General features: G+C 38.2%; 49 protein-coding genes and 9 tRNA genes (1 of these 58 running past the window's edge). 32 read left to right on the top strand and 26 right to left on the bottom strand.

What is annotated here, in order from left to right:
* The 6 genes from QNI15_RS21365 to QNI15_RS21340 all read left to right on the top strand — a co-directional run.
* Window positions 1-1,160, top strand: partial view of a phytoene desaturase family protein gene (locus QNI15_RS21365; RefSeq protein WP_314033411.1) — the 3' portion only. 421 nt of this gene lie to the left of the window's left edge; 1,160 of the gene's 1,581 nt are visible here — the last part of the coding sequence; its start codon lies off the left edge, out of view; its stop codon occupies window positions 1,158-1,160.
* 20 nt (window positions 1,161-1,180) lie between these two features.
* The gene (locus QNI15_RS21360) at window positions 1,181-1,834 is read left to right on the top strand and encodes a bifunctional 4-hydroxy-2-oxoglutarate aldolase/2-dehydro-3-deoxy-phosphogluconate aldolase (RefSeq protein WP_314033410.1); all 654 of its coding nucleotides are present in this window, start codon (window positions 1,181-1,183) and stop codon (window positions 1,832-1,834) included.
* Between the two features lie 88 nt (window positions 1,835-1,922).
* Complete coding sequence (locus QNI15_RS21355) at window positions 1,923-2,696, top strand: helix-turn-helix domain-containing protein (RefSeq protein WP_314033409.1); 774 nt, start codon at window positions 1,923-1,925, stop codon at window positions 2,694-2,696.
* A 37-nt stretch (window positions 2,697-2,733) separates the two neighbouring features.
* Entirely contained in the window at window positions 2,734-3,303 is a 570-nt protein-coding gene (locus tag QNI15_RS21350; protein ID WP_314033408.1) for a Crp/Fnr family transcriptional regulator, read from the top strand.
* A gap of 69 nt (window positions 3,304-3,372) precedes the next feature.
* Entirely contained in the window at window positions 3,373-4,104 is a 732-nt protein-coding gene (locus QNI15_RS21345; RefSeq protein ID WP_314033407.1) for an SDR family oxidoreductase, read from the top strand.
* Between the two features lie 47 nt (window positions 4,105-4,151).
* Entirely contained in the window at window positions 4,152-4,784 is a 633-nt protein-coding gene (locus QNI15_RS21340) for a hypothetical protein (RefSeq protein ID WP_314033406.1), read from the top strand.
* 101 nt (window positions 4,785-4,885) lie between these two features.
* Here QNI15_RS21340 and QNI15_RS21335 read toward each other — a convergent pair whose 3' ends face one another.
* Window positions 4,886-5,503, bottom strand: coding sequence for a hypothetical protein (locus QNI15_RS21335; RefSeq protein WP_314033405.1), 618 nt, complete (start codon window positions 5,501-5,503; stop codon window positions 4,886-4,888).
* A gap of 244 nt (window positions 5,504-5,747) precedes the next feature.
* On the opposite strand from QNI15_RS21335, the gene QNI15_RS21330 reads away from it, so the two are divergent.
* The gene (locus QNI15_RS21330; RefSeq protein ID WP_314033404.1) at window positions 5,748-6,476 is read left to right on the top strand and encodes a hypothetical protein; all 729 of its coding nucleotides are present in this window, start codon (window positions 5,748-5,750) and stop codon (window positions 6,474-6,476) included.
* Here QNI15_RS21330 and QNI15_RS21325 read toward each other — a convergent pair.
* Window positions 6,431-7,168: a hypothetical protein gene (locus QNI15_RS21325; protein WP_314033403.1), complete on the bottom strand. Its 738-nt coding sequence runs from the start codon at window positions 7,166-7,168 to the stop codon at window positions 6,431-6,433. The two genes, QNI15_RS21330 and QNI15_RS21325, sit on opposite strands and share 46 nt — an antisense overlap.
* Before the next feature lie 915 nt (window positions 7,169-8,083).
* On the opposite strand from QNI15_RS21325, the gene QNI15_RS21320 reads away from it, so the two are divergent.
* Window positions 8,084-8,752 (top strand): hypothetical protein, encoded by a 669-nt coding sequence (locus QNI15_RS21320; protein ID WP_314033402.1) that lies wholly within the window; start codon window positions 8,084-8,086, stop codon window positions 8,750-8,752.
* A 98-nt stretch (window positions 8,753-8,850) separates the two neighbouring features.
* Here QNI15_RS21320 and QNI15_RS21315 read toward each other — a convergent pair whose 3' ends face one another.
* The 4 genes from QNI15_RS21315 to QNI15_RS21300 form a co-directional block, all read right to left on the bottom strand.
* Window positions 8,851-9,498, bottom strand: coding sequence for a response regulator transcription factor (locus QNI15_RS21315; RefSeq protein WP_314033401.1), 648 nt, complete (start codon window positions 9,496-9,498; stop codon window positions 8,851-8,853).
* Window positions 9,495-10,289, bottom strand: coding sequence for a sensor histidine kinase (locus QNI15_RS21310; protein ID WP_314033504.1), 795 nt, complete (start codon window positions 10,287-10,289; stop codon window positions 9,495-9,497). The genes QNI15_RS21315 and QNI15_RS21310 overlap by 4 nt, the downstream gene beginning before the upstream one ends.
* A 114-nt stretch (window positions 10,290-10,403) precedes the next feature.
* Window positions 10,404-11,075 (bottom strand): hypothetical protein, encoded by a 672-nt coding sequence (locus QNI15_RS21305; protein WP_314033400.1) that lies wholly within the window; start codon window positions 11,073-11,075, stop codon window positions 10,404-10,406.
* A 9-nt stretch (window positions 11,076-11,084) separates the two neighbouring features.
* Window positions 11,085-11,873 carry a hypothetical protein gene (locus QNI15_RS21300; protein ID WP_314033399.1) on the bottom strand — a complete coding sequence of 263 codons (789 nt, stop codon included), beginning with the start codon at window positions 11,871-11,873 and terminating at the stop codon, window positions 11,085-11,087.
* A 361-nt stretch (window positions 11,874-12,234) separates the two neighbouring features.
* On the opposite strand from QNI15_RS21300, the gene QNI15_RS21295 reads away from it, so the two are divergent.
* Window positions 12,235-12,690 (top strand): hypothetical protein, encoded by a 456-nt coding sequence (locus QNI15_RS21295; RefSeq protein ID WP_314033398.1) that lies wholly within the window; start codon window positions 12,235-12,237, stop codon window positions 12,688-12,690.
* Between the two features lie 62 nt (window positions 12,691-12,752).
* Here QNI15_RS21295 and QNI15_RS21290 read toward each other — a convergent pair whose 3' ends face one another.
* A complete protein-coding gene (locus QNI15_RS21290) occupies window positions 12,753-14,633 on the bottom strand; it encodes an ABC-F family ATP-binding cassette domain-containing protein (protein WP_314033397.1) in 1,881 nt (626 codons plus the stop codon).
* Window positions 14,634-14,821: 188 nt separating this feature from the next.
* Here QNI15_RS21290 and QNI15_RS21285 point away from each other — a divergent pair, with 188 nt between their 5' ends.
* The 7 genes from QNI15_RS21285 to QNI15_RS21255 all read left to right on the top strand — a co-directional run bounded on the left by QNI15_RS21285 (window position 14,822) and on the right by QNI15_RS21255 (window position 19,682).
* Window positions 14,822-15,421 carry a DUF6915 family protein gene (locus QNI15_RS21285; RefSeq protein WP_314033396.1) on the top strand — a complete coding sequence of 200 codons (600 nt, stop codon included), beginning with the start codon at window positions 14,822-14,824 and terminating at the stop codon, window positions 15,419-15,421.
* 7 nt (window positions 15,422-15,428) lie between these two features.
* A complete protein-coding gene (locus QNI15_RS21280; protein ID WP_314033395.1) occupies window positions 15,429-16,247 on the top strand; it encodes a hypothetical protein in 819 nt (272 codons plus the stop codon).
* A 40-nt stretch (window positions 16,248-16,287) separates the two neighbouring features.
* Window positions 16,288-17,100, top strand: coding sequence for a hypothetical protein (locus QNI15_RS21275; RefSeq protein WP_314033394.1), 813 nt, complete (start codon window positions 16,288-16,290; stop codon window positions 17,098-17,100).
* Window positions 17,101-17,145: 45 nt separating this feature from the next.
* Window positions 17,146-18,039, top strand: a complete 894-nt coding sequence (locus QNI15_RS21270; RefSeq protein WP_314033393.1) for a hypothetical protein — start codon at window positions 17,146-17,148, stop codon at window positions 18,037-18,039.
* Between the two features lie 4 nt (window positions 18,040-18,043).
* Window positions 18,044-18,625: a hypothetical protein gene (locus QNI15_RS21265; RefSeq protein ID WP_314033392.1), complete on the top strand. Its 582-nt coding sequence runs from the start codon at window positions 18,044-18,046 to the stop codon at window positions 18,623-18,625.
* Window positions 18,626-18,628: 3 nt separating this feature from the next.
* Entirely contained in the window at window positions 18,629-18,967 is a 339-nt protein-coding gene (locus tag QNI15_RS21260) for a hypothetical protein (protein ID WP_314004491.1), read from the top strand.
* 85 nt (window positions 18,968-19,052) lie between these two features.
* The gene (locus tag QNI15_RS21255; protein ID WP_314033391.1) at window positions 19,053-19,682 is read left to right on the top strand and encodes a hypothetical protein; all 630 of its coding nucleotides are present in this window, start codon (window positions 19,053-19,055) and stop codon (window positions 19,680-19,682) included.
* On the opposite strand, the gene QNI15_RS21250 is transcribed toward QNI15_RS21255, so the two are convergent.
* The 15 genes from QNI15_RS21250 to QNI15_RS21180 form a co-directional block, all read right to left on the bottom strand.
* Window positions 19,679-21,100 (bottom strand): leucine-rich repeat domain-containing protein, encoded by a 1,422-nt coding sequence (locus QNI15_RS21250; protein WP_314004495.1) that lies wholly within the window; start codon window positions 21,098-21,100, stop codon window positions 19,679-19,681. The two genes, QNI15_RS21255 and QNI15_RS21250, sit on opposite strands and share 4 nt — an antisense overlap.
* A 107-nt stretch (window positions 21,101-21,207) precedes the next feature.
* A complete protein-coding gene (locus QNI15_RS21245; protein WP_314033390.1) occupies window positions 21,208-22,539 on the bottom strand; it encodes a leucine-rich repeat domain-containing protein in 1,332 nt (443 codons plus the stop codon).
* A 57-nt stretch (window positions 22,540-22,596) separates the two neighbouring features.
* Window positions 22,597-23,754, bottom strand: coding sequence for a hypothetical protein (locus tag QNI15_RS21240; RefSeq protein ID WP_314033389.1), 1,158 nt, complete (start codon window positions 23,752-23,754; stop codon window positions 22,597-22,599).
* Between the two features lie 37 nt (window positions 23,755-23,791).
* Window positions 23,792-25,189, bottom strand: coding sequence for an SDR family NAD(P)-dependent oxidoreductase (locus QNI15_RS21235; RefSeq protein WP_314033388.1), 1,398 nt, complete (start codon window positions 25,187-25,189; stop codon window positions 23,792-23,794).
* 14 nt (window positions 25,190-25,203) lie between these two features.
* Window positions 25,204-25,277, bottom strand: a tRNA-Met gene (locus QNI15_RS21230).
* Window positions 25,278-25,294: 17 nt separating this feature from the next.
* Window positions 25,295-25,366 (bottom strand) — tRNA-OTHER (locus tag QNI15_RS21225).
* 4 nt (window positions 25,367-25,370) lie between these two features.
* Window positions 25,371-25,444 (bottom strand) — tRNA-Gly (locus QNI15_RS21220).
* A gap of 36 nt (window positions 25,445-25,480) precedes the next feature.
* Window positions 25,481-25,552, bottom strand: a tRNA-Arg gene (locus tag QNI15_RS21215).
* Window positions 25,553-25,561: 9 nt separating this feature from the next.
* Window positions 25,562-25,637: transfer RNA gene (locus QNI15_RS21210), tRNA-Ala, on the bottom strand.
* Window positions 25,638-25,671: 34 nt separating this feature from the next.
* Window positions 25,672-25,746: transfer RNA gene (locus tag QNI15_RS21205), tRNA-Asp, on the bottom strand.
* A 240-nt stretch (window positions 25,747-25,986) separates the two neighbouring features.
* On the bottom strand, window positions 25,987-26,874 hold the full coding sequence (locus QNI15_RS21200; RefSeq protein ID WP_314033387.1) for a leucine-rich repeat domain-containing protein: 888 nt from the start codon (window positions 26,872-26,874) through the stop codon (window positions 25,987-25,989).
* Between the two features lie 5 nt (window positions 26,875-26,879).
* The gene (locus QNI15_RS21195) at window positions 26,880-28,007 is read right to left on the bottom strand and encodes a leucine-rich repeat domain-containing protein (RefSeq protein ID WP_314033386.1); all 1,128 of its coding nucleotides are present in this window, start codon (window positions 28,005-28,007) and stop codon (window positions 26,880-26,882) included.
* 219 nt (window positions 28,008-28,226) lie between these two features.
* Window positions 28,227-28,300, bottom strand: a tRNA-Ser gene (locus tag QNI15_RS21190).
* A 12-nt stretch (window positions 28,301-28,312) separates the two neighbouring features.
* Window positions 28,313-28,387, bottom strand: a tRNA-Ala gene (locus QNI15_RS21185).
* A gap of 19 nt (window positions 28,388-28,406) precedes the next feature.
* Window positions 28,407-28,479: transfer RNA gene (locus QNI15_RS21180), tRNA-Arg, on the bottom strand.
* A 281-nt stretch (window positions 28,480-28,760) separates the two neighbouring features.
* Here QNI15_RS21180 and QNI15_RS21175 point away from each other — a divergent pair.
* Window positions 28,761-29,843, top strand: coding sequence for an efflux RND transporter periplasmic adaptor subunit (locus QNI15_RS21175; RefSeq protein WP_314033385.1), 1,083 nt, complete (start codon window positions 28,761-28,763; stop codon window positions 29,841-29,843).
* A gap of 94 nt (window positions 29,844-29,937) precedes the next feature.
* The gene (locus tag QNI15_RS21170) at window positions 29,938-33,051 is read left to right on the top strand and encodes an efflux RND transporter permease subunit (RefSeq protein WP_314004507.1); all 3,114 of its coding nucleotides are present in this window, start codon (window positions 29,938-29,940) and stop codon (window positions 33,049-33,051) included.
* A 65-nt stretch (window positions 33,052-33,116) separates the two neighbouring features.
* On the opposite strand, the gene QNI15_RS21165 is transcribed toward QNI15_RS21170, so the two are convergent.
* Together QNI15_RS21165 and QNI15_RS21160 are read right to left on the bottom strand one after the other, a co-directional pair.
* Window positions 33,117-34,388: an RNA polymerase sigma factor gene (locus tag QNI15_RS21165; protein ID WP_314004509.1), complete on the bottom strand. Its 1,272-nt coding sequence runs from the start codon at window positions 34,386-34,388 to the stop codon at window positions 33,117-33,119.
* 106 nt (window positions 34,389-34,494) lie between these two features.
* On the bottom strand, window positions 34,495-34,851 hold the full coding sequence (locus tag QNI15_RS21160; protein ID WP_314004510.1) for a YciI family protein: 357 nt from the start codon (window positions 34,849-34,851) through the stop codon (window positions 34,495-34,497).
* Window positions 34,852-34,926: 75 nt separating this feature from the next.
* Here QNI15_RS21160 and QNI15_RS21155 point away from each other — a divergent pair, with 75 nt between their 5' ends.
* From QNI15_RS21155 to QNI15_RS21115, 9 genes are all read left to right on the top strand, one after another.
* Window positions 34,927-36,210, top strand: a complete 1,284-nt coding sequence (locus tag QNI15_RS21155) for an McrC family protein (RefSeq protein ID WP_314033384.1) — start codon at window positions 34,927-34,929, stop codon at window positions 36,208-36,210.
* A 120-nt stretch (window positions 36,211-36,330) separates the two neighbouring features.
* Window positions 36,331-36,774 (top strand): hypothetical protein, encoded by a 444-nt coding sequence (locus tag QNI15_RS21150; RefSeq protein WP_313988559.1) that lies wholly within the window; start codon window positions 36,331-36,333, stop codon window positions 36,772-36,774.
* A gap of 163 nt (window positions 36,775-36,937) precedes the next feature.
* On the top strand, window positions 36,938-37,726 hold the full coding sequence (locus QNI15_RS21145; protein ID WP_314033383.1) for a hypothetical protein: 789 nt from the start codon (window positions 36,938-36,940) through the stop codon (window positions 37,724-37,726).
* A gap of 776 nt (window positions 37,727-38,502) precedes the next feature.
* The gene (locus tag QNI15_RS21140) at window positions 38,503-40,824 is read left to right on the top strand and encodes an OmpA family protein (protein ID WP_314033382.1); all 2,322 of its coding nucleotides are present in this window, start codon (window positions 38,503-38,505) and stop codon (window positions 40,822-40,824) included.
* A 699-nt stretch (window positions 40,825-41,523) separates the two neighbouring features.
* Window positions 41,524-42,063: an RNA polymerase sigma factor gene (locus tag QNI15_RS21135; protein ID WP_313988554.1), complete on the top strand. Its 540-nt coding sequence runs from the start codon at window positions 41,524-41,526 to the stop codon at window positions 42,061-42,063.
* A gap of 57 nt (window positions 42,064-42,120) precedes the next feature.
* Window positions 42,121-43,044: an anti-sigma factor family protein gene (locus tag QNI15_RS21130; RefSeq protein ID WP_314033381.1), complete on the top strand. Its 924-nt coding sequence runs from the start codon at window positions 42,121-42,123 to the stop codon at window positions 43,042-43,044.
* A 174-nt stretch (window positions 43,045-43,218) separates the two neighbouring features.
* Window positions 43,219-44,106 (top strand): cell division protein FtsX, encoded by an 888-nt coding sequence (locus tag QNI15_RS21125; RefSeq protein WP_314033380.1) that lies wholly within the window; start codon window positions 43,219-43,221, stop codon window positions 44,104-44,106.
* A 55-nt stretch (window positions 44,107-44,161) separates the two neighbouring features.
* Window positions 44,162-44,368 carry a DUF3098 domain-containing protein gene (locus QNI15_RS21120; protein ID WP_314004518.1) on the top strand — a complete coding sequence of 69 codons (207 nt, stop codon included), beginning with the start codon at window positions 44,162-44,164 and terminating at the stop codon, window positions 44,366-44,368.
* 182 nt (window positions 44,369-44,550) lie between these two features.
* Window positions 44,551-45,351, top strand: coding sequence for an undecaprenyl-diphosphate phosphatase (locus QNI15_RS21115; protein ID WP_314033379.1), 801 nt, complete (start codon window positions 44,551-44,553; stop codon window positions 45,349-45,351).
* Window positions 45,352-45,372: 21 nt separating this feature from the next.
* Here QNI15_RS21115 and QNI15_RS21110 read toward each other — a convergent pair whose 3' ends face one another.
* Complete coding sequence (locus QNI15_RS21110; protein WP_314033378.1) at window positions 45,373-47,718, bottom strand: patatin-like phospholipase family protein; 2,346 nt, start codon at window positions 47,716-47,718, stop codon at window positions 45,373-45,375.
* 349 nt (window positions 47,719-48,067) lie between these two features.
* On the opposite strand from QNI15_RS21110, the gene lepA reads away from it, so the two are divergent.
* Both lepA and QNI15_RS21100 read left to right on the top strand, forming a co-directional pair.
* On the top strand, window positions 48,068-49,858 hold the full coding sequence (lepA, locus tag QNI15_RS21105) for a translation elongation factor 4 (protein WP_314033377.1): 1,791 nt from the start codon (window positions 48,068-48,070) through the stop codon (window positions 49,856-49,858).
* Window positions 49,859-50,037: 179 nt separating this feature from the next.
* Entirely contained in the window at window positions 50,038-51,507 is a 1,470-nt protein-coding gene (locus QNI15_RS21100) for a protein kinase domain-containing protein (RefSeq protein ID WP_314004524.1), read from the top strand.
* A gap of 52 nt (window positions 51,508-51,559) precedes the next feature.
* On the opposite strand, the gene QNI15_RS21095 is transcribed toward QNI15_RS21100, so the two are convergent.
* Entirely contained in the window at window positions 51,560-53,803 is a 2,244-nt protein-coding gene (locus QNI15_RS21095; protein ID WP_314033376.1) for a GH92 family glycosyl hydrolase, read from the bottom strand.
* A 206-nt stretch (window positions 53,804-54,009) separates the two neighbouring features.
* On the opposite strand from QNI15_RS21095, the gene QNI15_RS21090 reads away from it, so the two are divergent.
* From QNI15_RS21090 to QNI15_RS21080, 3 genes are all read left to right on the top strand, one after another.
* Window positions 54,010-54,639, top strand: a complete 630-nt coding sequence (locus QNI15_RS21090) for a chloramphenicol acetyltransferase (RefSeq protein ID WP_314004528.1) — start codon at window positions 54,010-54,012, stop codon at window positions 54,637-54,639.
* A 110-nt stretch (window positions 54,640-54,749) separates the two neighbouring features.
* Window positions 54,750-55,448, top strand: a complete 699-nt coding sequence (locus tag QNI15_RS21085) for an HAD family hydrolase (RefSeq protein ID WP_314004530.1) — start codon at window positions 54,750-54,752, stop codon at window positions 55,446-55,448.
* 1,046 nt (window positions 55,449-56,494) lie between these two features.
* The coding region (locus tag QNI15_RS21080) for a hypothetical protein (protein ID WP_314033375.1) at window positions 56,495-57,671 on the top strand (1,177 nt) is incomplete at its 3' end.

Here is a 57,671-nt window from a genome sequence, read left to right as displayed (position 1 = left end):
AAATCTGGGATTCATTTTTACAACCCTTGCAAAGCCGACAGGAGTGGGAAAGAAGATTTACCACAGCAGATGAACAATCTGCATGGAAATGGCTGATAGAAAAGCCAATAGGGGAGTTGATTGAATCACATGTGCAGCACGATATTTTAAGGGGAGTATTGCTGACGGATGCGAAAATTGGCGCTTTTACACAGGCACATGATGAATCATTGCTTCAAAATCGTACCTATCTGTACCACGTAATAGGAAATAAAACCGGCGAGTGGCGTGTACCTTTGGGTGGAATGGGTAATGTAGTACAGGCATTGATATCCTGCGCAAACCAATATGGTGTAAATATGCTGGCAAGTGCCAATGTAACTAATATCAGAAAAGGCAGTGCATACCACACTGTTGCATTTACTCAGAATAATGTGGCCCAGGAAATAAAAGCAACCTATGTATTGATCAATGCTGCCCCCCAACAACTAGCTGACTGGATGGGAGATTCCTATACGCCTCAACCGGAAGATGAAGGTACAGCGTTTAAGATCAATCTTTTGCTGAAAAGATTGCCTGACTTAAAGCAGTCAAACATCTCTGCTGAAGATGCATTTGCTGGAACGTTTCATATCAATCAGTCATACAGTCAGATGGCTCAGTCTTATCGGGAGGCAATAGCTGGAAAGCTACCACAGGTATTGCCTGGTGAAGTATACTGTCATACATTGACAGATAGTACTGTTATGTCGCCTGAAATGACCCGGATAGGTTTCCATACCCTGACCTTGTTTGGACTTGATTTACCCTATAGGTTGTTTACAGACCGAAACATTGCTACCAAAAAACAGGTGATAGCAAGCTATATGGCTGGAATTAATGAATACCTGGAAGAACCATTGGAAGCTTGTATTGCAGAAGATATGTATGGAAAGCCTTGTATAGAGGCTAAAAGCGCACTGGATCTGGAACGGGAACTGGGAATGCCACAAGGCAATATTTTTCACAATGCCTTGAGTTGGTTTTTTGCAGAAAATGCAGACGAAAATCAGACCTGGGGGGTGGAAACAAATCACGAACGTATTTATCTGTGTGGCTCAGGTGCTCGCAGAGGTGGTGCTGTTAGTGGTATACCCGGACATAATGCCGCCATGAAGATACTTTCTGAGAAACGTAAGTAAATGATTATAGATCTTATAGTATGAACAATACATTTTCCTGGGATTTATTTTATCAGATGCCTATTGTAGGCATTTTGCGTAATTTTCCCACTGAAACCATGGATGGCCTGGCTTTTCACTATGCAGAGTCTGGCCTTACCAATCTGGAGATAACCATGAACTCAGAAGGGGCAGAGTCTACAATTGCTTTTCTAAGTCAGAAATATGGAACCCGGTTGAATATTGGAGCGGGTACAGTATGCACTCTGGATGATCTGGACAAGGCATTACATGCAGGAGCACAGTTTATTGTGACACCTATTCTGGATGAAGACGTAATTAAAAGCTGCGTTGCCAAAGGTGTACCTATCTTTCCGGGAGCCTATACGCCTACTGAAATTTATCAGGCATGGAAGTGGGGGGCTAGTATGGTAAAAGTGTTTCCAGCTTCCCGGTTAGGGCCAGAATTCATTAAAGAAGTCCTGGCGCCTCTGAATCAGATCAAACTAATGCCTACAGGAGGCGTTAATCTTGAGAACTGTATTACATTTCTGAAAGCTGGAGCAAAAGGTCTGGGTATGGGAGGACAACTTTTTCCAAAAGAATTGATTCAGCAACGGGAATGGGAACAAGTAAGTGGTATATTCAAGCAATTTGTAGAGAAAGTTCAGGCTTTTCAAGCTATTCAGACATAGAACGGATCTGCGGAGTTTTCTGTTGGATAGATGTAGACCTCTGAATTGTTTGCTATACCAACTCCAATCTTACTTTTTGATCTGAGTTATGCATATTCAACGATACTTCCCAAGAGAAGCCTTAAAGCCTTTCATTAAGCAGTTTGTACTTATTGAGAGTGAGCATATGCAGGAGAATAGGATACTACCTGATACTTCTATTGTACTGGCATTCCGTTGTAGAGGTTTGGTAAAGAGCAAAGGCGATAAAGAAAACATTGTCTTACCTTCCTCTGTTATTACAGGTATTCGGACGGTTTCGCGTACAATGCACTATACGTCACAGACGACTAATCTGCTGGTGGTCTTTACTGAGCAAGGAGCATCTGCTTTTTTCAAAGAGCCTTTGTTTGAACTAGCAGGCATCAGTACATCACTAGATAACCTGATACCTGCCTGGAAGGTGAGAGATATTGAAGCACAACTGGCAGAAGTACAGAATACTATACAACGTATACGAGTTGTAGAACAATTTCTGATGGGTGAATTAAAGGTTCGTGAGCCAGATCTGCTTATCCTTAATTCATTGCAAAAGATCCGGCTGGCTCAAGGAAATATACGCATCAAAGAACTTGTACAGGATGTGCCCTTAAGCCGTGATCCTTTTGAGAAACGGTTTCGACGTGTGGTAGGTACCTCTCCTAAGCAATTTGCCTCTATTGTTCGGCTACGTAATTTTATTACGACCTATTCACCGGCTCAAAGCCTTACCGAAGCCGCTTATGACGCAGGTTATTTTGATCAGTCACACTTTATTAAAAGCTTTCGTTTGTTTACAGGTCAGGCTCCTCACGACTTTTTCAGATCGGCATCGTTCTGGTAACCACAACTTGTCTGTTCTCTCTTAATCCCATTTTATTGTGTTAGGCTCTTTACAAACGTGTGTTAATCAGATTGTTCGGCTGGATGATGCTGCCTGGAATGCTTTCAGCCAACTGTTTACTGAAAGTATGCTGAAGCGGGGAGAGTATTTTGCCGAAGCAGGGCGACAAGAACATGAAATCGGATTTCTGACAAAAGGTGTAGTTCGGGCGTTTTATCGTAATGGAGAAGGGCAAGAGTACAACAAGACCTTTTTTACCGATAATGAATTTATAGGTGCCTATGCCTCTCTGGTTATGCAAGTCTCTAATCAGATTAATCTGCAGGCATTGACAGACTGCAGTATACTGGTGGCAAACTATAATGAGATAACAACTCTGTTTGAACATCACAGAACAATAGAGACATTTGCCCGTAAGATGGCAGAGTATTTTTATGTATACAAAGAAAAACGGGAGATAGACCTGGTATTATTACAGGCAGACGAACGGTATAAACGCTTTCAACAGGAATATCCGGATCTTGAAAATCAGATACCACAATACCATATTGCTTCCTATCTGGGAATTACCCCTACTCAGCTAAGCCGTATTCGGTCAAAGAAATAATTCCTTTACATATGTAAATGCACAAGCCTGATACATATAGGAGCTTTGTATAAACAGGCAAATAACTATATGCAGCTTACAGGCAATAAAATTCTTATTACAGGAGCTACCAGTGGTATTGGAAAGGCTCTGACTCTGAAGTTTCTGGAACTGGATAATCAAATTATTGCAGTTGGTCGAAATCGTGACCGGCTGAATGAACTTGTTTCTATGAGCAATCAGATTATCCCTTTTGAATGCGATGTATCTCAAACTACTGATCTGAATAGACTGGTAACATTTGTAGAACAGAAGCATACTGATACAAATATTCTGATCAACAATGCAGGAATTCAGTACAATTATGATTTTGAACAAGAGCTACATCTGATCAATAAGATTGAACATGAAGTACAGGTTAACCTGCTTGCTCCCTTGAAACTAACTGCTTTGTTATGGCCAATTTTACAACTTCAGCCAAATGCAGCTGTGGTAAATGTATCTTCAGGTTTGGGTCTTGTACCAAAAATGCAGGCTCCGGTATATTGCGCTACAAAGGCAGGAATACATATTTTCTCAAAAGCTTTACGTGATCAATCTGATAAAATCCGGATCTTTGAAATCATTCCACCTCTGGTGGATACCGAAATGACCAAAGGGCGGGGCAAAGGCAAGATTTCGCCTGAAAAGTTAGTAAATGAATTTATTCGGTCATTCGGCAAAGATCACTTTGAAATAAGTATCGGAAAGGTTAAACTGCTCAAACTGATAAACAGATTGAGTCCGGCTCTGGCAGAAAAGATCATGAACAAAGGCGTATAGTCTGTAGAGTGCTTTGCATTTTAATATTATTTAAAGATAAAAATCCCTTGAATCTAGATAAATACAGTATTGCTGGGTACTTAATGGTTCGGAAGCCCACACATGATTATGATCCCAATTATGTGACAAGTCTTCCTTTAAATCCCGTAAGAGGAATTCATTATCATGGTATGCAAAGAATGGAATGGTATGATGTTGATACCTATTTTCTGGAAAAAAGACTTCCGGAAAAGTTTATGGCGAAGTATGAAGAAATAATACAATCTGAGTACTTTAATCTGTTTGTTGACTTAGCCACGACAAAGGAAGATGTATTTCTATTCATGAACCTGGATGAGGAAATCCCAATCAAAAATGAAGTGATTGTACTTTCTTCACCAACTCTGAATGCCATTTATAGTGAAGTTTTGGTTTCTGAGGATTTAGTTGAATGGTTGGGATATGATATATGGACTTTGGGTGGATGGTCATTAATCCGACATGCTATATTTGAAAACAGGCAACTTTGTCTGTTGGAAAACAATCCAATTAATGAATTCGGGCTTTTTGATACATCTGAATCAATGGTGCAATTCGTACAGGAATACAATGCTTTGGGTAGTTCTGATAAGGTTGACCCACTAATTGATGGTATGCCTGTTGAGGCAATTCGAGTAGGACGTTTAACTATACAGTCTTGAGACTAAAGAACGAGGATCAGCTATGTTTATTTCTTCAAATCTATTTGATTGCCCAACTTTATGCTAATCATATAGGTTTGACTGGTTACTGTTAATTGTGACTACTTGTTATTTAATACATCCGATATCTTCAAGTTTGCACAATTACCTTTGTAATAGCTTGGAAGAAGATAGTTTTTTTCTTTACCATCCCTTCCTGACAGAGTAATATAGACGGGATGTAATGTATAATTTTCACCAATGGAGGAGGGATGATCCCAATCGTAGGTGTATATTGGGTAAAACGAAATGACAAAGGTATTCCCTCTTTTCGACAAATTATCTAATTCAAAACTATCTGACCAGATGCGGGAGATTGTTAAATTACTGTCATTTATGATCTGAACAAATGCTTTTTGTTCTAATGCCTGATATAAATTATCATATATCTCTATAGTGAAAAAGGTGATAATTATAATCGCTACAGGTTGTAGTGTCTTTGTCCATCTGGACTTGTATTTGAAAATGAATATGACGCAGAGAATCAGTGTTGCCAGACCAAATAGGAAATAGGCCAGCATTGTAAAAAACGCAATGATCTCTATATCAGCCGATTCTGCGAAATAGGTTCGTTTATAAAACCAATAGAGGAAAATACTACTACCTGTAATAAATGGAGATAGTGCTAAGATGTAACTTATCCGCAAAAGTGTAGATCCTTTGATGTTATTCTCGGGCATAAGGTATTGTGTCTATTATGTATTTTGCTAATACACTTAATTGTACTTCCATATCAGTAGTAACCTCCATTCTGTTACTTTGACTTTCTGAGCAGTAATTGTCATCCTAGCTCAATCTTAATCGGATGTTCGCAGATAATTGATTTACTTAAATTCTATCAGTAAAATAAAATGACTAGATCAGGCATACATTCTGACTATAATTCTGTCGTTCCTATAATAAAATCTGAATTCTTACTGTACAATGATGCTTATCCTTTATCAATTATTCTTTTTGTTGTGTATTAATGAGTCTATACTTGTTCCGGAGAAGTTTTTTTCGGTAAAAGATTTAAAAGACGAGTCTTTGTATTCACTGTCTGTTCAGCATGATCCAACAAATGATAATGTTATTATTTCCCTAAAAGGAAATAAGCAATCTGCTATAACTATAACAGGAGTGGCTGAGATATGTACCAGTTCTATTGTGAATAATCATTTTCTGAAGCTGGAATACCGAATAAGTGCAGGAAGTGGTATCCATTGCAGAAAGACAGGTATCTATCAGATTTGTAATGGTATGTTATACAATAGCTTGTATATACATTCTCAATATATTGAATATATCAATACTACTTCTGAATCCAATGTTGTATCAAAGACAGGTTATCACATCAGCTTAAAGATTGTAGAACAGGAGAAAATATTTTCTTTGATCCTAACTGAACATCTTATTGGAGAATCAAAAAGAAATAGGAAAACGTATAGCCCTGTCAAGCTGCAACTCAACCTGGAGAAGGAGGTTTTTTATACTGACACTATTAATCTTACTGGTAAGTACACTTTTAGAAATAAAGCCAATCACATAGATACCTCAACTTATAAAAATCAGAAGGTATATGTGATTAAGTTAAACGGCACCTGTTATATGCTATTCAGACAAATATACTATGTTAGTGATAACAGATTACTTAACAGCTTTACTGAGTTATAACTTTTAATAGAAGTTCTTGAGTAACTATCGTTCTGAAAAAGCATCTTTTTATACGAATGCGTTGTGGTTTGGTTTTGAGATGAGGAAAGACATGAATTTGCTCGTGGTAATGGATTTACATTTGTACTAGGGGTTGCTAATACAGGAACTTGTGATTGTGTTGGTTCTATTGAAACTATTTTCTTCTCAGCCTGTATTTGCTTCACAAAGTGTAATGCCTTGAATAGTTCAAAATCCATACACTCATATTGCTCTTCCTGCTCGAGTCTTTTCCAGATATCGTAGGCTGTTTTAATTCGAATGCGAACCTGATCCCGCTTCATCTCTTTCAATACATACTTAGTAGCATTATCCTTGTCTTTTTTCTTTTCTAAGACAGCCAGGTGATACTCATTGCGTTTGTATTTCGCATTGACTTCTTTATACTCTTTTTCCGCTTTTTTGAGTTGCTTGTCTCTTTCTTTAGAAGCTGGTTTTGCTTCCAGTTTCGCTTTTTGCTCAGTGGCATATGCCAGTAAAGTCATTAGAAGGGTTTGATTGGCAAGTGATTGTTCTTCATCTTCTTGAATAGCTTTGATGCGGTGTGCCATCCGAAATAATTCCAGGTTCAGACGGGCTTCTTCTGCCATCAGGCGGTAATATTCAGATTTGTATTTGCGAATAGCAGTTGTATTAGTATGATATCTTGCCATATATCCGAACAAAGTTTAGAGTGGTTTTTTGTTACTTTAGTGGTTTATTATGAACAGATAAATTTTTAAATAAGTTTATAGTATTGACTAATATTTAATAAAATATTTTTCGTGCGATTTTATAGCTGTGTAGCAGTTTATTAGGAGTTGTTTGTCGAGTAGATCCTGTAGCTGATATATTGTATTGTTGTTCCATTTACCTTTGTTCAATGCTACAAACAGAACCTGAGCAAGTTATGGGTTACTACTAAGTTGGAGAAATACATCCATGATAGAGCAGGTACACCTTCCTTTAGACAAAGGAAGAGCATTGGTGTGTACAACCCTGCAATCCGTTGAGCTACAAAGTAAAGGTGTTGTACAGTACAAGGTTGTTTACAAATAATATAAAGTAGCCCGAAATAAATTCTTATATATGGACTATATATTTCTGTCAAAGATATATCGCATAAGTTTGCTAGTATTAGCCTTTTTGCTTCTTGTTTTACCTGGAGTTGGTTCACATAGAATAAGTTTGATTAATCCGGAAACCCGCTTTTTATTCGGAAGTGCTGCTATATGCTTTTTGGCAGCATGTATTTATTCTGTGGGTGAGTGGAGAAGCAAATTACGTAGATCTCTGAAAACATTTGTTGTGGTTTTACAGATAGGAGTAATAGTACTACTCCTATCTTTGATATATTTTCTTCTTTCTTTTTCTGGTGATCCTGTTTTTCGCTATTTATCAAGTTGCATTTTGGGAGTGCTCATTGTTGCTGCGATACTTTTGATAAGGAAGGTTCTTGTAGAATGGTAAAGTAGTATAAGTAGCAGTACTATATTTCGAATGTTTACTTCAATAAAAAATATACATAAAAATTGGGTCGTCAAATTTTTGAAGAGATATTTGTGAATTATCTCATTTAAACCCATTTTATGAAACGTTATTACAATGCATTAGTAGTATGTACAAGCATTTTTATTCTTCTGTCTGGTTGTGCAATTGACGAACGAACAACATTTAACAATGATTTTTCCGGAGAGAGTGTCAGCACTGTTGACCTAAGCTCTTTTATAAAAATACTGAGTGAAAAAGATTCTACAGGAAAAGCCAAAGCTGGTTTTACAAAAGGATTCAGAGATAAAATAGCTGCTGAAATGGGAGGTAGCACTAATCCCTATGCTTCTCATATCAGTATCAATTATGATTCTGTAAATAATCATTTGAGTATGAAATGTACTTTTGATAATCTGGATATGATGAACAAAATTAATGCAACTATGAGAGAGAGCAACACACAGATGTCCAGGAAGAAAGTTACTTATGTAGACTATAACTGGAAGAAAAAAGATAAAGTGTTAGTGATGCCTGGAGTAGAAGGACTTGAATCTCTTGCAGAGTTAACCAAAAGTCGGAAAGGAGAAGAAAACCTGGATAGTAAGATCACCTATTCTATTGTTCGCAGATTTCCCAAAGAGATTGAAAAAGTCAATGATTCGAGGTTACAGCTATCTGAAGATAAAAAGGAACTATCACTCAAAACTACTCTGGCAGAGTTGGACAAAAAACCATTAAAAGAGATTGTAGTGACTTTCAAGAACTAGTTTGGCTGGTAATCTGCAATTTTATTAAAGATATTCCACCCAATAAATGCTGGGTCTTTCAGCATTTATTGGGTTTCTTTTTGATATGATAAAGGTCATTACATAAGAGAAATATCTACCAGATTCAGGATTACTGCTTTTCTTACGAGTCCAGCTGTATTTTTTACATCCAGTTTTACGCATATATTTTTTCTGTGTCCCTCTACTGTTCGTTCACTGATGAATAACTTTTCTCCGATTTCCTGCATGGTATATTCCTGGCAAATCAGTTCCAGAATTTCTTTTTCCCGTGGACTTAATTCCATTGATGGCAGAGATTTTTTACTTCTGTTTTTTAGTCCGGCAAGTAGCGACTTGGATACCATTTCATTTAAATACATTCCTTTCTCATACACAGTTCGTATCGCTAGTTCCAGTTCATCCCGTTTTACGTCTTTGGGAAGATAGCCATTGGCATCTTGTTCCATCATGTAGCTAATCATACGGGGTTCTGTATGCATAGAGAGCACAATGATCTTTGGTTTGGAATGCTGTATGGATAAGGTTTTAAGTGTTTCAATTCCACTTATATCTTTCATTTCTATATCCAACAAAATAACATCAACAGTTATTTCTTTTAATTGATCAAGAAGATCCTTTCCACTTTCGGCTTCCAGTGTTAACTGTATACCTTCCATGCTATCTATAATCATGCGAATGCCTTCACGAAATAGGCTGTGGTCATCAGCAATACCTACATTAATCATGGTTCATAGGAGATAAGTTTATGAGTATCCATTTCCATCAGCAGGTGAATACCTTTTTCTGGTATGATAATCTTCATTTTTCCATCCAGCAAATTCAGACGGCTTTCAATACTTTTCATTCCCAATCCGTTTTTTGTTTTACCTGGTTCAAATCCAATTCCATCATCTTTGTACGTAAGATAAAACCGTTCTTGCTGAGCTTCCATCTGTAGAAAGATATAGGATGCTTTTGCATGCTTTAGTGTATTACCAATCAGTTCCTGAATGATACGATATAGAATAAGTTCAGCATCTTTATTTACTTCAATAGTGAGCTGATGCACAAACTGAAATTGTATTCCAGCTTCATTTAATTTTTCTGAAAGGCTCTCAACTGCTTCGATCAAACCCAGGTTTTCCAGGATAACCGGACGCAAATCGTGTGAAATACGTCTGATATTAAACATCATTTCATCAAATAGCCCATTCATCTTGTTGCTTACTTGCTGTAGATGCTCCTCAGCCTTTCCATAACTGAGCTGGTTAAAATACAATCTTGATGTAGTAAGAAGTACCCCAATTTCATCATGGAGATCATGGGCAATACGATTTCGTTCTTTTTCCTGGCTTTCAATAATAGCCTTTAGTAATTGTTTCTGATAATGATGCTCCAGTTGTTTTTGTTGTAAATCCTTGGCAACCATTCTGCGTTGGTGAATCACAAATATTAAGACAATACCCATGGCAAGAGCAAAAAGCCCTATCATGCTTGCTAACAGGATTTCTGATAAACCAATACCATTTTGCTCCATCACAATTGTAAAAAAATAAATGCAGACATACGAGGACTACAGATAGAAATTATATCAGTTGGAATGCTTCCTATGCACCCTAATACAATACTTTGTAATTGACGCAATATTTGTTTAGCTTTTTAACGCGCTTGTTTTCTCCTGATTCCTGATCAAAAGTGCTATTGCATAAAGGACATAATGAACAATATTGAATAAAGCATGTGTACCCCAGATTACCCCTTTTGTTTTCATTGACTCTGATATCAAATCATTAGCCACATAAAATAAAACCAAAGAGCCTGAAAAATAGGTGATCACAGATGCATTGATCCAGAACATGGGCACACGCTCCAGGTGGCGATTTTCAAGATCACGCAGCTCTTTATAAAAATAGATAATAGCCAGTACAATTAATAAAATGCATTCAACAAATATGGTGTGTGAATTAAACTGTTTCAGGCTTTGAAAAAAAACAGTGTTGATTACAGCAAATAAGACAAATGCTATCATTACCGCAAGCACATAAACAGATTTTATCAGTGTATTTATATGCTTGCGGTAAATAGTTGCCAATAACAGGAATTCTGCAACAGTATAGAAATGGAAAATGAAATTATTGTTTATATGAATTTTCCATAACCATACCGAAACCAATTCGACAGGTAAGGTTATAATAAGAAGATAGAATACTATTTTTTGCTCAAATTGTAAGGTTCGGAATCTGAGAATAGCAATAAGTATACAGGCTAAGATAAGAAGATGGACTATCCATCTTGTTATCTCAAGAAACACAAAGTTCTCCATTTGGATTTTCTACGTTGGGCAGCTTGATGGACAAGGGGATGTATATTCATAAAAAATGCTGGTCGACCCATCTTCCTGTTTAATACTTCTTAATCCAAGTTTATGAATAGTAAGAATTAGTTTTGTCTCATCCAGGCGATCTGTATTGAGAACTAATTCAAAGATAGGAGAGAATGTAAACATGTCAGAATGCCTTTCCTTATTCATGTCCGCTCCTAAGTGGAAGATTATTTTTTGGATGTGGCCTCTGTTGTCGTTTATCACCTGCCAGAATACTGGATTTATATTTTTTGTGAAATGGTATCCCAACAGTCGTTTTCTGACCAGTCGCTTCAAAGAGCCTATCTTTGCCATCGAATTATCTTCCAGTTTTGCCCCAAATACATCAGTAATCGTCTCAGATTCCATTTCTCTCCAGTTTTTGGATAACCAGTCGAAAAGTTCATAAGAAATTTTGGCGATAGTTAGAGTTACAGATGGAGGCTCTATGTATTGAAACTCAAATGGCTTATCAGGTTCACAGCTAGATTGAAGAATTGGCTTAAATGTGAAATATTCAGGATTAGATTCTATGGAATCAAGTCCCATCATTATGTTAAAGTCTATGAAATCACTCGCTTGGACCTTGGCAGGAAAAGCTTGATCAAGATCGCGAGCAGTAAGCTCAAGCGAACACAGTCTTTCAAACTGTAATCCATTGTTTTTAGTAAAGTGGTTAACTAATCCAGAAGAATAACATTGCTGCCAGTTTCTAATTTTTTGTTCTGCCTGAGGACGAGTAATTGAGCAATCTTCCATGAGATAAAATGATTAAATAAATGGGTTTGTTATTGGCTCAAGTTATCTGCAACGGCTACAATATCCAAACACATTTATGCTAACCTATTGAAAAACACGGGAAAACCCCTATGTGAATCCGTCATTTCCCCCGTTTGATAAAACAGGAGTTTTTGCGTTTAACGAATCCGTCATTTCTAATGACCTTTGTTATATCAAATGCATTTGAGAAAGGTGGAGCGAAACCACTTTAAAAATGAGTCTGACCTACGCAGAATATAAAGTAGGAGGCGGAAACCGAAAAGCCTGAAAAGAGTAAGTAAATATTGCCAGAAACATACTATACATATAGAGATGTGATGGCCCTAAAATAACCACGCATATGAACCAAGTAATCACAAACCCTGTAGAAGAAAAAAAAGACACTACTTTTTCTGCCGAAAGTAATGGTAAAACAATCGCTGAACCTGTAAAGACAAGCACTACAGGTGCTTTCAAAATGGGCCTGTTTAGCAATGGTGTGCAGCTAGGTTGGATGGGACAGACTGATGCTGGTTGGGCGATTCTTGTAACAGATGAAACCAAGGCTATCCAGTTGGAGCAATATCCATACAATGGCACAGATTATTTTCGTATCAAAGACACTAGCCGTTATATGTCTGTCAGTAACAACTCTTATATCGGATTTTATAGTTGGACTTCAGCTACTGGCTTTACACTGAAAGGTTCTCATCTGGTTGCTGGATACAATGGGCAACAATTGTCTCTCTATTCAAAAGACAATGCCTACCTGTATGCCTGGGATGCCTATACTGTTCTTGACGTTAAATTCATTTAATGTGCTTGCAGATGAACATACACACAAAAGGCTCTGAATAGTCAGAGCCTTTTGGCTATAAATCAAATATATTCTGCCAGTTCCAACCATCGGTCAGTTTTTGTGGACAGTGTACGTTCAATTGTTTCGATTTCTTTAGCCCAGCCTGTTATTTCTTCATGGTTAGGGCTACCGGCATTTAGCTTGGCAACTAGTTTAGACTTTTTCTCTTCCAGTTCTTCAATCTCTTTTTCCAGTGTTTCGTATTCCTTCTGCTCCTTAAAAGAAAGCTTTCGTTTGGCTGTTTCCTGAGTAGGAGTAGCAGTCTGTACCACTGGTTCTGGTTTGGAAGCTTTCTGTGCCTGAACTTTTTCCTGCTCGTCCTTGTCTTCCAGCCACTCGCGGTAATCGGTATAGTTGCCAGGGAAATCGCGAATTTTACCTTCTCCTTCAAATACAAACAAGTGATCTACCAGACGGTCCATAAAGTAACGGTCGTGAGATACCAGTAGCAGACAGCCGCCAAAGTTTTCCAGAAAATCTTCCAGCACATTTAACGTAGTAAGATCCAGGTCGTTGGTAGGCTCATCAAGAATCAGGAAGTTGGGGTTTTTGATCAGTACACGAAGTAACTGCAAACGACGTTTTTCACCCCCGCTAAGCTTTGCTACCAGATCCCATTGCTTGGCAGGAGGGAAGAGAAACAGATTCAGAAACTGAGAGGCTGTTAGTGTTTGACCATTGGCAAGTGTTACTACCTCTGCTATTTCCTGTACCAGTTCAATAACCCGCTGGTTGTCTTTGTAAACCAGTTCCTGCTGAGTGTAATAACCGATTTGAGTAGTATCTCCTTTATCTACAGTTCCTTTGTCAGGTTGCAGATTGCCTGTCAACAGATTTAGAAAAGTAGTTTTTCCAATGCCATTTTTACCAACAATCCCTATCCGATCCTGTTTTTTGAATACGTAGGTAAAGTCGTCCACCATCTTCTGAGCTCCAAACGATTTGTATACATGGTCCAGTTCAATGATCTTATTACCAAGCCGGGTTGTTTTTACACTTAGTTCCAGTTGGGCATTGGCTTTGGTTCCAGCTGCTTTTTCTTTTAGCTCATAAAATGCATCAATCCTATATTTGGCTTTTGTTCCACGGGCTTTCGGCATACGACGCATCCATTCCAGTTCCTTACGAAGCAGATTGCGGGCTTTTTCCGTTTCTGCTGTTTGTTGTGCTTCCCGTTCCGCTTTCTTTTCCAAAAAATACCCATAGTTGCCCTGATAACGGTATAATTGTCCCCGATCTATTTCAACAATGGTATTAGTTACCGCATCCAGGAAATACCGGTCGTGTGTAATCAGGATCAATGTTATGTTTTGTGAAGACAAATGATGTTCCAGCCATTCAATTGCACCTAGATCCAGGTGGTTGGTAGGTTCGTCCATAATCAGCAGATCGGGATGCTCAATCAATACTCTTGCTAGTGCTACCCGTTTACGTTGTCCTCCGGATAGCTGGCTAATCTTTTTCTCCAGATCATGAATATCCAGTTTACCCAAAATCTGTTTTACTTCTGATTCATACTCCCACGCTTTGGTTGCATCCATTTGTGTAATGGCTTTGTCCATCAGGTCTGAATTTTCCGGATGCTCCATGGCCTGTTCATACAACTTGATAGCAGAAAGTGCAGGATGACCCGTAGAAAACAAGGTATCCATAATACTTAGATCCTGCTCAAAATCAGGATTCTGAGACAAGAAGCCAATGGATATTTCTTTGCGGGTACTTACTTTGCCTTCATCAGCTGGAAGCGATCCTGCGAGAATATTCAAAAGTGTACTTTTTCCAATACCATTCGGCCCAACGATGGCTACCTTTTCGCCTCTGCTGACACCAAAAGAAATGTTACGGAACAACCAGCGGTCACTAAACGACTTGCCTATATTTTCGGCGGATATATAATTCATAGGATAGAAAAAACAAATAAACCAAATGCTTGCCAGATAGATAAATCATTGTTTGATGTCATCTGTCAAACAAGTATTCTAATAAATACTGAATAAGTTTGCAAAGGTAGGGCTTTTTATATTCAGAAAGATATTATTTTGAAAAGGACTCTATTGTTACTATTTCTGAGTTATTGCTATTTATATACATGAATATCTGGGATCATTGTTTATTGTCACAACGAAAGTTTGGGGGACAACCGGGAGATTATGAGAAGATTCACAGCTTTATGGATTCTTCCAAATACTTTTTTTATCATAATAAGCATCGGCTGTTGATACACAATTTGTTTGGTGTAGAACTGGCTACAGAGTTATTGGGAAACTTTATTGAAAACTCAGATCACAAAAAGGTATTGGTACGGGATGTAGCTATCGAACATTGTAGGGAAGACCTGGATGGTAAAATCCCTACGCTGTATGACTGGCTCAAAGATAATACGGAACTGGAAAATATGATAGGAGAGGTGCCTGATCTGGGAAATGATACCTGGAACCGATTTTTATGGCGCCCCTTTCTTCGCAGTGAGTTGAAAGCCTCACTGATTATCACCTGTAGCGACTTTGGAGTATTTCTGATGGAGCATTTTCATGGACTGGAAGCCGCCAAACAGCTTGCCCGTAATCTAGATCCGGAGTGTAAAGTAAAACCGTTTCTGGAGAAATTCAGATTCACACAACGCTGGCAATATACTCCTCAACAGGAAGAACTGGAATGGTTGCGTAAAAATGCAGTTTCTCAAAAATAACAAGTATATGTGGTCTTATCTACAGAAGGTGTTTAAAACAGATAAAGAGAGTACTGATAGACAAAATACCAAAAATCGTATCCAGTTATGGATAAATCAGCTTACAATACCTCCTATGACGTTGAAGGGAGCAGTACGAAGAGCAAATAGACTAAATCAAAAGATTGATGTAGAGTGGTTTACAGGTGGAGATCACAGACAGTGTTTGGTGAAAGTTGAGAATGTGTATGACAAGGATAATTGGCGGGCATGGAAGTTAGAAGAATTGATTGAGGATAAACTACAGTTAGTTGGCATAGGAGAATATTATCGGAAAGGTTGTGGTCGTATTGCTATAAGTGAAGATAACCATGTGGTATTATGCTATTCTGCTCATTCATATTATTATGAGTATGGTACAGAACAAGATATACCGATCCGGAGTACAATTATTGAATGGATAGAAATAATGGATTTCTTTCAATTAGAACAATATCTGCACCGGGTATCTATTTCTTACACTTTATGTATGTATAGAAATGATAATGGAGTGATCGAATATTATAAAGATAACCCATTGCTTAATATTCATATTATTGAGGGAGACAAATTTTTATTACCCTCCCCTATAAGCACTGCTGATTTTTATTTTGACATACTTAAAGAGTATTTACAGAAATTTGAAGAGGACTTTAAAATGACAGAAGTATTAGTAGGTAGCAAAGTATTAGAATCTATCTACATAACTGCTATTCTGGAATATGGAAAGATCAGACTAGAACTACAAAAATCATATATTGTCATTGATTCTATTATCGAAAATAAATCAATCATTTTAGTAGAGTAAGTGAGAAGTGTAAATATTATCTACTCAATTTGATTAAAGCATGTGGTCTTATTTAAAAAAGGTGTTTGCTAACAACAAAAAAGAGGTAAAACACGAAAAGGGAAAGCTCCTATCAGCATGGTTAAGTAATACTATAACTTCTCCCTTAACTATCAAGGAACTTGTGAGAAGTGCTCGTATTGTTAATGAGAGAATTCTGGTAGAATGGGATGCAGGTGGTGATAGTAGATGCCTCAAGATAAAAGTAGGGGATGAATATGATGATAGGTTCTTTGGAGAGTTATGTTCAGAAATTGTGGAGAAGTTACAATTGCCTCATACTGGTGAATATTATAATAAAGGGTATGGTGAAGTGGATGTGAATGAAAAAGACCAAATAATACTGAAATACTCTACACGTGCCTATTATGAAGACTACGGATCGGAACCAGATCTATTGTCCCAAGATTACGAACCTATTATTGAATGGGTCGAACTAGAAGATGTATTTGGATTAACTCAGTATTTGCATAGAATAACTATTTCCTGTAGTGTAGATATGATGCTGACTGAGGATGGAAAGGTTAAATATAGAGCAAACAATCCATTACTAAATATTCGTATTCATGAAGGAGATGAGGTTATACTACCTGTTGCTGATATAAATGAGTTTTATTTGGATGTACTAAAAAAACATTTGCATAAGAGAGAGGAAGAGTTCGTTTCTGTTGACAACAGTGCAGGTAATAAGGTGTTGGAGTCCATTAGTATATATGGCACTTTTTTACTGGAAGGTATCCAATTGGAACTACAAAAAAACTATGTGGTGATTGATTATATTGTTGAAAATAAATCAGTAGTTTTAGTCCATTGATTGGCAGTTTCTTTTTATTTACTCAGGCATTGAAATTACTGTAACATGTGGTCTTATTGGAAAAATATATATGATTCGTTTTTTGCAAATAATAATAGATCCTCTAAACAAAAGGCCCCTGTAACAAATACATCTGGAGCAACAGATTTCCATACATTGAATGATGATGGAGAAAATGTTGATTCTATGTCTGGAATCGATAAAAAGGCTATTGTAAAAACAGAAGTCATTCGCTTATTGTCTTCTGGAGAACCTATTCCTGTAGATTGGAATGCAGGAGGAGATGAAACCCTTTGCAATGTAAAGGTTGGAGATTCTTATAATTATAAGAAGGATGGGGTTAACATTGGATGGGAATTAGGTGATCTGATTGCACAGATATTAGAATTGCCCAATGCTGGGGAGTATTTCAATAACGGACATGGTAGAATTGAAATAGATCAGAATGGGCAGATTGTATTACATTATTCGGCGCGAGCTTACTACTATGATTATGAAGAAAGTGATTGGGTAGATGGAGAGCCAGCCGAAAATGTTTCGTCTACTGAATGGATACCTGTAGATGATCCCTTTCATCTGAATCAATACCTACATAGGGTGAATATTAACTTTTCTGTCTGGATGCATGTAGAAGGGCGTAATACTATTACGTATGATTCGTATGGCGGCCTTATTCATACACAGGTCCGGGAGGGAGACGAGATGTCTGTTCCTATTCCAAAAGAGGCAGAGGCTTTTTATGGAGAGATAATCCGGAAACGATTGCAAAAGTTTGAAAAGGATTTTGAATTTAGCGAGGAAGTTGCGAAGAGTAAGTCGTTGCATTCGATTGATGTGAGTGGTAGATTAGAGGAAGGTGGGGTTCGGTTAGAACTACAAAAATCCTATGTGGTAATCGATTTTATCGCTGACAATGAATCTGTGGTTTTAATCAAATAGTACTATGGCAGTGTATACAAAAGGTATAGCTTTCGAGAAATTGGAAACTGTGCTGAAGATTTATAAAAAACAGGCACGATCACAAAGTGAGGTGTTGTCCTTATTCTCACAGGACACTCATCGAAAAACTATTGAAGATACTTATGAGAAGCTAGTTCCTTTGACTATAGCAGAAGCGTTGTTATTGTCTAATGCTGAGCAGCGTATGGTAGCTTTGCAATGTTTTGGGGTCGAAGAGTTGGTGACTAAACTGAATGCAAAACAGTTAGATGCACAGACTATCACCAAAAAACAGATCCGGTGGGATGAGCATCTGAAACCCTATGAACATACCTATGAGGATACCTATGAACTATACAAGATAGATGCTAAATCACTGGGTATAGAACGTCATTTCTGGCGTGAGCCAGCTATTTATTTTGTCAAGTGTCAGTGTGCGTCTACAGATAGACTATACTATCTGTATGTGTCTGAAGATATTGCTCAGCAGCAGGACGCTATTGCTGCTATTGCCTGGACTATGCGATTCAATGGTAAACCGCTGACCAAGCAACAGTATTTGAATCTTATGTATTCAGAAACGTAAACTATGCATAATTTTATGGAATTTGAAAGAGTGTATCGGCACGGTGATGTGCTGTTATTTAAGGTTGCTGAGGCAGGTGTTACTGCCAATGTGAAGGAACGTACCAAAAAACTGACACTTGAACTGGGTGAGGTAACTGGTCACTCACATCAGTTGGCAGGAGATGTAGAAGTATTGGATTCTCCTGTGGAAAAGGATCAACTGCTGTTCAGAGTAACGGATCAGGCTGTGTTAACACATGAGGAGCACGAACGTATTGTACTGGAAAAAGGAGTTTATCTGAAAGTAAGTCAGGTAGAATACGATCCGTTTCAGGACTTGATTGTACGAATAAGAGACTAATATATTTGATACCTACAAAAAGCTAGCTGGTTATATACAATCAGCTAGTCTTTGGTTTTTAATGTATTAAACACCTTAATTTACAATGATTGAATTTTTTGATATAGGTTGGCTGGCTATAAAATCAGAATCTAAGGAAGCCGTGATTCAGTCTCTGAATCTGAGTGAACCATTTATACAACTAGATTGGAATACAGGAATTTCTGTTGTGATGGGTGATATTTGGGATGGAGTGCCTTTTAGTAGAGTGTATGTAAGTAGTCCTATGCGAGGTTGGGTTCTGGTTGTTGGAGACTGGATTAGCCAAACAGATAAAGTGGCTTTATGCCAGCGATTAAGTGAAACTTACGAGGATGTATGGGCTTTTTCTACCCAGATGCGAATGGACTTCTGGTTTTATCTGTATTGCAAAGGCGGGAAGATAATCCGACATTTTGAAAAAGATGGAGAGAACATTATAGATGAAGGCGAATTATTAAAAAAAGAAAAGACTTTGCGAAAAGAAAGTCTGCTTGATGAAGAGGAGGATGTAAATGATCCGGAAAACTGGTATGGTGAAGACATTGTGATGGGAATGGCTGAACTGTTTACCATTGACCCTAACGAGCTTCCAGAAGCTATGCTGAAAAAACAGTTAGGGACATTGGCTGTAACCGATGTGGGCAGAGAAAAAGGAATATCCGAAAATCCTATCGAACAATGGAAAGAGTCTTAAAAGTGAATCAGAGTATGAGGTAGTAGTCTTTTAATCCGGTTTATTTCCTGTTCTGAGAATAAGTTATCCTGTAAATCGAGTTGTTTTAACCGTTTTAGATTCTGAATGCTGTCTGGCAGGGTTGTCAAGCGATTTTTATTTAGACTCAGGTAATGAATATATTCCAGATTCCCAATACTATCAGGAATGGACTCGAGTTGATTATTATACACCCTAAGTTCTTTTAGTCTTTTTAATACCCCAATATTCTCCGGCAACTGCTTTAGCTGATTATTATGCAGGTGTAGTTTGGTCAGCTTTGGTAAGCTATTGAGATCAATGTATAACTCTTCCAATTGGTTATTGACCAGAAACAAACGTTTCAATTGAGACAATTTCCGAAGATTAGCTTTTTTGATTTGGTTGAAACTCAGGTTGATTTCTCGCAACAGCTGAATTTCATTTAAGGTATCAGGCCATTGAGTTAGTTGATTGATATACAAATTGAGTATCCGCAACGATTTGGATTTTGTTAGGCCAAAAGGAAGTTTCTGAAGATAATTGTGACTAAGGTTAACCAGGCGTAAATGTTCAAGGCCTCCTATACTATCTGGTAACGTTTGCAAATAGTTATGGGGTAAGAAAAGGACAGATAAATGTTTTATATTACCTATTGTATCTGGTAATTGTGTGAGTTGATTGAAACCAGCATATAAGCTTTCCAACTGTCTAAGATCCTCTAATCTGCGTGGAAGGGTAGTAATCTGATTGTGATTGATGTCAATTTTTCTGAGACCTTCTTGTTTGAGTAATGCCTCCGGAAAATAGCGAAAACGATTATATGCCAGGGAAATGCTCTGTACAGCGTTGGCTACATGTTTATCTTTGTAATAGAAAAACTCAAAAGGAAGATCTTCCAGAAGATTGTGATTTAGATTCAGGGATGTAGAATACCGGGATGTTGATAATAAACTACCTATAGTTGGAGGAAGTTTGGTGAGGTAGCAATGACTCAGATCAAAGTTCGTATTCCAACGGTCATAGGTTTGAATGGTAATCTGATCATAAGCAAGCTTTAACCATAATTTTTTCTTTTCTATAGAGGCATTGACAGGCATGTGTTTTACAACAGGATGTTTTAATCCTTTCAGCATCTGAAACGCCAGTTCGATATTAGCATCGTCATTAGATGCAATCAACCGGATTAGGTTCTGCGTCATCTCAAGCCCTCCTTCCAGGTCTTCCGGATAGTCGTTATATGTTACCCAGGAACGGGTAATAGGTAAAGATGCTTCTATTGAGGTTTCTTTTGTCTGTTCAATAGGTGAATGAACAACTTGTTCCTGAGTCTCTTGTGGAACTTGTTGCTGCTTCTGTAACGGTTGAGATACAGACGAGCGGGTTAGTTTATGAATAAACGCTTTTAATGACTTCAACATCTGCAGTTGTAATTATAGTTGTTCAGGCTTTTCTTTCTGGTAATTAGTAATAGATAGTATACTAAACCAAAGAAAATACTTGTTCAGATTTATTCCTCAAAAAATAATCAAATAGCCTTTTGCCCTTTTGCTTTTTTTGAGCGTTTGTTGTTGCTAAAGTGAATCAGAGTATGAGGTAATAATTTTTTAATCCGGTTTATTTCCTGTTCTGAGAATAAGTTATCCTGTAAATCGAGTTGTTTTAACCGTTTTAGATTCTGAATAGTGTCAGGTAAAGTCGTCAGACGATTTTTATTCAGACTTAGATACTTAAGTCGCTCAAGATTTCCAATACTTTCCGGAATAGATTCCAGTTGATTATTATACACTCTGAGTTCTTTTAATTTTTTTAATGCCCCAATGCTTGCTGGCAGGCTTTTCAATTGATTATTATGCAAATGGATTTTCTCTAGTTGACTCATACTGTCAGGCTCAATCTCCAATAGTTCCACCCGATTACTAACAAGTAAAATACATTGTAGCATCGGAAGATCCTTCAGATGCAGTTTGCGTATCCGGTTAAAGCTTAAATTGATTTCCTGTAGCTGTACCAGTGTATTGAGGTTAGTAGGCCAGTACTCAATCTGATTAATATACAGATTGATTTTTTTTAGAAATCGTAGTTTGTTCAAGCCTTCGGGTAGTGCCTTAATGTGATTGTTACTTATATCCAATTCCACCAATGAGTCAAGATTGCCTATACTTTCAGGTAAAAATTGCAATAAGTTATTTTTAACTGCCAGCTTACGTAGATGCCATATGTCTTTGATTGTATGGGGTAGTTCTTTGAGTTGATTGAAGTTTAATGATAGCCAGTGCATATTTTTTAGCCCCTTTAATTGATCCGGCAAAACAGACAACTCATTTGAACTTAAATCCAGTTTGTACAGATTAATTTGCTCCTGTAATACTACCGGGACTTTTTTCAAGCGGTTGTGGGCTAGTGAAATGCTATAAAGCTGATTAAAAGCTTCTTTATCGTTATAAAATAAAAACTCAAAAGGAAGATCTTCCAGAAGATTGTGACTCAGATCCAGATTGATAAAGCCAGATGTTGTTGAGAGTAGATTTCCAATAGAGGGTGGTATGTGGGTGAGCTGGAGACGGCTGAGATCAATGCTATACCAACTTTGAGAAGAAGGACCTGTAAGTTGATCATACACAAGCTTTAACCATACTCTTTTTTTTTCACCCGGTGCGTCAGCTGGAATTTGTTTTATAACAGGATGTTTTAAACCCTTCAACATCTGAAAGGCTAAATCAGTATTCGTGGTCTCACTAGAGGAAATTAACCGGATAAGGTTTCGGGTTATTTCCGGCGGTCCTTCCAAATCTTCCGGGTATCCATCATAGGTGGCCCAGGAATTCTTTGTTATTGATGAATCTGATTGATTTTCCATAGTTGTTTTGACTGTATTCCTTTTGTCTATACTGATAGAAATAGATTTGACTTTTTTCTATCGATAAACACTTTTGATAACTTTTACATCTTCCGGAATGTTATTCTGTTTCAGTTGTGATGATTGATTTCGTATAATAAGTTCCTGGAGCTGAGGATCTTTTTTTCCTGTAATTGTCAGTTCCTGAATAGATGTGTTGGTTGCAAGCCCCTCCCTTAGACGTGCCTTGCCAAATCTGGTCATACCTGTTCTATTCAGCTTAAGCGAAGTTACAGTTTTATTCTCTTCTAAAAATTTTTTGAGTGCCTTAGCCGCCTGATCTGAAATATGATTGGCAGAAGCACCCATGACTCTGGTAGAAATACTATAACCCAAATCCAGCGAATGTATACTGGTATTAGTTGCCATATGTGTAAATAAGGTAACCATTGCATTTTCTCTCAGACCACAACTGGCCAATCCAAGTTCTTCCAGTGTAGTATTGTCTGATAGTGCGTCTGTTAGTATGGCACCTCCTTCATCACCCAGTTCGTTTACACTAAGTAGTAGGGCTTTCAGTGTTTTATTCTGGCGCAATACGCTAGCCAGATAAGAGGCTCCTTCTGCATCGATCTGATTCCCGCCCAGATATAACCTTTCCAGTGTCTGGTTTTGTGTAGCCAATACTTCACAGATTGCCTTTAACCCTGCCGTGCCAATCTGTGTATTGACCAGATCCAGTGTTCGTAAATGGCGATTTTGTTTCAGTACATTGGCTATGTGGTAGGCTCCTACTTCTCCAATCGGATTACGTTTTAACCACAATCCCCGTACAGATGTATTACTTGCCAGGGCTTGTGCCAGTTTTTCGGTACCTTCGTTTTCAATTAGATTACAACCCAGATAGATTGTTTCCAGGTTTTCGTTATGTTCAATAAGTTGAGCTACTTTTTCTGCACCCTCATTTCCAATTCCATCCGTTCCCAGCAACAAGCTTTTGATATGCGTATTGTTCCATAAGGATTCTACCACAAAACTACATCCTTCAGGTCCCAGACTTTGTTTGCATAGATCCAATCGCCCATCATCTGTAATCGTACCTCTTGGAAAGGCCATGTTGATCTGGGGTAGTTCGTCTTTCTTGAGATAGGAAAGCAAAGGTTCGATTTCCTGAAAATCATAGGGAAGTAGTTCTGTAATGCCTTTGATAGGACAAATAATGATGTTCTTTTGCATAGAAGTTAGGATAAAAGTAGGTTGTGCTAATCAGACTTTACCATGGATAGGGTTGGTAATCCTTCAAAAAGTGTCCATAGAGTGGTATTTCCAAATTATTGATGCCACATGCCACCGGATCATAAATACGTGCCATACCATCCGTTTCATCCAGTGGGGTTACAAATCCTCGTTCCCGGATTCGGGATCTTTTAGGAAATGGATTTTCCTGTGTAATCCAGCCTGTATCTACACTATTCATATAGATACCATCCTTTGCATAGTCGTTGGCAGAAGTTCTGGTGAGCATGTTCAGCGCTGCCTTTGCCATATTGGTATGTGGATGGAAGACGGTTTTATTTTCACGGGCAAACTGACCTTCCATAGCCGATACATTGACAATAAAGCGTCTGTCAAATTCAGACTGTTTTAGCAATGGTTTTAGTCGGCTATTGAGTAAGAATGGAGCTACTGAGTTTACGAGTTGCACTTCCAGCATTTCTATCGTATCTACCTCATCCAGTTTCAGTGTCCAGCTATTTTGTGGACGCAGATCTATTTGCTGGCGGTCTCTATCCAATTTTCCTTCCGGGAAATAATCATTGCTATTGGGAAGTGCAAGCTGATGTTGTTTTTCTATTAGCTGAAATCGGGTTTCCTGGCCTAATGGCAGAATGGATTGCAGTTCAGCAGAAAGTTGTTCAAAAGGTGTTTGTTCAAATTCAAGTAAGTGTCGGTAAAACTCCAGGGGACGTTTTACTGTTTGGGCAGCATTATTAATGATAATATCTAGTTTGGGTTCATGTGAAAGCAGATAGTCAATAAACTGCTCTACTACTGGAATATTACGCAGATCCAGTCCAAATATCTGAAGACGATGCTGCCAGTCGGCAAAATCTGCTTCTTCACTAAAACGTCTGGCACAGTCTTTCGGAAAGCGGGTAGTGATAAGTACTCTTGCTCCATCACGTAACATACGCAGGGCGGTCAGATAACCTATTTTGATACGTCCGCCTGTTACCAATGCAACCCGATTGGTAAGATCGCTACGCTGAAAACGTTTTTCATAGTTTACCGATGCACAATCAGGGCAAAGCAAATGATAGAAGAAATGAATATTCTGGTAGGGATTCTTACAGATATAACAGTTAAGCGGGCGTTGAATACGAAGAACAGAAGGAGACGTATCTTGTGGAAGCACTAACGGTTGGGTTGTTTCATCAACCGGATTATTCTGATGCAGAAACGTTTGTTCCAGAACGGCTTTATCTGCTAACTGAATTTTTTGCAGGTTTTCCTTTCGGATCGTTTTTCGGGCGTCCTTATGTAGTTTGGTTACCAGCCCTTTGAGTGTCATAGTATCCAGAGCCAGATCAGGATCTCTGGAGAGTGCTTTCAGTACCTTGATACAGGTGTCCCATTCTTCAGGAGTAAAGGGGGATTGTGTGTTCATCATAATTGATATAAGGTAGAGGCAGACAGGGCTCGAACCTGTAGCCGCCCAGGTTATGAGCCAGGGCATCTTCCAATTGAGTTACTGCCTCTGTATACATAGTTTTTGCGAAACTGAGAGGATTCGAACCTCTAACCTTTGCCACGGGTAGCAATGCTCTTCCATTTGAACTACAGTTTCCTTTGTGAGACGGGGAGGCTCGAACTCCCAACCTCCTTCCTGGCAAGAAGGCGCTCTTCCAGTTGAGCTACTGTCTCATGGTAAATAGTTTTTTCCAGGTATAGCTAAAAAGATGGAGGAAGACAAGAGTCGAACTTGTACCCATCCGGTTAGGAACCGGATATTCTTCCGTTGAACTACTTCCTCCGGATTTAGTGGTGAGACAGGGAAGAGTCGAACTTCCAGCCCCCTGCTTGCAAAGCAGGTGCTCTTCCAGTTGAGCTACTGTCTCTTTTTACTATGCTTTCAAAGAAAGTTTCCGATTGTTAGACTGGGAAGGTTCGAACTTCCGACCTACTGCGTGACAGGCAGTTGCTCTTCCACATCTGAGCTACAGTCTAAGTATACTATAGTTGTAAAAATAAGAACGTCCCTAAACTCTCACATACACTAATCTGCGGCTTTCTCAGGAGTATCAGCCCTTTTTTTCTGCATGTGTTATGATTTTTTATGACGTTTTGTATCTGTTCTTTAACTGAATCAAACATATTTTAAATGTTTGATATATGCAATGCTTGCAGAAATATATGAGGTTCAAGGTATGATTTACACTGAAAATGTACTGTTTTAGCTGGAGTGGTTTATTTAAATTTAATCTTTAGGTTAGGCCACCAGGTACGGATCTTAACCTGATCCTCCCACGAAAAATGATTTCCCTTTGATATAAACTCTTCCAGATTTTTCAAATTGCCTATTTCTTCTGGCAGTGTCTTGAGTTGGGTTGCATCCACTTTCAATTTCGTAAGGTTGGACAATTGACCAATTTCTAATGGAAGAGATCCTAATGGATTATTACTTAATCTTAAATCAGTTAGATTTTTGAGATCGCCAATTTCTGGAGGGATAGAGGTAAGATTATTATCTGATATATTCATATATCGTAAGTGTTTACAATACCCTATTGTGGTTGGAATGGAGTGTAGTTGGTTTTTACCCAGATTCAGGATGTCTAAGTGAATCAGTTTGCCAACTGCTGTTGTTAATGTATGCAAGCAATTGCCTGCTAAACTTAATTCATACAGATTGTAGCAATTTCCAAGTTCGTTAGGAAGAATAGATAGTAAGTTGTAATCCAGATATAATTCTTCCAGATTAGTAAGACAACCAATTTCAACAGGTAATTCCACAATCTGATTATAGGAAAGGTCTATAGATATCAGATTTACCATATATTTAATTCCTGTAGGTATATGAGATACTTTTACAGAGTCTGTAGATGTATCCTTGTCTGAGCAATAGATATGTGTCTGGTGTACTATATGATATATTTTCTCACTCAATAATACTACACTTTTTTCCCATCTGTGAATCCTGACAATCCAATCATACAGTTCTTCTATATCTCTTTTAAAGTCCTCAATATCAATTGCTAGAGAATCTGATATTGTCAGTCCTACCGTGATACTTTCCAATTGACCAGAAAGTAATAACCGCATTACATTCTCTTTTTCGCTGTTGGATTCCGACATTGATTTTACTCAAAGTTAATTTTACAATTAGGGAGCCAGGTTTTAATCTTTTCTTTTTCAGAATTTGAGATAGGGTTATCTTCTAATGATAAAAAGCTAAGATTGGTTAGATTCGCAATTTCTGGTGGAAGAGATGTAAGGTGGTTTGCTTGCAAATAAAAGACTGTAAGCGATTTCAAGTTACCAATAGATGAGGGAATAGAATGTAGGTAATTATTATCAACGGCAAGATGTTTTAGATTGGTAAGTTTGCCAATCTGTAATGGTAGTGAAGTCAACTGATTTGAATTAATATCTAATGTCTCTAACCTTTTGAGCAGTCCAATTTCTGCAGGGATAGAACCTATTAGGTTTCTATCTATATGGAGAGTTACTAATTGTGTTAATTTTCCAATATCAGTGGGTATATAATTGATCTGATTTTGATCCAGAGAGAGAGTAATTAGGTTTGTGAGATTGAATAGTTCTTTGAGAATAACAGCTAAAAGATTATGATGAAGGTGTAATTCTTTTAATTGGATGATTTGCGTAATTCCTATGGGTATTTCACGTAACAGATTCTTACCTAGATTAAGAACTTCGAGGTTGTTGAGTTTAGATACTTCCTCAGGGAATGTGGATAGTAAATTATCTTCTAGCCATAGTTTTGTCAGATTTGTGCAATCAATGATTTGAAGAGGAATAGATGTTAATTGATTGTTTTGTAAATCAATGTGATACAAATATTTAAGGTGCCCGATTTCTGGTGGAAGGGTGGTTAATTGGTTTGTAGGAGCATATAAGGTTTCCAACTTTGTTAGACTTCCAAATTCTGCTGGTAAGTAGGTTAATTGATTCTTTTCGGCATATAAGGAAGTAATATCTGTAAAGTATTTGATCGGAGGTGGAATAAAAGTTAAGTTATATCCTGACAAATTCAGCCGCTTTTGTGTTTTTACCTTCCATATTTTCTCACTTATAAGAATCTCTTGATTATCAGATATTAAACTAAACGCAATTTCTATATCTTCTTTGAACTTTGTTGTGTCAATTTGGAGCAAATCTGCCAATACTAATCCTAACTCGATACTCTCCAACTGGCTCGATTGTAGCAACTGCATTACATTGTCTGTTTCGTTGTTGGTTTCTGACATGGTTAGTCTAGGATATCATTCAATATATTAGTTATGAGCTCTAATAAAGAAACTATAACTTCTATGTCTAGTTTTGATGAGTCGTCTTTTGTCGGGGAAGTATTTTCAGTATCATTCATGCACTTATGAGTATCTGGAAGAATTGGGTTTAATTTTTACTCCTTTCTTTGATATGTCAAAACCCACTAATCACCTAAGCCTTGCTTAATTACAGAAAGATGGAGGAAGACAAGACTCGAACTTGTACCCTTCCAGTTAGCAACCGGATATTCTTCCGTTGAACTACTCCCTCCAGAAGTATTTAGTGAGACTGGGAAGGTTCGAACTTCCGACCTCCTAGTTGCAGGGTAGGCGCTCTTCCACATCTGAGCTACAGTCTCATATACAATAAAATAGGGTAGGGGCTGACAGGACTCGAACCTGTAGCCTCCTCGATCCGGAGTCGAAGTGTCTTCCAATTGACCACAGCCCCTGTATAAAAAACAATGCTGAAAACTCACGTTCTGGGGGCAAAAATAGTATCTTTTTTGAATGGACGTTGATTTGGTGAATAAGTTTGAGAAAAAATCGTAAATAAAATGGAAGCTTGTTTCACTTTCATTAAAAAGTGAATTATCTAACCATGAAAGAGTGCATATAGATAATATACAGAGGCAATTATAGTTCTATTTACTTTATTGTTTGTATAACATTAGCTACTATATTGCAGTTATTACTACTAGAGATAGAGAAATTTACAATACAGTGAAATTTATGAAGGTAAAATATATTGTTTATGCAATAGTCATTATAAGCCTGGGTGTTTTAGTTGCATACCGAATTATACAGAATAAGAAAAAAGATGAGGCTACAGCTTCTGGAAAGGGAGGAGGCAAAGGAGGTGCATCCAGACCTGTACAGGTTTCAGGTGTAGTAGCAACTCCGCAACGTTTTTCAGATGCAATTGCTGTATCAGGTTCCCTTGATGCCAATGAACAGGTTCAGATACGTAGCCAGGTGTCTGGTCTTGTGAAAGGAATCTATTTTAAAGAAGGGAGTATAGTGAAAGAAGGCCAGTTACTGATTCAGATTGATAATCAGGAACTGGAAGCACAGCTTTCTCAGGCTCTTACCCGTGAAAAGCTATCTGCTGCCAATGAGGAACGTTCGCGTAAGCTTCTGGCTGTGGAAAGTATCAGTCAGCAGGAATACGATGTGGCGTTGGCTGATCTTCGGGCATTACAGGCTCAGACCCGACTCATTCGGGCTCAATTGGAGAAAACACAGATTCGAGCACCTTTTACAGGAACGATAGGTTTACGTGCAATTTCTGTAGGAGAGTATTTATCTTCAACTACTACAGTAGCAAATCTTGTAAATACAAATCCTGTGAAAGTGACTTTCTCTGTCCCTGAAAAGTATATGAATCAGTTAAAAGTTAATACGGAGGTTCACTTTACGGTAGCAGGTTCTGAAAAAAAATATACGGCACGTGTGTATGCTATTGAGCCACGTATAGATGTCACAACCCGTACACTGCAATTACGGGCTCTGGCAGATAATCCCAAAGGAGAACTTTTGCCAGGTGCATTTACCAGTGTCGAGTTACCCTTAACTACTATTAATGACGCAATTTTGATTCCAACAGAAGCTATTGTCCCTATTCAGGATGGCAAGAAAGTTTTTGTAAGTGAAAATGGAAAAGCAAAAGAAGTAAAGGTAGAAACTTCTACCAGACGGGAAAAAGATATTCTGATTACGTCAGGTTTGCATCCTGGAGATACTGTTTTGACAAGTGGGGTTATGTCTCTGAAACCTGAATCACCAGTCAGGGTAGTTATTGATACAACCCGGTAAATAATATAATACCGCCTCTAAAGATAAGGAAAAGGAGAGGAATGAATTTTTCTGTTCTCTCGGTAAGTAAGTGAATCTGTAAAATAAACTTTCTATGAGTTTATCGACATTAAGTATTAAAAGACCAGTATTCACCATTGTAGTCAATCTGATATTGATCTTATTTGGTGTTATTGGATACACGTTTCTTGGGATTCGGGAATATCCCTCTATTGACCCAGCTACTATTTCTGTACGTACCAGTTATTCAGGAGCTAATGCTGATATTATTGAGTCTCAGATTACAGAGCCTTTGGAGAAATCTATTAACTCCATTGATGGTATCCGAAATATATCTTCTTCGAGTACACAAGGAACAAGTAATATTACAATAGAGTTTAACCTGGATAAAAATCTGGAGGAAGCTGCCAATGATGTGCGTGATAAAGTATCTCAGACAACACGGAGCTTGCCACAGGATCTGGACTCTCCTCCGGTTGTTTCCAAAGCAGATGCAGATTCTGAGCCGATTATTATTCTTACAGTACGTAGTAAAACACGAAATCCACTAGAACTAAGTGATTATGCTGAGAACGTAATTGCACAACGTATACAAACCATTCCGGGAGTAAGTAGTGTACAGATCTATGGACAGAAAAAATATGCGATGCGTTTATGGATTGATCCTATGAAGCTGGCATCCTATGGTCTAACAGTGTCAGATATCAGAACTGCACTAACCAGGGAAAACGTAGAATTGCCTTCCGGAAAAGTAACTGGTGCTAATACAGAACTGACTGTAAAGACATTAGGTAATCTTTCTTCAGATGAAGAGTTTAACAGACTAATAATCCGGACTTCCGGAGATAAAATCGTGCGTTTCAGTGATATTGGTAAAGCTATCCTTGGTCCGGAGAATCTGGAGACACAAATGACAGAGTCTGGAACACCTATGGTTGGCTTGGCGGTGATTCCTCAACCAGGTACTAATTACCTGGAAGTAGCTTCCGCCTTCTACACACGTTTGGAGCAGATCAAAAATGAAGTGCCTGAAGATTTACAACTAAACGTGGGAGTAGACAATACCTTATTTATCAAGAAGTCTGTTACTGAAGTTGCTGAGACTATCATTATTGCACTGGTTCTGGTAGTTATCATTATTTACCTGTTTTTCAGGGATTGGGGCATTGCCTTTCGTCCATTAATTGATATTCCGGTTTCATTGATTGCGACCTTCTTTATCATGTATATGTTTGGCTTTTCGGTCAATGTACTTACACTCCTGGCAATTGTACTGGCAACGGGGCTTGTGGTTGATGATGGGATTGTGGTGACTGAGAATATTTTTAAAAAGGTAGAAGAAGGAATGAGTCCTATCGAGGCTGCTATTAAGGGATCTAACGAGATTTTTATAGCTGTTATCTCCATTTCTATTACCCTGGCAGCAGTATTCCTGCCTGTTATATTTCTGCAGGGATTTGTGGGACAATTATTCCGGGAGTTCGGAGTTGTTATTGCCGCCGCAGTACTTATTTCAGCATTTGTTTCACTAACATTAACGCCTATGCTGAATGCGTACTTGATTAAAGATGTACATAAAAAGTCATGGTTTTACGAGAAGACAGAGCCTTACTTCGAAAAATTAAATTCTGTTTATGCAGAAGCTTTAGGAGGCTTTATGAAACGTAAGTGGCTAAGCATTCCTGTTGTGCTGGGTTGTGTAGGATTGATTGTATTGTTTTATACCATTCTTCAAAAAGAGACAGCACCCTATGATGACAGGAGTTATTTGCGTGTACAGGTAACTACTCCCGAGGGTTCATCTTATGATTATACAGATCGGTTTATGCAGGAGTTAATGGAGTTGGTTAATGATTCCATTCCTGAGAAAAAGGTGAATCTGGTTATTACATCTCCAGGGTTTGGTACAGCTTCTACAAATAGTGGACGGATGATAATGTCATTGACTCAACCCGAGGAGCGAAAACGTAGCCAAAAGGAGATTGCTGGTAAGCTCACACAGATGACGCGACGCTATTCTGAAGCACGTATTCTGGTAACCGAACAGCCCACTATTGCTGTGAACAGAAGAGGAGGGTTACCAGTCCAATACGTTATTCAGGCTCCTAATTTCCAGAAACTGGAAGAGAAAATTCCTGAATTCATGGACGCAGTGCAAAATGATCCAACATTCTCATCCTCAGATGTGAATTTAAAGTTTAATAAACCTGAACTTGATGTCTCAATAGATAGAGACAAAGCACAAAGCCTGGGAGTTTCTGTTATAGATGTTGCTCAATCGTTGCAGTTAGCGCTGAGTGGCCAACGTTTTGCCTATTTTATGAAGAGTGGCAGGCAGTATCAGGTCATTGGGCAATTTGATAAGAAAGATCGTGATGATCCATTGGATCTGGCTTCAATATTTGTACGAAATACAGCAGGTGATTTGATACAATTGGACAATGTAGTTACTATAAAAGAGCAAAGTAGTCCACCACAGTTATACCATAGCAATCGTTTTTTATCAGCAACAGTATCTGCAGGTCTGGCTCCCGGAAAGAGTATAGGAGATGGTATTGAGGCAATGGATCGTATTGCAGAACGTGTATTGGATGATAGCTTCTCTACAGATCTGGCTGGTGAATCACGGGATTTCAGAGAAAGTGGCTCTAACACATTGTTTGCATTTGGTTTGGCCTTATTATTAATCTATCTGATTCTGGCTGCTCAGTTTGAAAGCTTCATGGATCCTTTTATCATCATTCTGACTGTTCCAATGGCAGTTGCCGGTGCATTGTTCTCACTATGGCTGTTTGGGCAGACATGGAATATTTTCAGCCAGATCGGGACAATTATGCTGATTGGCCTTGTTACTAAAAATGGTATTCTGATTGTAGAATTCGCGAATCAGCTACGTGAGCACGGAAAATCCAAAATGGATGCTATCATGGAAGCTGCTGAGTCTCGCTTGCGTCCTATTCTAATGACAAGTCTGGCTATTGCATTAGGGGCATTACCTATTGCAGTTGCCTTGGGGGCTGCCGCGCAAAGTCGCATGGGTATGGGGATTGTGATTGTAGGAGGGACTACCTTTTCGCTTGTTCTTACATTATTCATTATTCCTGCTATTTATGCTATGTGGTCACGTGGACACAAACCACACCCTGAACTGGAAAGAGCTGTAGCAGCACAGAAACGTCAGTCAGGTATTTCTTATCCGGTGGAATAATGAGTATAGTCTCTAAAGTAAAAGGGGCTCTTTAGAAAAAGAACCCCTTTTACTGGTAGCAAGGCTTAATTATAAGTAAGTTGAGCTATCTTGGATCGTAGCAGAGTTTTTTCTGTTTCTGACTGGGTTAGGGATAACGCTGTCTCCAGATGTGTTCTGGCTATGTCTGGTTGGCCAAGCTGCTTGTAAAACTCTCCTAATGTGGCCGGTAGTAAATAAAATTCTTTTAGTGTATCCTTATCAGGTATTTCTTCAATTGCTTCTAGTCCTGCCTGTGCACCCTCTGTTTCTCCAATGGCAATAGCTCTGTTTAGAGCAACAATAGGAGAGGGATATAATTGGTAAAGTAGATTGTACAGGTATACAATATTATCCCAATCTGTCATATCATAAGTGTCCGCATTAGAATGTTCATGTGCGATACCTGCTTCCAGATGATATCGACTAAGTTCTCCACCTTCTGCTGCTGCATCCAGACACCCTTTCCCAAACCAAATCAACTCCTTATTCCAGAGATGGCGGTTTTGATGCTTTAACAACAGAATATTTCCGTTTTCATCCAGCCTTCCCGGAATACGTGCTGCATGAAAACACATCAATGCCATCAGTGCCAATACATTCGGATGATTGGTAACAGAATGTTCACTCAACATTTTGATCAAATACATGGCATCTTCTACCAGATCCTGACGAATCAAATCTGTGTGGTGGGTGGAATTATAGCCTTCATTAAAGATGAGATACACAGCTGTAAGAACAGCTTCTAACCTTTGGGGCAAATCCTCCTCAGAAGGGATTTCAAACTGAATCTTTCCTTCACGAAAAAGTTGTCGTGTACGATATAAACGTTTGGTAATGGTTTCTTCAGAAGAAAGATAGGCACGAGCGATTTCTGCTGTACTAAAGCCACATAACGTTTTGAGAATTAATGTAACCTGAGCTTCTTCACTAAGGTCCGGATGGCAGCAGGCAAACATCATCCGAAGTTGATCATCTTTGATCTCATTTTCATCCAGCAACTGATTTAATGTTGGATGAAGAGTGTACTCGGATTCAAGCAGTAATGTAATATCCTTGGCAAATTCGTGTGTGCGTTTTTGTTGTCGTATCACATCCAGCGCTTTGTTTTTAGCTACAACAAACAACCAGGCAGTCGGATTTTCGGGAATACCCTCATGCCATTGTTCCATTGCTTTTAACAGTGTATCCTGTACTACATCTTCAGCTAATTCCAGGTTATGTGATCCAAAAATGCGTGTTAATACTGAAATTAACTTGCCTGATTCCTGTTTAAGAATTCGTTCCAGTGTTATATGACCTGCCTGATTACTGTCCATTCTTGTTTTTATGTAAAATGTACAGCTATTTTAAGTAAAAAAAAAGTCCCGATGATGTTTGATATCATCCGGACTTTAAAAATAGAGGAATGTAAATGCAAGAAAATCAGGATAATATGATGATTTCTCTCACTTCTATTAAACCATCGTCTTCCAATACTGGACAACCTTTCGCAAGATTCAACGCTTCCTCATAGTCAGTGGCTTTGATAATCGAATAGCCTCCTACGATTTCTTTTCCTTCTATATAGGGACCATCTGTTACTTTCTTGGCTTTACCTTTCAAGATCTTTCCCTGAGGGTATAAGGGTTGTCCACCATCCGTAAGCTTGTCTTGTTGAGCAAGTGCACCTAGCCATTCACTCCATTTTGCCAGGCTAGCTTGCATCGCTTCGGAAGATTGTTGGGCATACGATTCTTCAACTTCCAGTGAGTTTCGGTAAATGAGCATGAAATCTTTCATACAAATTAGGTTTAAAATGATAGATGTTTTATAAATCTTTGTTCTCTAAGACGAACGTATTTGGGAAATATGGACATGACAAGTAAAAAAAAATCAAACATTCTTTATTTATATGAATATGGAGATAAAGTGACTCTTCCTGATGACATTGAACCAGAAGCATTGAAATACTATTTGCAGAAGGTCTGGCAAAACAGGTATTGGATATACAAGTATACAGAAGAGGTGCTTGAAGAGAATTTTGATGGACAACCATTTCTTCAATTTGATGGGCGGAGTATTCGTGCATGTAATTATGCCGGAGTTATTTCTTTTCAGAGTCTTACAATCGTTTTGATTCCTAAGTTATTTAAGGAAACTGCATTTTCCACACAAACTCTTGCACATCTCCCTTTTTATTTGTCCTATTGTCGTCATATCCATTTTCCGTTTCAATGGATAGAATCTGACAATGCTATTTTGGATATCCTTACTCAGTGGATACATTTTTTTGCAAATTTTACACGAAACTTACTACAGGAACAACCTTATTTAACCTATCAGACGTATACAGGGCAAACAGATTTTCTTAGAGGGAAACTAGCTGTACAACATTATATAAATGAACAAATAGCAAAGGGTTTATGGCAACAGATGCAAACCGAACAGCAACCTTTTGTTATAAATAATCTTTTTAATCAGATAGTAAAATATACTGTGTCTCTGTTGTTTCCGTATGCAAAAGGAGAAACATACGGAGCATTACAGGACATTCTGCATTTACTAGAAGATGTAGAACTACGAGGTTGTACCACATCTGATTGTGATAGTGTACACCTGAATCGACTCTATCCGGAACACCAAAAAGTAATAGACATGTGTCGCTTCTTTCTCATTGGAGACATAGGTACATATCGACAGCACCAACCTGTGAATATTGCATTTTTAGTACCCATGGAGCGTGTTTTTGAAGATTTTGTGGCGGGTTTTGTGCAAACACATTTTCCTCAGTGGCAGGTAATAGTCCAAAAACATTTTACCTGGGCAACCAGTAGTAAGCAACGTAATTTGTTAGTAAAACCTGATATTTGGCTACCATTACACCAGACTGTATGGGACACAAAATATAAAATACAACCTGCTCAGGGTGATCTGTACCAGATGCATGCATATGCCACCGCCTTAGGCGTTCGAAAGGTACATTTGCTCTATGCTTCTGACAAAGAAGTGTCTCTGGAAAATATTGATCTTCAGAGTGGTAGTGATACTATAACTATCTACATACACTATTTGCCTATTGTTCTTCTTACTACCAACGATACATTTTCAGATTTAACCTTACGACTGAAAGAAACGCTTCAAAAAATAGCAGATAAATAATCGGTTTCTACCGAAATTAGTGGTCATAAATCAGGAAGAGCGGAATGTCGTTATGGATAGATATATCGCTCGGATTCTGATGTGTCTATTTCCTGAAATCCGTCATAACTAAACTAAAATATGCCTCAACTCCCCTCTATGGAAGTTCTGATCGATGAATCGTTTGGGACTTTTGGTTACAATGTAGAACTAAAGTGCGTGTTTCATTTGTGGAAAGGTTTTCTGACACTGGAAGAAGTGAAACGAGTGGCAGAGATTACCAATCCATATATGGAAAAGTTAGGGCTTGCCTATGTTGTAGCTGACCACTGTAATATGGAAATGTTTAGTGAGGATGTATCTGCTTACATTGCAGATGTATGGATTCCTGCTCAGGAAAAAATAGGAGTAAAGACTGCATTTATTGTAATGTCACCTGAAGCGTTTACCCAGATCTCTGCAGAAGAAATGCATGAGCAGGCAAGAGCAGGTTCTTCTATTGAAATTCTGCATTTTGACAGCATGGAAGTGGCTTTGGAAGCCTTAAAAGCCCAGGTTCGTACATCTGTCAATATTATGGTATAAGTTAATAAAGAATCTTAAATAGATAGAATAAAAAACGCTTTCATTAACTGAGAGCGTTTTTTGTTTGATGTAATATAATTTAGTATTCAATGTTATGTAATTGTTAAATTAATGTTAAATTTGTTTAGAATGTTAAACATCATTATGCCAATACTTTACTGCATTGAGACAAGTTATCTATATCTGGGTTCTGATTTTATCAGGAATAGCAATGGATGGAGCAAAGGGGCAGGCTATCCGTTGGCACTCTTCATTTGAAGAGAAAGTATTTACGCAATGGACTGATTCTTCTGGTAAAGGACTGGCAGATTTTTTTGCTGCTGATCCTGTTATCACAGATAGCTTATTCCTCCAAAAAGAATCGGAACTTACCTCACTATGTTTGCAGTTAGCCAAAAAACGCAAAAAATTTCTGGCAGAATCTCAGTTCCTCTATTATGTATTTAAACAGGTTCATAAACGATATTTGTACCATTATCAACCTTATCCACTTTTTACCAGCCTTCAGGACAGCACATATAATTGTGTGAGTGGCACAGCTTTGTATGCATGGGTACTGGGAAAGCTTGGTTTTTCCACTGAAATAAGGGAGATGAACCGACATGTGTATTTACGTGTACATACCGTACGGAGTACCTATCTGATAGATGCAACAGATCCGGATAATGGATTTGTATCTGATGATGAGATGCTGATTTTGCGCAGGGAACTTTGGTACGCTTCCAATGAAATTACTCAGGCAAGACCTTGCAATAAAATAATAACCTTATCAAACCTGGCAGGCTTACAATATTTTAACGAAGCTGTTAAGGCCTTTAATAGAGGGACATACGAGAAATGTATGCAATTATTGAACAAAGCTACTATTCTTTACCCTGGCTCTGATAAAATTGCCAACTTACAAAGTATGACTCAAAAACAATTGCCTTCTGTTGTTGCCAGAGTAAAATAATACCTGACACATTTTTTCTACTTTCCTTCGAGGTTGTTGGCTAACAGCTAATTCTATCTGTAGTATACTATTTTCGTCTTATCAAAAAAACTTTTGTATAAGGGAAACGTTGTGTATGTTGGTCTAACAGATCTGATCACATATATCGGGCTATACTATTCCTTCTTCATTTTGCGTTCTCCATGCTATGCTGTTAAACTTTATTCTATTTGACTGACTCTCATTATTGTTAATATGATTTAAGCATAAAGTTGGTTACCTGTATGCATTAAGAGGAATCAACAGTAAAGTTAGTATAAAAATAACCATATGTCTTGGATGTGAATGGATCTATCAGTGTTGAGTAACTGCATCCATTGACCAAAAAAGAATTCAAAAACAGCGATTTAATTTCTTTTACGCCTCACATCGTGTGAGCAGAGTATACCTTATTTTGTAGCAAGTGATCCTTTTTTACTGTTATTCTGACAGAACTTGTTAAAAAATACAGAGGTCTTACATTTGCTTATACCCCTTATAATCCTTCAGAAAGGCTTTCTCTGATCATTGTGTGCATTTTTTGTGTAAAAAGCACTGAAATATTAGCTGTGCATCCTATTGCTTGTTTGTGACCAGCATTGGGCGTTCTTATCTATTAATATTGCATAAGGTAATCGACAAAATAAGTGTTAAACAGGATCTCTTACGTTCAATGTTCCCTGCCTGGTATTTTACCTGCTGAACAAAACAGGTAAGATAATAGACTCAGAACTTCGAAATCAGAATCAGATAAAAAAATGAATCAAAGACTGCACACACTGGCCGCTTTGCTCATCTCGGGAGCGTTACTTACGGTCCATACTGATGGTTGGGCACAGGACAAGAACCCGGAAGTAGCAAAAAGGATTAAAAAAGCAGATGCATTTCTGGCTGCTAAGGATTATAAACAAGCCATTCCTGTATATCTGGAGCTGGATAAGTTAATTCCTAATGACCCTGCCAACCATTATGCATTGGGTTTGTGTTATACACAGGCCGGAGAGCCTCAGAAGGGTCTGCCCTATTTAAAATCTGCTATTGAGAGCAAAAGTCAGGATGTGCCAAACAAAGTTCATTTTTGGTATGGTAAATCCTTGCATCTGAGTGGGAAATTTGATGATGCAATAGCTGCTTTGAATAATTTCCGCCAGTCAGATAACAATGTTGAGCTGGTTACAGAAGCTGCTAAATTAGTGCAGCAGTGTAATGTGGCAAAATCATTGACATCCAAACCGGAGGATGTATTTATACAAAGTGTTGATGCTATCAATACACCTTCTACTGAATATGGTCCGGTAATCTCTGCTGATGAATCGGTATTGATATATACTACTATTAAGAAAAATACAACTCCAGGCACTAGTTCTGTAAAGGAATATGAGGATGTGATGATTACCCATAAAAACGGAAGTCAGTGGGGTCCTTCACAAAGTGTAGGTATTCCGGTGCCAGTAGCCAATGGTGTACGAAGCAATATTGGATCTGTAGGTTTATCACCTGATGGGCAGAAGTTGCTTGTGTATATTGGAACTACAGCCAATAGTGCAGATATATATTCTTCTGTACTACAGGGTGATAAATGGGGTGCTCCTGCTAAATTAGGACGAGAAGTAAACTCAACCTATCAGGAAAACAGTGCAAGCTTTACTCCTGACGAGAAAGTTGTATACTTTGCAAGTAATCGTCCGGGAGGTTTAGGTGGACTAGATATCTATAAAGCTGAGAAGCAGGCAGACGGGTCATGGGGTGCTCCTGTGAATTTGGGGCCTACTGTCAACTCAAAATATGACGAAGAAGCTCCATTCATCCATCCAGATAAGAAAACATTGTATTTCACTTCCAATGGCCCTAACTCTATGGGTGGCACAGATATCTTTAAAGCTGTGAACGACAAAGGAAAGTGGACTACTCCAACAAACGTAGGTGCTCCTGTTAACTCAGTTTACAATGATAGTTACTTTGCACTTTCAGCAGATGGTAAAAAAGGATATTTTTCTTCAGATCGTCCAGGTGGTAAAGGTGGTAGTGATATCTACTTCCTGGGTATCCCTGAAGAACTGGGTGTTGTAGCACTAACTTTAATGAAAGGCCGAATTTTGGCTGGTGAACCTGCAAAGCCTGTTAAGACAACAATCAAAGTTGTAGATAAGCTGACTAACGAAGTTATCAAAGGTGTCTATAATCCCAACGCAAAAACAGGTGACTACCTGATTATTTTCCCTCCTAACCGTCAGTACGACATGATCATTGAGGCCGAAGGTTTTAAGCCTTATCTGGTCAATATTCATGTGCCCAACCAGGATTATTTCTATGAATTGTATCAGGAAATTGTACTGTTACCGGTTATGAAAGATGGAAAGGTAGTTGGACAAGGAATTGCAGTAAAGAATGCATTTGAAGATGTGGATAAAGGAAAGGCTAAGTCCAATAATGATAATGTGTATGCGTTGATGGGTAAGATCCTGACAGCTGAAGATTCACTTGCTTTAGGAGCTCTTCTGGAATCGGTTTACTCTGATCCAACCGATGTGTCCGCTGTAACAAAGAATGAAACAGCTGCTGAAGCAAAGTATATGTACAATGATGCCAGTGGTAAAATGCAGGCAACCAAAGTAGGTAATGAAACTGTCTACACTATGGCTGCTCTGGATACGAAAGCTGCCCAGGCTGCTGCCAATGCGAAGAAAGAAGTAATTACACAATCTACAGTGTTAAAACCCAACCAGGTATATATCGTTTACTTTGATACAGATAAAGCTGATCTGAAAGCAGATGCAAAGCCTGAACTGGATAAAGTATTTGAGTTTCTTAAAAAGAACCCTACATACGGTGTAAAGATTGCTGGTCACACAGATAATTCAGGTACTCCAGATCGTAACCTGGCCATCTCTGATAGTCGTGCAAAAGCTGTGGTAGGCTACTTGGTAGGAAAAGGAATTGTCGCCAAACGGGCAAATGCCAAAGGTTATGGTCAGACAGAACCATTGAATGATAATGCTAACGAAGAAGAGAAAAAGAAAAATCGCCGGGTTGAAATCACATTTGTAGAGATGACACAAGGAAATTTAAGCAGCAATTAATGCGCTTTTAACGATACATAAATAGGTGGTTATGGATAATTACTAAAGAGCCGTAGCGGTTTCCGCTTCGGTTCTTTTCTTTTATTACAAGTGCTGGCATGCTATTTTTAGGCTATTTTAGAAAAATATTTCTCAGTGAAAAATATTTTTTTTCACTGAGAAATCGGGACGTTTTTAATTGATTTTAGAACTTTATAGACTAATTTTCCTTTCCGAAATTCTCTATAAAGCAACACATAAATGAACTTATTATATCTGGTTTCAGAAGTATCTTATATAAATCTTGCTAGGTATATGATAACGTTTTTTTACGCGGTTTTGCAGATTTATATACTATAGGCCTACTAGAAGAAATATTCATAGAACGCGATAAACCGCTATTATGTCAATTTTTTGGACAAAAAAAGTAACCAGATACCCTAACAGTGAAATGTGTAACTGAATAACAGGAGTGTAGAATAAGAATCTGAAAATAATCTTTTGCTGTAGATACATTCGAGAAAAATGAAAATATTACATAACGGTCTGCTTACATTATACCTGGTACTTGGGATTTGACTAAGGAATTGTTAATTTTAACCCATAAGTTGTATAAACAGGTATATGAAATTCTAAAAAGGCATTCTGCCTGATTTAAAGTGTATTCAGGTTGGTTACCAATCTTTGTTATTTAGTATTAAATCTTAGCACTGCTTAAAAATGAGGGATAGCGAAATCCTTGAACGAATCAGGAAAGGCGATGAGAGTGCACTGGATTACCTTTACAAAAAAAACTTTAAAATGATGACTAAGTTAGTCATCAATAATAACGGAACAGAAGACGAAGCAAAGGATATTTATCAGGAAGCCTTAATCGTGTTCTGGCAAAAGGTAACTAGTGGCAATCTGATGCTTTCTTCCAAGATCAGCACCTTCCTGTATAGTATTTGCCAGAATTTATGGCGCAAGGAATTGGAGCGTAAGAGCAGAATGAGCAATGAAGAGAAGGACACAGAAGAAGAATTGGATTTTGATCAGCAAGAACGAATTGACATTATCAATCGCTGTATTAATCAGATGGGAGAAACATGTCGTCGTATTCTGACATACTATTACTTTGATAATTTGTCCATGCACGATATTGCTGATTTGCTTGGATTTGCTAACGCAGATACAGCTAAAACAAAGAAATACAAATGTAAAAAAGAACTGGATGAGTTGATTAAAGCCAAGTATAAAGCCAGTGATTTCATGGATTAAAATACTTATAAGATAACCAGCTTTCAGTTTGTGTACCACCCAAAGTAGAAAATACTCATGAACAAAGAGTACCAACATTCGGAGATGATCGATGCTTACCTGAGAAACGAGCTTTCTGCAGATGAGAGGGCTGATTTTGAGCAGTTGGTTCAGAAAGATCCTCTGTTATACAACGAATTTTTGTTACAAAAGGAGATCGTTACCAATCTTCAAAGCTATCGGAAGGCGCAATTGAAGAACCGCCTGAATCAGATTGATGTTAGTAATAATTCTTCCTGGAGTGGTGCTGCCTCTGCCGGGATGTGGGTTGGAGGACTAGCTTTGATCGGATTGTTGAGCTGGTTTGGTTACTCTTCATTGAAAGGAACTACTTCTAACACTGCTGTTGTAAATGTACCTGCTACTATATCAGCAACATCTCCTACAACACAGACTCCTGAAATTTCTCCTAATGCTAACGCAAACAATGAAGGTGCAGAAGCTATGACAGAAACAAATGTATCTGTAAGTAAGTCTTTAGAAAAATCTTCTTTACCCGTAAAAACGACATCGAGAAAAACCTATACTACACGTAAGAATTCTCAATCTGCTGATCAGTTAATCGTCGCAGCTGCTGATACTGAAGTAAGTGCTCCTTCACAGGAAGATGGTATCAAAAAGATTGATTCAGAACCTGTTATCGAGAAGCCAGCCATGTATGGTAATACCTCTTCCTCTAATCGGTTAAATGTGGTTGATAATACAAATGAAACATTAAAACTACATTACTATTACCGTAACGGACGTATTGCATTGCTTGGTTTTGATAAGCCTTATACGTTTCTGGATATGCCTGCAGAGAATACAACTTATCTGTATTATGAAGGAAACTTTTACAAATTGAATATCAGTCAGATACAACCTGCTCCTATTCAAAGTGTATTAATTACTGAAAAACCATTGATTGATTCTCTGAACAAGATGCTTGTCAATCGTAAATAATATAACATATTCTTCAAAAGCCTTCCTGATATTCAGGAAGGCTTTTTGTTTTATAATTATTCTATACCACTTCTTTAAGTATCTTTGGCTGATGTGTAAAGATTAAAGGTAAATTCCTACCTTTGCCTTTGATACAATGGATTTGGAAATACTGTTTACTTATACCGCATACCATTGAAAAAAAACCGTACATACAAACGTTTTGGTAGTTATCCATACGTGACAGTTATTTTTAGCATTACCTTTGCTTTATTTGTATTGGGACTCAGTGGCTTATTGGCCTTACAGGCTTTTCGCCTGTCTGATTCCATTAAAAATACGATTGAAGTCTATGTGTATCTGGATAAATACATGGATACAGATGAGATCAGAGAAGTTGGGCAGAAGATGCGGAAAAAGGATTATTTGTCTGTAATAGATAACAGACCTCAAATCCGTTTTATATCCAAAGATGAGGCTGCCCGTAAATTTATTAAAGAAACGCACGAAGATTTTGTAACCTTACTTGGTGAAAATCCTCTACGTGATGCCTATGTTATTCGTATCAAACCTGAGTTATATCAGAAGGAGATGATGCGTCAGATTAAAACAGATCTGGAGTCTGTGAAAGGTGTATTTGAAGCTGTGTATCTGGAGCAACAGGTAGAGGAGGCAAACCGAAATATTTATAAGTTAACATGGGTTTTACTGGGTTTTGCTATTATTTTGTTTGTTGCTGTTTTTATTCTGATTAATAACACATTAAGATTAGCTATGTATTCTCAGCGATTCTTAATCCGGAGTATGCAACTAGTAGGAGCAACATCATCATTTATTCAAAAGCCATTCCTGTTTCGTGCTGTTTTCTATGGACTTTTTGGTGGACTACTAGCTTCTGCTGGGTTGTATGGTCTTTTATCCTATGCCGCATCTGAACTGGAATTGTTTACTCTAATACAAGAGCCTCGTGCGTTGTATATGTTCTTTGGTGGCTTGTGCACATTAGGCATACTGGTTAGTATGGGAAGTTCTTATCGGGCGTTGAACAAATATTTAAATATGTCACTGGATGAGCTGTATTAGGTTCTGTTTTGTCACTACTTTGTATTCATTTGAATTTAACTATACTATTTAAGATATGGACAACAAAAATAAACTGGCATTCGGCAAGCAAAACTACCTGATTATGTTAATAGGTATTGCCTTGATTACTATTGGTTTTATTGTAATGTCAATGGATAAAGAACCTTTTGGCTTTGGTGCTCTGGGACTAACAATCGGACCATTGATTGTATTAAGTGGATTTGTTGTTGAGTTTTTTGCGATCCTACGTAAACCAAAATAGTCTCTGAACAGGCATTTAAGGGCTTTGTAAGTTTACATTAAGCCACTTTTTATATACTACTATTTTTGCACCCGCAGAAGGCATACTTTCCTGCGGGTTTTGCTTAAGATATGTGGTCTAACTTACTTTAAAAAAGCTTCAAAAGCTTATTCAAACACTATCACTTATCTTACCATCATTCTATGAACATTTTGCATGCCATTATTCTAGCTATTGTTGAAGGTTTAACCGAGTTTCTACCTGTATCCTCTACAGGTCATATGATTATAACAGCAGCCTTATTGGGTATTCCTCCAGGGGACTTTACAAAAGTTTTTATTGTAGCTATTCAGTTTGGTGCCATCTTGTCTGTCGTGGTACTATACTTTAAACGATTTTTTAAGGGGCTTGATTTTTACTTTAAGCTATTTGCTGCATTTCTACCTACTGCTATTCTTGGGTTCTTATTGAAGTCTACTGTCGATAAGCTCCTTGAAAGTGTGACTGTAGTGGCTTTTATGTTGCTAGTGGGAGGCATTATTCTCTTGTTTGTTGATAAATGGTTTGCAAAGAATGAACAGCATTCTCCTGATGAAGATACCATCAGTTATCCTACTGCCTTGTTGATAGGTATATTTCAATCTCTGGCAATGGTTCCTGGAGTTAGTCGTTCGGCTGCCACCATTATTGGAGGGCTTACACAAAAGCTAACCCGACAAACGGCTGCTGAGTTTTCGTTCTTCCTGGCAGTACCTACTATGTTTGCTGCTACTGCAAAAAGTCTGTGGGATGATCGCGAACTTTTTATGGCACAAAGTGATAACTGGGGAATTTTAGTAATCGGCAATATAGTGGCTTTTATAGTTGCTATGGCTGCTATCCGTTTTTTTATTGGCTTCCTGACCAAATATGGTTTTAAGGCATTTGGATACTATAGAATTATCGTAGGTGCTATTTTATTGATTCTTATTATTATGGGAATCGATCTTAAAATAGTTGATTAAATAAGAAGTAGTCTACCACTTTTATTTCAGAATTTGCTTCAGGCGTTCCAGGGCTGCCTGATTGCGGGGATCATAAATAGCATTTTTGAGATTTTGCTTCTCCCGGGCAGTCAGGCGCCAACTTAAAGACACCCGTTCATAATTCTGACGTCGAACGCTATCTTTGGTCGTAATTGCTGTTGTATCCGCATTTTGGTAGGTTGCATAGCTGACTTCAATCTGATGTACGGGAATTTTGGGAAACATCTCCCGTGTATATTCAATAACATTGTCATTGTTAATATCCTGAAGATGTGACCAGTTGCGATACAGACTACTGATAGGTGTAAACATTCGGTTAAATAGTGAACGATCCTCGTTTTTTTCAATTGCATGTTCTTTGGGCGTATCACGAACAGAAAGAAACACAACTCCGGATGTATTTCGGGCAATCCATTCTCTGAATACATATACAAAGCGTATAGCATCTGATATGCCAAAGTTATCAGATAATCCAGCATCCATTATTTCCATTGCAGGTTCGCTGGGAAGCACCACATTGGGTGTAATGTAAGGGAAAGTAGCACTCATTCGTAAAGCACTTAGGAAACGTAGATTATGTGCTTCCTGCTTTTCAAAGAATCTCAAAAACTCAACACCTTTCAATTTAGGAATTAGATAACGAGGTGACACATGATCTGCTTCTGTCATGTAAGAGACATGTTGAGGGGATATATAGAGTTTTCTGCCATCGTTAATAATAGTTGGGGAAAAAAGCAGCATGGGGACCTTGGCTAGTCGTTCAGGCTCCTGATAATCCATGACCGTTTTATCCATAATATTTTCAGTATTCTTATTGAGTTGTTGCTCAAAGGCATACCCTCGATCTTTGTAATACCAGTGATTTTTATAGTTAAACTGTTGAAATTTGAAAAACATATCACTTACTACCAGAGAAAATGTAATAGCATTGAGATTGTCCTTTGCGATATTGTCCAGGTATTTATGATTGTATAAATCCAATGTAGTATCGGTCTGGCTACGTAGATAGAGTTCCCGGAAATAGCTGGCGCCAACTAAACCGCCTGAAGCTCCTGTAATCAGAAATGTATGAGGGATAAGTGTACCATTGAGTGAACTGTCTGCTGCCTGAAGGACCCGCATTGTCCATAAAGCGGCTCTTTCTCCACCACCACTGACACAAAGAAACAACAACTTAGGCTTTTTTTGGGGAAGCAGAGTTTTTCTGGTAGTTTCTTCTTGTACTAATTGTTTGCTTCTAAGATCGGTGATCTTAGCTTTCCAGCGTTCCAGAATGGCAAGAGTTGAGTCTTTGTCTGCCTGGTAGTGTTCTGAATTGCTAAGACTATCCAGTTGAGTAATAGAATAATCTGCCTTTTCTGTTTTATAATTAAGACCAAATGCTTCATAATCGGTTTGAATGATTCGTGCTTTAACCAACTCATTGTAGCCAAACAGAACTAAGATAAATACAGGAATAGACCATTTTCCCAGCCAGAAGGATATAGCTCCTACAAACAATGTAGCCAGTGTAAAAAGCAAAAGCATACTGGCTCCTGCAGGTATCTGAAAACCGGGAAGGTCACGAAATATGCCTAAGCCAAGGACTATCAGAAAGACAAAAACCTGAATAATAAATGCATTCAGGTGATTCTGACGGAGTACCTTTAAGGCTGCTGAGACATCTATCAACTGACTTTCTGCCGGACGGATACGTAGACGGGCATCGAGAAAAGATTCAATGTGCATGCCATATCTGCGGACAGTATCGACCTTCTTACGCATGACATTGACACGGGTTACTTTTTGTTTTGGCTGTAACGGGGAGGCTGCACTGGCCGCTAGAACTTTGAAAATATCTTTGTTTGTACTGGTAAAATATAAAAACAGCATTTCCACTGTAATTATACTACCCAGAAGCAACCCTAACGATTCCCATATAAGCTCCTTAACAGGTACGTTTTCTTTGTGTTGAAAACTAATAAACTGAACCAGATAGGTTATTAGAAAAATAAGAGGAATGGTACTGTTATTTATGCTGAATTTACGAAACGGATCTTTTTCATTGCCTAGGAAACCACAACGATGAGCATCCAGAATATAACAGGTGATATGGAAAGCCATAGTGAATCCTCCAAGAGTAACCCCAATGATGAGCAGACTGGCAAAGTTAACCCGATGATTGTATTCCGGATCAAGGAAGAGATACGGCAAACCAAATAACGTGCCTACCCCCTGAAGTACAAATCCAAACAAAATAGCCCAGAATAAAAGCAACCACTGGTTCTTTTTAAGATGTAAAACCAATAGCTGGACAGGAAAGAAATACCAGATGTCAGATATAATTTTTCGAACGCGACTTAACATACTACTGATTGAGAAATAAAAAGATACATATTTAACGCATTTGCACTAAACTGTATATACATCGGCTTTTCCTGGTTTTGTAAAAGAAGGTACATGAAAATCTTACTTTTTGTATGAATTTCCTGTGTATTCTTCCGGATTTTAGCATTGAAGCTAACAGAATTGTTGCAATGTCTCAATATTAGAGAATACAATTTATTACACAGGAAGGTTTTCTTTTTGGAAAGATACGATTGGGAATGTGTTTGAGTCGGAAATTTATTGCTAATTTTGTAGAAGTAAATTTATTTGTTGGGTAATCAGTTGATGATCTCAACTCTGAAAACAGAACTTAAGAAATAAGAACTCAATGGAGAACATCCGTAATTTTTGCATTATTGCTCATATTGATCATGGTAAAAGTACCCTGGCTGACCGACTGCTGGAATTTACTCAGACAGTTTCTAAAAGGGAGATGCAGGCTCAACTGTTGGACGATATGGATCTGGAACGGGAAAGGGGCATTACCATTAAGAGCCATGCTATTCAGATGAATTATGTATATCAGGGAAAACCGTATGTTTTTAATCTGATCGATACGCCCGGACACGTAGACTTCTCCTATGAGGTATCCCGTTCCATTGCAGCCTGTGAAGGCGCTTTGTTGTTGATTGATGCATCACAGGGTATTGAGGCTCAGACAATCTCTAACTTCTTTCTGGCATGGGGAAATAACCTGACTATTATTCCGGTGTTGAATAAAGTAGACTTGCCTGGTGCAATGGTTGAGGAGGTAAAGGATGAGGTAGTAGATTTGGTCGGTTGCGACCGGGATGATATTATTCATGCCAGTGGGAAAGAAGGAATTGGTATCGAAGATATCCTGAATGCTGTTGTTGAGCGTATTCCTGCTCCAAAAGGAGATCCGAATGGACCGCTACAAGCTTTGATATTTGACTCTGTATTCAACTCCTTCCGTGGTATTGAGGTTATATTCCGGATTAAAAATGGTACGCTACGTAAAGGAGAGAAAGTGAAGTTCATGGCGACAGGCAAAGAATACAATGCTGATGAAATTGGTATTCTGCGTCTGGATAAAGAGCCACGTGATGTAGTACATACAGGTGATGTAGGCTATCTGATTTCTGGTATCAAACAGGCCAAAGAAGTAAAAGTAGGGGATACCATTACACATGTGGAACGCTCGGCTGCCGAAGCTATCAAAGGATTTGAAGATGTGAAGCCTATGGTATTTGCGGGGATCTATCCGGTAGAGACCTCTGAATATGAAGATCTGCGGGATGCAATGGAAAAGCTTCAGTTAAATGATGCTTCGCTGGTTTGGGAACCTGAAACTTCTGCTGCGCTTGGATTTGGTTTCCGTTGCGGATTCCTGGGAATGCTCCATATGGAGATTGTACAGGAACGTCTGGAACGGGAGTTTGATATGACTGTAATTACAACGGTACCGTCTGTACAGTTTACCTGCTACATGACCAAAGGAGATCCGATTACGATTCATGCTCCTGCAGAAATGCCTGACCCAAATAACATTGATCATATTGAAGAGCCTTTTATCAAAGCACAGATCATTACCAAAACTGAATACGTAGGTCCGGTAATCGCTTTGTGTATGGACAAAAGGGGTATTATCAAGAACCAAAACTACATTACTGCTGAACGGGTGGAGATGACATTTGAGATTCCACTGTCAGAGGTAGTATTTGACTTCTTTGATCGCCTGAAAACAATTTCCCGTGGATATGCTTCTCTGGATTACGAACTGATCGGCTACAGAGAATCTACTATGGTGAAGCTGGATATCATGCTGAACGGTGATAAAGTGGATGCCTTGTCTGCTATTGTACACAGAGACAAAGCGTATGAGTGGGGAAAACGTCTGTGTGAAAAACTTCGGGAATTGTTGCCTCGTCAAATGTTTGAAATTGCGATCCAAGCTGCTATCGGACAAAAGATTATTGCCCGTGAAACGATTAAAGCTCTTCGTAAAAACGTATTGGCGAAGTGTTATGGTGGTGATATCAGCCGAAAACGGAAACTATTGGAAAAACAGAAGAAGGGTAAAAAGCGGATGCGCCAAGTTGGTAACGTAGAGATTCCTCAGGAAGCATTTATGGCAGTACTTAAACTGGAATCATAATTGATTGATATAGGTACTATTTGATAAACCCAGCTGGATAAAGGCTGGGTTTATTTTTTTATCAAGTTATAAATAAAAGAATTATACTAATTAGCAGAGGTTACAATACAGAAGTTTGTTCATTAACAGAAAAAAAGTAATTTGTTCACCTTTCGATCACTGGCAACCTGGTTTTATATATGTCATCTCAGGAACAACTTCAAACACTGATACGTGCACTGATTACCAACGGCACACTTAGCGAGGTACAAAAGAGTATTATCTACTCTCATGCAGAATTACAGGGTGTACCACCTGAAGAGACAGAACGTATGATCCAGGAAGCTCTCCAACAGGCTTCTCAAACAAATACTCCCTCTACAACTGATCAGTCAGGATTTATTACAAATACTCCTACTCCTTCTGATACAACAGGCTCTTCATTTGTAGATTCTAACTCCTCTGCATCTCAGCAAAATGTGTCTCAGAGCAATGCTTCACAGGCTAATTACTCCGGTGTACAGTTTGGAGCAGGAACTGGATTTACAGATGCAACTCTGCTAAGTGAGCAAGGCGGAATGAGTATAACACAAAAAGCTCGTCTGGATGGTCGCTGGGTGGTTGTCAAGCGGGTTGCTTCTACATACAAATACAATCAGACCTATGCAGATCTCTTATTTAAAGAGTATTTCAACGGACGGGATCTGGAACATCCACATATAGTCAATATTTATGGAAGAGGAGAGGATACAGAAGGTCCATTCTTTTACATGGAATATATTGATGGACAATCTTTGAGAAAGCGTATTCCGGAAGGAGGAATAAAAGATCAGCGATTGATCCGAAAAATTGCTGTTGAGATACTGGATGCCTTAAGCTATGCACATAAGAAGCAGGTTTATCACAGAGACTTGAAGCCTGAGAATATTTTGATTACCAATAAAGGAGATAATGTTAAGATTATCGATTTTGGATTGGCGGCTGCTGATAAGTTTGATGATTTATCGGGTGCTACCTTTGTTGGTACACAAAAATATGCAGCCCCTGAACAATCTTCTGCCTTGAATCAGGTAGATGGACGTACAGACTTATATGCTTTTGGACTCATTTTACTGGAAATGTTTACAGGAAGTCCGGAACCTAAAAATCTGAAGCAATTACCTGTTGGTTACTGGCGCAGTATCATTGATAAATGTTTGCAGCCCAACCCTTCTGACAGATATCAGAATGCTGGTGAAATTCTGGAATATATAAATAGTTACAGTAGTTCGGTTAGTCAGCCGGTAACTAACCAGCCAGTGATAAATCAGCCTGTTACTCCACCTCCGGTTCCTGTAGCAGAAAACAGACCTGTACATACCCAACCTAAAACGCCTGTTAACCGACCTCAAGCCAATCCACCTGTGATACAGGGATTGCAGAAGTTGCCTAATGATGTATTGATATTAGTGTTAGGAATTCTTTCTATTATAACCTGTGGGTGTGGTTTTGTTGTGGGAATTATAACGTTGGTTTTGGCAAGTCAGAGCCATGCAGCCTATATGCAAAATCCGGCAGCTTATGATCCGGGATCACGTCAACTGGTCAACACTGGGAAAATATGTGCTATTGTAGGTACTATTTTGGGAGCTTTGTTTGGTCTGAAATGGTTTGCCGGATGGTTATTCTAAAAAAAGTCCTCTGCCGAGTGAATATGGCAGAGGACTTTTGTAATACTATTGCTTAATGCTTTTGTTCGGTTAGAATAAATGCCATAGAACCACCTTGTATCAGATCATTGTGCTTTAGAATATAGCTATTAGACAGCTTACCATTGAGCGATATTTCCTGTACATAGATGGCCTTATCACTCGTTTTCTTTGCACTTATAGAAAATGTTTTCTGATTAGGAAGATGCAGGGTTACTTTACTGAATAGCGGGGAGGTAATTGCATACTCGTCAGAGGCTGGATTGATAGGATACAAACCTATTGACGCCAGAACATACCATGCACTTACCTGTCCGGAGTCATCATTGCCACTCAAACCACCCGGGCCATTGGCATATTCTTCTTTTAGAATATGATTAACCCAATATTGAGTTTTATAAGGAGCATTTGTATAGATATATAGAAAAGGGATTTGCTGACCTGGTTCATTTCCGTGCCAATACTCATTCTTTTGGAAAAGATCATCAAGAGCTGCTTCAAATTTAGTAGTCCCTCCCATAAGCTTAATCAGGCCATTGATATCATGAGGTACATAGAAGCTATATTGACGAGGTGTGCCTTCGGTAATAAATAGTAGTTTCTTATCCGGATTATAGTTTTTCATCCAACTTCCATCTGAATATCTGCCATTAACAAGTTGTAACGAAGGATCAAATACATTTCTGTAATTGGCAGATCTGCGTATCAGATCACGATAGTCACTATTCTTCTGAAGGCCTTTGGCTACCTGAGCTACACAATAATCATCAAACGCATACTCTAATGTGCGGGATGCCTGCTCATTTTTATGAAAGGCATAGGGTATGGTATCTTCCATTGGATAGTAGCCATATTTGAGGTATGAACCCAGAGAACGTCTGCCTCTTCCATCTTTCAGCGCCACCTGATCCGGAATCTCATATGCATTTTTACGCATTGCTTTGTATGCCTCCTCTACATTGTAACCTCTGATACCTTTTATATAGGCAGAAGCGATAAATGCAGAGGCATGATCTCCAACCATTGCAGAGGTATAGCTATTCCAACAGGGGAAGTTCGGTAGCCAATTGCCTTGCTGACTTTTCAGGATAAGAGAGTTTACCAAGTCATTTACCAAGTCAGGGTCAATAATTTCCAGAAGGGGAAGCTGGGCTCTGTAAATGTCCCACATCGAGAAATCATCATAATAATTGCCTTTGGCAAGTTGTTGTATCTGATAATTTCCTGCGAACTGAGGATATTTGCCATCTATATCACTAAACAGACGAGGGTGCTGAAATGCATGATATAGTGCTGTATAGAATATTCTTTTATCGTTTTCATTGCGTGTCTCTACAACAATTTTGCCTAAGGCTTGTTCCCATACTGCTTCTGCTTTTTTGCGAATTGCTTCAAAATTCCAGTCGGTAATTTCTTCCTGCAGATTAGCTCTAGCACCTTCGATACTGGTAAAAGAGGTTCCTACCTTAAGCCGGATGACCATTCCTTTCGTTACCTTAAAACCAATATATGCACCTATATCTGGCCTATGAGAAAGGCTATCGGAAGAAAATAGCTGTGTATTGCTGTAAGTTCCTTTGGTGGAAAAAGCTTGTTCAACTTTGACTACAAAGTACCCACTGAACCCTGCGGGTTCTCCCCAACCCTGATAAATCCGATGGGCAGGGTTGTAGCCTGTCACTTCTTGCTCGGATGCATTGACATGGATAAATCCCTTTTTGTAGTCGCTGTTAGGTGTTATGAGTACATATAGGCTGTCGTCCTTCTGTGCTGTAAACTGTAGTATAGCACATCGTTTGGTTGGAGCGACTTCTGTTTTGATCTGATAGTCTGGTAATTCTACACTATAATAAGCAGGGGTAGTAATTTCTTGCTGATGAGAAAATGAGGTTTCATAATGGGTTGTTTTTAAATGGCCTGTAATAGGCATGATGGTAAATGTCCCATAATCCTGAACGCAACTTCCGCTGAGCCAGTGAGTACCTCTGATGCCACTAAACATAGTATCCTTATAATAATAGGGTGGAAGACATTTTTTTTCTGTGTATTGTGTCTGTGGTGTCCATTGGGTCATTGCAAAGGGAAGTGTAACAGCAGGTATAGTATTGGCTAGTGGTTCTGTACCTTCTGCATGTTTTTGTGTTGACAGAGTGGTACTTCCTGAAGTACCTGTTAATGGGTTAACATAGGGCAGGAGCTTATTTTGTGCCTGAAGTGTGAGGAATGGAAGTAGGGCAAGTAACAGAATTGCTGTTTTTCTTGTAATACAATGTATCATAAAATTTGGTGATCTGATAAATTATAGGTTTAGAGTCGTAGTTAACAGGATGTTAGAGGGTATACTATAATTCTTTTGGAAATGGAATTAATATAAATACATTTCTGCGCTATACTGTCCATTATAACTCTAATAAACGGATAATTTCGTGTTCTCAAAGTTATATTTTTATCTTTGCGTTTTTTACTATAATGATTTGAATAACTATGCGTACTGAATTACAATTAGACCACTGGAACCGGAAAGAGCATTTTCAGTTTTTTTCGGGGTTTGATGAACCATTTTTTGGAATTGTTGCAGAACTGGATATAACACATGCTTATCAAAAGGCAAAAGCAGCCAATGCATCTTTTTTTCTATATTATTTGTATCAGACACTAAAGGTTGTTAATGCTATAGAAGAATTTCGGTATCGGATAGCTGAAGGAAAAGTATATTGTTATGATACAATTCATGCATCACCTACTATTAGCCGCGATGATACTACGTTTGGCTTTGGTTTTATTGAGTTCAAAGATACATTCGAATCATTTTTGCCAGGAGCTTTAACAGAAACTGAAGCTGTAAGGCAGACTTCCGGATTGTGTCTGAGTGATCAGACAGGACGTATAGATGTAATTCATTTTTCTGCTATCCCATGGACCCGTTTTACAGGGCTTACACATGCCCGCCATTTTGCTTATAAGGACAGTGTGCCTAAAGTATCTGTAGGAAAATATTATACACAACACGGAAAGATGTTGCTACCTGTTGCTGTGAATGTACACCATGGCTTGATGGATGGATATCACGTTGGAAAATTTCTGTCAGAACTACAAAGTTTATTTAATCAGTAATCATACTGCAATGTGTTTGATTCATACAGAAGTATAGAATAATCTAGTAGACATGCATGGTATGCGATGGGTTTCAGTAAACAGACTTTAGTTATTTTAACCAGATTCTAATGAAAAAGATAAAAGTAATTGCATTTGATGCCGATGACACACTATGGGTAAATGAACCTATTTTTACAAAAACGCAGAAGGAGTTTAAAACATTGTTAGAACCCTATCTCACAGGAGATGAAATTGATACGAAACTGTATAATGCAGAAATTCGTAATCTCCGGCTTTTTGGATATGGAGTGAAAGGCTTTATGCTTTCAATGATTGAAACAGCTATAGAGCTTACTCAGGGTAAAATAACCGGAACCGAAATTCAACGAATTATTGATTTGGGGAAGGAGATGATTGAACACCCAATTGAGGTATTGCCTAATGTAGAGGAAACCATTAAGCTTTTGCAGGACCAATATGAGCTAATGGTGATTACAAAAGGAGATTTGTTTGACCAGGAAAGTAAAATTGCCCGTTCAGGACTTGGGATTTACTTTAACAAGGTGGAGATAGTTAGTGAGAAAAATGAACAATCTTATCTGAATATCATCCGTAAGAACAATATCATAGCCGATGAGTTTATAATGATTGGCAATTCTCTCAAGTCCGATATCTTGCCTGTGTGCAAAATAGGAGCACATGCAGTACATATTCCTTTTCATGTAACGTGGGCGCATGAATTAGTAGAAACTCATCAGATTGAAGGTGTTGCATATCAGGAGCTGGCAGACATCAGTTTGTTGCCTGAATTGCTGAACAGTTTCTGATTGAGTCATAATTTGTCAAACGACTTTTTAGTGGGAATTTTTATAAATAAATTTGAGAGTCCTGTTATTGACAGGACTTTTTTCATAGTAGAGCCCCTGCTGCTAGTAAACCTACATATTACATTTTGGTCTCATATTTTGTCTGTTAGTGTAGTCCTTTTTACAGTTTATGTAGCTTCATATTCTTTTCTCTGCTTTTGATAGCCACCTTTGTCGTATACTTACACAAGAGCTTCACAATCTCTGTTGGTTGATCTCAAGTAGGTATAATGCACAACAAATCAACAATGATGCTTCACAACGAATACATTTGAGTCCAATGCTAATGGCAATGTATTCGTAGAAAAATAAAGTAGAGGCCTTCTGTTACTGTTTATTTAGGTTAGATCTGAATTGCTAAGGTCTGATTATAAATGAAATAGAATAGAGAGTCACAACTTGGGAAAGAGTAAAAAAGATAGCGGATTTTCTGCTATCTTTTTTGTTTGTGCAAAATGAGGTTAGTGGTTGATTATCAATTATATACAACTAAAGGGGATTGGTAGAGATAGCTAGTCTTTAGTATCAGGAGTGTATATGGTGAACACCGATAATGACAAATGGACGTCTAATCTAGAACGAATTTTCAGGTAAGAAAATTTTGAATTTGCTTTAAATTATACAATCAATGTGATATACCCCCTATAGGGGGTGAGCAACAATGTATTTAGTATGCAAGACATATCACAATGATGTAGATAGGTGAAAAGGCTTATAAATTCAGGCTTAATTAATAGGAGGAAATCACTAGGGGTAATCTATAATAGCTTATTTAGCAAAGAAATATTAACAGAAGATAATAATGGATAGTAGCTCATCATTGTCAGAAAACAACAAAATATTCTGAGATATTTATTAAGTGAATCATACTCTGAAATGATGTCGGTTTTATTTCGTTTCAAGAGTTTATTTTTAATTCTAACACATGTAAGTTAACTTCTTAGTGGTGTGCATTCGTTAAGTTGATTTATATGTAACATTGCTGCGGAAAAATACTATCAAATGATATGCAGCATTTTTTTACAAGATTTTCATTAGGATATATACAGAAAATAGTACTGCTAGTTTTCTGTATACTTGTTGGAGTAAAGGTTCAGGCTCAGAACCTGATTACAAATGGAAATTTTTCAAGTGGTAATACTGGATTTACATCAGAGTATACATACACAACTGAAGCAAAATCAAATACTGGTGATTATTCCAAAGGATTAGGTCCAGAAGGAAGATATACTGTAGGAACAGAGCCCTTCTATTATCATAAAGATTTTTGTAAACTAAGTGATATTTCTGGTAGTACTCCTTCAGGAGGTAATATGTTGATAGGAAATGGGTATAATGGATCTTCCAAAAAGTTATGGACTCAGACCGTTGCTTTGCAAGCTAATACTAATTACAAACTGACTTTTTATGCAATAAGTCTGGCAGGTGCAAATACTTTATTATTTGGATTGTATGGTAACTGTACACGTTTAGGACAAGATATAGATGTGGGTAACACCTGTGCATGGACATTATATACAATGACTTTTAATAGTGGCGTGTTAACTTCACTGGAATTGTCGCTCCGTAATATAAGTGTCAATGCTTCAGGTAATGACATTGCTGTTGATGATATTATATTGGTAAAAGATAATCCAGTTACTAACTATGCTACCATCAGTGATGACTTTGTGTGGCAAGGTTACACCACAGACTGGACGAATGCTGATAACTGGGGATCGTGTACAGTACCTACCTGCTCAGATGATGTAGTTATTCCGACTGGTCTGACCAACTATCCTGTACTGGCTTCCAATACTACTGGTGCTGTGAAATCAATCACTATCCAGTCAGGAGCTACAGTAACTTTAAATAGTGGCAGTGAATTGCAGGTGTGTGGTAATTTATTAAACAGTGGCACAATCTCTGCCAGTTCTACCGCTACCATCACCCTGATGGGGACTACCAATCAGGCTATTTCCGGCAGCAGTGCCACCAGTCCGTATGTGAACCTGAAAATTAATAAAAATTCAGGCTATGTGATTCCTTCCAATACGATCTATATTGCAAAAAATCTTAATCTGACCAAGGGAATTATCACAACCAATGGTTATGAGATGTATGTACTGAATGGGACAACAAGTGCAATTACTAACTTTTCATCTGCTTCTTATGTAGATGGAAATCTGAGAAGAGCTATCGGTT

The sequence above is a fragment of the Xanthocytophaga flava genome (genome assembly GCF_030068545.1).
GTDB lineage: Bacteria > Bacteroidota > Bacteroidia > Cytophagales > 172606-1 > Xanthocytophaga > Xanthocytophaga flava.
The sequence above is the reverse complement of the archived record's forward strand: the minus strand, read 5'-3'. Positions and strand labels throughout refer to the sequence as shown.

Coding starts and splice junctions, on each gene's coding strand:
- QNI15_RS21310 (WP_314033504.1), bottom strand. CDS start 10,289: ATGGAGCAAAATGGTATTGGTTTATCAGAAATCCTGTTAGCAAGCATG.
- QNI15_RS21355 (WP_314033409.1), top strand. CDS start 1,923: ATGCATATTCAACGATACTTCCCAAGAGAAGCCTTAAAGCCTTTCATT.
- QNI15_RS21255 (WP_314033391.1), top strand. CDS start 19,053: ATGATTGAATTTTTTGATATAGGTTGGCTGGCTATAAAATCAGAATCT.
- QNI15_RS21150 (WP_313988559.1), top strand. CDS start 36,331: ATGCCTCAACTCCCCTCTATGGAAGTTCTGATCGATGAATCGTTTGGG.
- QNI15_RS21330 (WP_314033404.1), top strand. CDS start 5,748: ATGATGCTTATCCTTTATCAATTATTCTTTTTGTTGTGTATTAATGAG.
- QNI15_RS21345 (WP_314033407.1), top strand. CDS start 3,373: ATGCAGCTTACAGGCAATAAAATTCTTATTACAGGAGCTACCAGTGGT.
- QNI15_RS21085 (WP_314004530.1), top strand. CDS start 54,750: ATGAAAAAGATAAAAGTAATTGCATTTGATGCCGATGACACACTATGG.
- QNI15_RS21170 (WP_314004507.1), top strand. CDS start 29,938: ATGAGTTTATCGACATTAAGTATTAAAAGACCAGTATTCACCATTGTA.
- QNI15_RS21120 (WP_314004518.1), top strand. CDS start 44,162: ATGGACAACAAAAATAAACTGGCATTCGGCAAGCAAAACTACCTGATT.
- QNI15_RS21290 (WP_314033397.1), bottom strand. CDS start 14,633: ATGAATTATATATCCGCCGAAAATATAGGCAAGTCGTTTAGTGACCGC.
- QNI15_RS21135 (WP_313988554.1), top strand. CDS start 41,524: ATGAGGGATAGCGAAATCCTTGAACGAATCAGGAAAGGCGATGAGAGT.
- QNI15_RS21315 (WP_314033401.1), bottom strand. CDS start 9,498: ATGATTAATGTAGGTATTGCTGATGACCACAGCCTATTTCGTGAAGGC.
- QNI15_RS21245 (WP_314033390.1), bottom strand. CDS start 22,539: ATGGAAAATCAATCAGATTCATCAATAACAAAGAATTCCTGGGCCACC.
- QNI15_RS21165 (WP_314004509.1), bottom strand. CDS start 34,388: ATGGACAGTAATCAGGCAGGTCATATAACACTGGAACGAATTCTTAAA.
- QNI15_RS21320 (WP_314033402.1), top strand. CDS start 8,084: ATGAAACGTTATTACAATGCATTAGTAGTATGTACAAGCATTTTTATT.
- QNI15_RS21235 (WP_314033388.1), bottom strand. CDS start 25,189: ATGATGAACACACAATCCCCCTTTACTCCTGAAGAATGGGACACCTGT.
- QNI15_RS21200 (WP_314033387.1), bottom strand. CDS start 26,874: ATGTCGGAATCCAACAGCGAAAAAGAGAATGTAATGCGGTTATTACTT.
- QNI15_RS21090 (WP_314004528.1), top strand. CDS start 54,010: ATGCGTACTGAATTACAATTAGACCACTGGAACCGGAAAGAGCATTTT.
- QNI15_RS21295 (WP_314033398.1), top strand. CDS start 12,235: ATGAACCAAGTAATCACAAACCCTGTAGAAGAAAAAAAAGACACTACT.
- QNI15_RS21175 (WP_314033385.1), top strand. CDS start 28,761: ATGAAGGTAAAATATATTGTTTATGCAATAGTCATTATAAGCCTGGGT.
- QNI15_RS21325 (WP_314033403.1), bottom strand. CDS start 7,168: ATGGCAAGATATCATACTAATACAACTGCTATTCGCAAATACAAATCT.
- QNI15_RS21335 (WP_314033405.1), bottom strand. CDS start 5,503: ATGCCCGAGAATAACATCAAAGGATCTACACTTTTGCGGATAAGTTAC.
- QNI15_RS21130 (WP_314033381.1), top strand. CDS start 42,121: ATGAACAAAGAGTACCAACATTCGGAGATGATCGATGCTTACCTGAGA.
- QNI15_RS21250 (WP_314004495.1), bottom strand. CDS start 21,100: ATGTTGAAGTCATTAAAAGCGTTTATTCATAAACTAACCCGCTCGTCT.
- QNI15_RS21265 (WP_314033392.1), top strand. CDS start 18,044: ATGGCAGTGTATACAAAAGGTATAGCTTTCGAGAAATTGGAAACTGTG.
- QNI15_RS21285 (WP_314033396.1), top strand. CDS start 14,822: ATGAATATCTGGGATCATTGTTTATTGTCACAACGAAAGTTTGGGGGA.
- QNI15_RS21140 (WP_314033382.1), top strand. CDS start 38,503: ATGAATCAAAGACTGCACACACTGGCCGCTTTGCTCATCTCGGGAGCG.
- lepA (WP_314033377.1), top strand. CDS start 48,068: ATGGAGAACATCCGTAATTTTTGCATTATTGCTCATATTGATCATGGT.
- QNI15_RS21300 (WP_314033399.1), bottom strand. CDS start 11,873: ATGGAAGATTGCTCAATTACTCGTCCTCAGGCAGAACAAAAAATTAGA.
- QNI15_RS21160 (WP_314004510.1), bottom strand. CDS start 34,851: ATGAAAGATTTCATGCTCATTTACCGAAACTCACTGGAAGTTGAAGAA.
- QNI15_RS21195 (WP_314033386.1), bottom strand. CDS start 28,007: ATGTCAGAAACCAACAACGAAACAGACAATGTAATGCAGTTGCTACAA.
- QNI15_RS21155 (WP_314033384.1), top strand. CDS start 34,927: ATGACAAGTAAAAAAAAATCAAACATTCTTTATTTATATGAATATGGA.
- QNI15_RS21305 (WP_314033400.1), bottom strand. CDS start 11,075: ATGGAGAACTTTGTGTTTCTTGAGATAACAAGATGGATAGTCCATCTT.
- QNI15_RS21260 (WP_314004491.1), top strand. CDS start 18,629: ATGCATAATTTTATGGAATTTGAAAGAGTGTATCGGCACGGTGATGTG.
- QNI15_RS21275 (WP_314033394.1), top strand. CDS start 16,288: ATGTGGTCTTATTTAAAAAAGGTGTTTGCTAACAACAAAAAAGAGGTA.
- QNI15_RS21110 (WP_314033378.1), bottom strand. CDS start 47,718: ATGTTAAGTCGCGTTCGAAAAATTATATCTGACATCTGGTATTTCTTT.
- QNI15_RS21100 (WP_314004524.1), top strand. CDS start 50,038: ATGTCATCTCAGGAACAACTTCAAACACTGATACGTGCACTGATTACC.
- QNI15_RS21095 (WP_314033376.1), bottom strand. CDS start 53,803: ATGATACATTGTATTACAAGAAAAACAGCAATTCTGTTACTTGCCCTA.
- QNI15_RS21115 (WP_314033379.1), top strand. CDS start 44,551: ATGAACATTTTGCATGCCATTATTCTAGCTATTGTTGAAGGTTTAACC.
- QNI15_RS21240 (WP_314033389.1), bottom strand. CDS start 23,754: ATGCAAAAGAACATCATTATTTGTCCTATCAAAGGCATTACAGAACTA.
- QNI15_RS21280 (WP_314033395.1), top strand. CDS start 15,429: ATGTGGTCTTATCTACAGAAGGTGTTTAAAACAGATAAAGAGAGTACT.
- QNI15_RS21270 (WP_314033393.1), top strand. CDS start 17,146: ATGTGGTCTTATTGGAAAAATATATATGATTCGTTTTTTGCAAATAAT.
- QNI15_RS21360 (WP_314033410.1), top strand. CDS start 1,181: ATGAACAATACATTTTCCTGGGATTTATTTTATCAGATGCCTATTGTA.